63 protein-coding genes (1 of these 63 running past the window's edge) are annotated in these 57479 nt (G+C 53.3%); 24 read left to right on the forward strand and 39 right to left on the reverse strand.

Features of this window, described 5'->3' with window-relative positions; all coding sequences use genetic code 11:
* Window positions 1–35: 35 nt before the first annotated feature.
* A complete protein-coding gene (locus JW885_12050; GenBank protein MBN1882899.1) occupies window positions 36–224 on the reverse strand; it encodes a 50S ribosomal protein L28 in 189 nt (62 codons plus the stop codon).
* A 46-nt stretch (window positions 225–270) separates the two neighbouring features.
* Between JW885_12050 and rsmI the strand changes: the two genes are divergently transcribed.
* Complete coding sequence (gene rsmI / locus JW885_12055) at window positions 271–1167, forward strand: 16S rRNA (cytidine(1402)-2'-O)-methyltransferase (GenBank protein MBN1882900.1); 897 nt, start codon at window positions 271–273, stop codon at window positions 1165–1167.
* Window positions 1168–1362: 195 nt separating this feature from the next.
* Here rsmI and JW885_12060 read toward each other — a convergent pair whose 3' ends face one another.
* From JW885_12060 to ligA, 6 genes are all read right to left on the reverse strand, one after another.
* Window positions 1363–1641, reverse strand: coding sequence for a hypothetical protein (locus tag JW885_12060; GenBank protein MBN1882901.1), 279 nt, complete (start codon window positions 1639–1641; stop codon window positions 1363–1365).
* 77 nt (window positions 1642–1718) lie between these two features.
* Entirely contained in the window at window positions 1719–2234 is a 516-nt protein-coding gene (locus tag JW885_12065) for an RsbRD N-terminal domain-containing protein (GenBank protein ID MBN1882902.1), read from the reverse strand.
* Between the two features lie 88 nt (window positions 2235–2322).
* The gene (locus tag JW885_12070) at window positions 2323–2847 is read right to left on the reverse strand and encodes a hypothetical protein (protein MBN1882903.1); all 525 of its coding nucleotides are present in this window, start codon (window positions 2845–2847) and stop codon (window positions 2323–2325) included.
* Between the two features lie 104 nt (window positions 2848–2951).
* Window positions 2952–3941, reverse strand: coding sequence for an AmmeMemoRadiSam system radical SAM enzyme (amrS, locus tag JW885_12075; GenBank protein MBN1882904.1), 990 nt, complete (start codon window positions 3939–3941; stop codon window positions 2952–2954).
* A 1-nt stretch (window position 3942) separates the two neighbouring features.
* Window positions 3943–4221, reverse strand: coding sequence for an acylphosphatase (locus tag JW885_12080; GenBank protein MBN1882905.1), 279 nt, complete (start codon window positions 4219–4221; stop codon window positions 3943–3945).
* Window positions 4218–6233 (reverse strand): NAD-dependent DNA ligase LigA, encoded by a 2016-nt coding sequence (gene ligA / locus JW885_12085; protein MBN1882906.1) that lies wholly within the window; start codon window positions 6231–6233, stop codon window positions 4218–4220. The genes JW885_12080 and ligA overlap by 4 nt, the downstream gene beginning before the upstream one ends.
* A 106-nt stretch (window positions 6234–6339) precedes the next feature.
* Here ligA and JW885_12090 point away from each other — a divergent pair, with 106 nt between their 5' ends.
* From JW885_12090 to JW885_12115, 6 genes are read left to right on the forward strand one after another with little or no spacing between them, the layout of a single operon-like run.
* Entirely contained in the window at window positions 6340–7158 is an 819-nt protein-coding gene (locus JW885_12090; GenBank protein MBN1882907.1) for an SAM-dependent chlorinase/fluorinase, read from the forward strand.
* Window positions 7148–7831: an endonuclease V gene (locus JW885_12095; GenBank protein ID MBN1882908.1), complete on the forward strand. Its 684-nt coding sequence runs from the start codon at window positions 7148–7150 to the stop codon at window positions 7829–7831. The genes JW885_12090 and JW885_12095 overlap by 11 nt, the downstream gene beginning before the upstream one ends.
* Window positions 7828–10059: a tetratricopeptide repeat protein gene (locus tag JW885_12100; GenBank protein MBN1882909.1), complete on the forward strand. Its 2232-nt coding sequence runs from the start codon at window positions 7828–7830 to the stop codon at window positions 10057–10059. The genes JW885_12095 and JW885_12100 overlap by 4 nt, the downstream gene beginning before the upstream one ends.
* Entirely contained in the window at window positions 10034–10816 is a 783-nt protein-coding gene (locus JW885_12105; GenBank protein MBN1882910.1) for a dihydroorotate dehydrogenase electron transfer subunit, read from the forward strand. Before JW885_12100 ends, JW885_12105 begins: the two co-directional genes overlap by 26 nt.
* A 1-nt stretch (window position 10817) precedes the next feature.
* Window positions 10818–11753, forward strand: a complete 936-nt coding sequence (locus JW885_12110) for a dihydroorotate dehydrogenase (protein ID MBN1882911.1) — start codon at window positions 10818–10820, stop codon at window positions 11751–11753.
* The gene (locus tag JW885_12115; GenBank protein ID MBN1882912.1) at window positions 11750–12277 is read left to right on the forward strand and encodes a gamma carbonic anhydrase family protein; all 528 of its coding nucleotides are present in this window, start codon (window positions 11750–11752) and stop codon (window positions 12275–12277) included. Before JW885_12110 ends, JW885_12115 begins: the two co-directional genes overlap by 4 nt.
* Window positions 12278–12279: 2 nt before the next feature.
* Here the strand turns inward: JW885_12115 and JW885_12120 are convergent, their stop codons facing one another.
* Complete coding sequence (locus JW885_12120; GenBank protein MBN1882913.1) at window positions 12280–12744, reverse strand: hypothetical protein; 465 nt, start codon at window positions 12742–12744, stop codon at window positions 12280–12282.
* 143 nt (window positions 12745–12887) lie between these two features.
* Between JW885_12120 and JW885_12125 the strand changes: the two genes are divergently transcribed.
* The 16 genes from JW885_12125 to JW885_12200 all read left to right on the forward strand — a co-directional run bounded on the left by JW885_12125 (window position 12888) and on the right by JW885_12200 (window position 26823).
* Entirely contained in the window at window positions 12888–13295 is a 408-nt protein-coding gene (locus JW885_12125) for a 4Fe-4S binding protein (protein ID MBN1882914.1), read from the forward strand.
* Between the two features lie 15 nt (window positions 13296–13310).
* Window positions 13311–13754 carry an Rrf2 family transcriptional regulator gene (locus tag JW885_12130; protein MBN1882915.1) on the forward strand — a complete coding sequence of 148 codons (444 nt, stop codon included), beginning with the start codon at window positions 13311–13313 and terminating at the stop codon, window positions 13752–13754.
* The gene (gene nifS, locus JW885_12135; GenBank protein MBN1882916.1) at window positions 13751–14923 is read left to right on the forward strand and encodes a cysteine desulfurase NifS; all 1173 of its coding nucleotides are present in this window, start codon (window positions 13751–13753) and stop codon (window positions 14921–14923) included. The genes JW885_12130 and nifS overlap by 4 nt, the downstream gene beginning before the upstream one ends.
* An 11-nt stretch (window positions 14924–14934) precedes the next feature.
* Entirely contained in the window at window positions 14935–15321 is a 387-nt protein-coding gene (gene nifU / locus JW885_12140) for a Fe-S cluster assembly scaffold protein NifU (GenBank protein MBN1882917.1), read from the forward strand.
* Window positions 15322–15340: 19 nt separating this feature from the next.
* Entirely contained in the window at window positions 15341–16399 is a 1059-nt protein-coding gene (gene mnmA, locus JW885_12145; protein MBN1882918.1) for a tRNA 2-thiouridine(34) synthase MnmA, read from the forward strand.
* A complete protein-coding gene (mtaB, locus tag JW885_12150; GenBank protein ID MBN1882919.1) occupies window positions 16396–17691 on the forward strand; it encodes a tRNA (N(6)-L-threonylcarbamoyladenosine(37)-C(2))-methylthiotransferase MtaB in 1296 nt (431 codons plus the stop codon). Before mnmA ends, mtaB begins: the two co-directional genes overlap by 4 nt.
* Window positions 17666–18337, forward strand: a complete 672-nt coding sequence (gene rnc, locus JW885_12155) for a ribonuclease III (GenBank protein ID MBN1882920.1) — start codon at window positions 17666–17668, stop codon at window positions 18335–18337. The genes mtaB and rnc overlap by 26 nt, the downstream gene beginning before the upstream one ends.
* Window positions 18334–19356 carry a radical SAM protein gene (locus JW885_12160; GenBank protein ID MBN1882921.1) on the forward strand — a complete coding sequence of 341 codons (1023 nt, stop codon included), beginning with the start codon at window positions 18334–18336 and terminating at the stop codon, window positions 19354–19356. Before rnc ends, JW885_12160 begins: the two co-directional genes overlap by 4 nt.
* Entirely contained in the window at window positions 19343–20236 is an 894-nt protein-coding gene (gene era, locus JW885_12165; GenBank protein ID MBN1882922.1) for a GTPase Era, read from the forward strand. Before JW885_12160 ends, era begins: the two co-directional genes overlap by 14 nt.
* Window positions 20237–20239: 3 nt before the next feature.
* Window positions 20240–21586, forward strand: a complete 1347-nt coding sequence (der, locus tag JW885_12170) for a ribosome biogenesis GTPase Der (GenBank protein ID MBN1882923.1) — start codon at window positions 20240–20242, stop codon at window positions 21584–21586.
* Between the two features lie 86 nt (window positions 21587–21672).
* Window positions 21673–22890 carry an ABC transporter substrate-binding protein gene (locus JW885_12175; protein MBN1882924.1) on the forward strand — a complete coding sequence of 406 codons (1218 nt, stop codon included), beginning with the start codon at window positions 21673–21675 and terminating at the stop codon, window positions 22888–22890.
* A gap of 70 nt (window positions 22891–22960) precedes the next feature.
* The gene (locus JW885_12180) at window positions 22961–23848 is read left to right on the forward strand and encodes a branched-chain amino acid ABC transporter permease (protein ID MBN1882925.1); all 888 of its coding nucleotides are present in this window, start codon (window positions 22961–22963) and stop codon (window positions 23846–23848) included.
* Between the two features lie 138 nt (window positions 23849–23986).
* The gene (locus tag JW885_12185; GenBank protein ID MBN1882926.1) at window positions 23987–25015 is read left to right on the forward strand and encodes a branched-chain amino acid ABC transporter permease; all 1029 of its coding nucleotides are present in this window, start codon (window positions 23987–23989) and stop codon (window positions 25013–25015) included.
* A complete protein-coding gene (locus JW885_12190) occupies window positions 25012–25812 on the forward strand; it encodes an ABC transporter ATP-binding protein (protein MBN1882927.1) in 801 nt (266 codons plus the stop codon). The genes JW885_12185 and JW885_12190 overlap by 4 nt, the downstream gene beginning before the upstream one ends.
* 7 nt (window positions 25813–25819) lie before the next feature.
* Complete coding sequence (locus JW885_12195; protein MBN1882928.1) at window positions 25820–26530, forward strand: ABC transporter ATP-binding protein; 711 nt, start codon at window positions 25820–25822, stop codon at window positions 26528–26530.
* Between the two features lie 17 nt (window positions 26531–26547).
* Complete coding sequence (locus JW885_12200; GenBank protein ID MBN1882929.1) at window positions 26548–26823, forward strand: DUF3276 family protein; 276 nt, start codon at window positions 26548–26550, stop codon at window positions 26821–26823.
* Window positions 26824–26986: 163 nt separating this feature from the next.
* Here the strand turns inward: JW885_12200 and JW885_12205 are convergent, their stop codons facing one another.
* From JW885_12205 to JW885_12290, 18 genes are all read right to left on the reverse strand, one after another.
* Window positions 26987–28276: a phenylacetate--CoA ligase gene (locus JW885_12205; GenBank protein MBN1882930.1), complete on the reverse strand. Its 1290-nt coding sequence runs from the start codon at window positions 28274–28276 to the stop codon at window positions 26987–26989.
* Entirely contained in the window at window positions 28260–29036 is a 777-nt protein-coding gene (locus tag JW885_12210; GenBank protein ID MBN1882931.1) for an ABC transporter ATP-binding protein, read from the reverse strand. Before JW885_12210 ends, JW885_12205 begins: the two co-directional genes overlap by 17 nt.
* Window positions 29036–29764 (reverse strand): ABC transporter ATP-binding protein, encoded by a 729-nt coding sequence (locus JW885_12215; protein ID MBN1882932.1) that lies wholly within the window; start codon window positions 29762–29764, stop codon window positions 29036–29038. The genes JW885_12210 and JW885_12215 overlap by 1 nt, the downstream gene beginning before the upstream one ends.
* A gap of 12 nt (window positions 29765–29776) precedes the next feature.
* Entirely contained in the window at window positions 29777–30700 is a 924-nt protein-coding gene (locus tag JW885_12220; protein ID MBN1882933.1) for a branched-chain amino acid ABC transporter permease, read from the reverse strand.
* 16 nt (window positions 30701–30716) lie between these two features.
* A complete protein-coding gene (locus tag JW885_12225) occupies window positions 30717–31574 on the reverse strand; it encodes a branched-chain amino acid ABC transporter permease (GenBank protein ID MBN1882934.1) in 858 nt (285 codons plus the stop codon).
* A gap of 72 nt (window positions 31575–31646) precedes the next feature.
* Window positions 31647–32828 (reverse strand): ABC transporter substrate-binding protein, encoded by a 1182-nt coding sequence (locus tag JW885_12230; protein ID MBN1882935.1) that lies wholly within the window; start codon window positions 32826–32828, stop codon window positions 31647–31649.
* Window positions 32829–32831: 3 nt separating this feature from the next.
* Entirely contained in the window at window positions 32832–34142 is a 1311-nt protein-coding gene (locus JW885_12235) for an AMP-binding protein (GenBank protein MBN1882936.1), read from the reverse strand.
* Window positions 34143–34145: 3 nt separating this feature from the next.
* Window positions 34146–34880, reverse strand: coding sequence for an ABC transporter ATP-binding protein (locus tag JW885_12240; GenBank protein MBN1882937.1), 735 nt, complete (start codon window positions 34878–34880; stop codon window positions 34146–34148).
* Window positions 34873–35646, reverse strand: a complete 774-nt coding sequence (locus JW885_12245) for an ABC transporter ATP-binding protein (protein ID MBN1882938.1) — start codon at window positions 35644–35646, stop codon at window positions 34873–34875. The genes JW885_12240 and JW885_12245 overlap by 8 nt, the downstream gene beginning before the upstream one ends.
* On the reverse strand, window positions 35646–36590 hold the full coding sequence (locus tag JW885_12250; GenBank protein MBN1882939.1) for a branched-chain amino acid ABC transporter permease: 945 nt from the start codon (window positions 36588–36590) through the stop codon (window positions 35646–35648). Before JW885_12250 ends, JW885_12245 begins: the two co-directional genes overlap by 1 nt.
* Window position 36591: 1 nt before the next feature.
* Window positions 36592–37482: a branched-chain amino acid ABC transporter permease gene (locus JW885_12255; GenBank protein MBN1882940.1), complete on the reverse strand. Its 891-nt coding sequence runs from the start codon at window positions 37480–37482 to the stop codon at window positions 36592–36594.
* A gap of 85 nt (window positions 37483–37567) precedes the next feature.
* Window positions 37568–38773 carry an ABC transporter substrate-binding protein gene (locus JW885_12260; protein MBN1882941.1) on the reverse strand — a complete coding sequence of 402 codons (1206 nt, stop codon included), beginning with the start codon at window positions 38771–38773 and terminating at the stop codon, window positions 37568–37570.
* Between the two features lie 49 nt (window positions 38774–38822).
* Window positions 38823–39254: an ACT domain-containing protein gene (locus JW885_12265; GenBank protein MBN1882942.1), complete on the reverse strand. Its 432-nt coding sequence runs from the start codon at window positions 39252–39254 to the stop codon at window positions 38823–38825.
* Window positions 39255–39265: 11 nt separating this feature from the next.
* On the reverse strand, window positions 39266–40567 hold the full coding sequence (locus tag JW885_12270) for a phenylacetate--CoA ligase (GenBank protein MBN1882943.1): 1302 nt from the start codon (window positions 40565–40567) through the stop codon (window positions 39266–39268).
* Between the two features lie 14 nt (window positions 40568–40581).
* Complete coding sequence (locus JW885_12275) at window positions 40582–41172, reverse strand: indolepyruvate oxidoreductase subunit beta (GenBank protein ID MBN1882944.1); 591 nt, start codon at window positions 41170–41172, stop codon at window positions 40582–40584.
* Window positions 41173–41175: 3 nt separating this feature from the next.
* Entirely contained in the window at window positions 41176–42969 is a 1794-nt protein-coding gene (gene iorA / locus JW885_12280) for an indolepyruvate ferredoxin oxidoreductase subunit alpha (GenBank protein ID MBN1882945.1), read from the reverse strand.
* 9 nt (window positions 42970–42978) lie between these two features.
* The gene (locus JW885_12285) at window positions 42979–43719 is read right to left on the reverse strand and encodes a tetratricopeptide repeat protein (protein MBN1882946.1); all 741 of its coding nucleotides are present in this window, start codon (window positions 43717–43719) and stop codon (window positions 42979–42981) included.
* A gap of 54 nt (window positions 43720–43773) precedes the next feature.
* Window positions 43774–44124, reverse strand: coding sequence for a polymer-forming cytoskeletal protein (locus tag JW885_12290; GenBank protein ID MBN1882947.1), 351 nt, complete (start codon window positions 44122–44124; stop codon window positions 43774–43776).
* A 307-nt stretch (window positions 44125–44431) separates the two neighbouring features.
* Here JW885_12290 and JW885_12295 point away from each other — a divergent pair, with 307 nt between their 5' ends.
* A complete protein-coding gene (locus JW885_12295; protein MBN1882948.1) occupies window positions 44432–45442 on the forward strand; it encodes an ornithine cyclodeaminase family protein in 1011 nt (336 codons plus the stop codon).
* Here the strand turns inward: JW885_12295 and JW885_12300 are convergent.
* The 13 genes from JW885_12300 to JW885_12360 all read right to left on the reverse strand — a co-directional run.
* Window positions 45426–46253 carry a tryptophan synthase subunit alpha gene (locus JW885_12300; GenBank protein MBN1882949.1) on the reverse strand — a complete coding sequence of 276 codons (828 nt, stop codon included), beginning with the start codon at window positions 46251–46253 and terminating at the stop codon, window positions 45426–45428. The genes JW885_12295 and JW885_12300 overlap by 17 nt on opposite strands.
* A complete protein-coding gene (gene trpB / locus JW885_12305) occupies window positions 46246–47442 on the reverse strand; it encodes a tryptophan synthase subunit beta (protein ID MBN1882950.1) in 1197 nt (398 codons plus the stop codon). The genes JW885_12300 and trpB overlap by 8 nt, the downstream gene beginning before the upstream one ends.
* A gap of 5 nt (window positions 47443–47447) precedes the next feature.
* A complete protein-coding gene (locus JW885_12310; protein ID MBN1882951.1) occupies window positions 47448–48098 on the reverse strand; it encodes a phosphoribosylanthranilate isomerase in 651 nt (216 codons plus the stop codon).
* Window positions 48095–48919: an indole-3-glycerol phosphate synthase TrpC gene (gene trpC, locus JW885_12315; GenBank protein MBN1882952.1), complete on the reverse strand. Its 825-nt coding sequence runs from the start codon at window positions 48917–48919 to the stop codon at window positions 48095–48097. Before trpC ends, JW885_12310 begins: the two co-directional genes overlap by 4 nt.
* On the reverse strand, window positions 48919–49941 hold the full coding sequence (trpD, locus tag JW885_12320; GenBank protein ID MBN1882953.1) for an anthranilate phosphoribosyltransferase: 1023 nt from the start codon (window positions 49939–49941) through the stop codon (window positions 48919–48921). Before trpD ends, trpC begins: the two co-directional genes overlap by 1 nt.
* Window positions 49850–50512, reverse strand: coding sequence for an aminodeoxychorismate/anthranilate synthase component II (locus JW885_12325; protein MBN1882954.1), 663 nt, complete (start codon window positions 50510–50512; stop codon window positions 49850–49852). Before JW885_12325 ends, trpD begins: the two co-directional genes overlap by 92 nt.
* Before the next feature lie 10 nt (window positions 50513–50522).
* Window positions 50523–52010, reverse strand: coding sequence for an anthranilate synthase component I (gene trpE / locus JW885_12330; protein MBN1882955.1), 1488 nt, complete (start codon window positions 52008–52010; stop codon window positions 50523–50525).
* Window positions 52011–52354: 344 nt separating this feature from the next.
* Window positions 52355–54304 carry a bifunctional metallophosphatase/5'-nucleotidase gene (locus tag JW885_12335; GenBank protein ID MBN1882956.1) on the reverse strand — a complete coding sequence of 650 codons (1950 nt, stop codon included), beginning with the start codon at window positions 54302–54304 and terminating at the stop codon, window positions 52355–52357.
* A gap of 115 nt (window positions 54305–54419) precedes the next feature.
* A complete protein-coding gene (locus tag JW885_12340) occupies window positions 54420–54791 on the reverse strand; it encodes a VanZ family protein (GenBank protein MBN1882957.1) in 372 nt (123 codons plus the stop codon).
* A gap of 54 nt (window positions 54792–54845) precedes the next feature.
* Window positions 54846–55346, reverse strand: coding sequence for a bifunctional nuclease family protein (locus tag JW885_12345; protein ID MBN1882958.1), 501 nt, complete (start codon window positions 55344–55346; stop codon window positions 54846–54848).
* Window positions 55346–56707: a tRNA (N6-isopentenyl adenosine(37)-C2)-methylthiotransferase MiaB gene (gene miaB / locus JW885_12350; protein ID MBN1882959.1), complete on the reverse strand. Its 1362-nt coding sequence runs from the start codon at window positions 56705–56707 to the stop codon at window positions 55346–55348. Before miaB ends, JW885_12345 begins: the two co-directional genes overlap by 1 nt.
* A gap of 9 nt (window positions 56708–56716) precedes the next feature.
* Complete coding sequence (locus JW885_12355; protein ID MBN1882960.1) at window positions 56717–57013, reverse strand: hypothetical protein; 297 nt, start codon at window positions 57011–57013, stop codon at window positions 56717–56719.
* A gap of 145 nt (window positions 57014–57158) precedes the next feature.
* Window positions 57159–57479: the 3' portion of an RND family transporter gene (locus JW885_12360; GenBank protein MBN1882961.1), read on the reverse strand. 1983 nt of this gene lie beyond the right edge of the window; 321 of the gene's 2304 nt are visible here — the last part of the coding sequence; its start codon lies off the right edge, out of view; the stop codon is at window positions 57159–57161.

Here is a 57479-nt window from a genome sequence, read left to right on the forward strand (position 1 = left end):
CCCACACCGTCAGGTGGAGTCGCATCGGCGTTTGCTTACACCTTAACCGCTTTTCCTGATCGTATACAGCGGGTACATACCTTGACCCGCTTCACCTTGCCGCCGACTTTGATTTTCATGGGCTGCAGGTTTGGATACCATTTCCTTTTAGATTTATTGTGGGCGTGGCTGACATGAAACCCGGTCATGGCGCCCTTGCCGCATATGTCGCATATTCTGCTCATTTATGCCAACCTCCAATTTTCAAAATCAACATGGTAATATACAAAATTGAAAGCGAAAAATCAAGAAAAAAATACACGTTCGGATACACAAAACGGCATTCTATATGTCATATCGACGCCCATCGGCAATCTCGGGGACATAACCGTACGTGCCGTGGAGATTCTACACAAGACGACGTATGTCGCTGCGGAGAAGATATCGCATACGAAGAAACTCCTTTCGCACTACCGTATCTCTGCAACATATATCAGCTACCGGGAGGAAAACCGGGTTCACGCAGCGGACGAGATAATCCGTCTTATTTGCGCCGGGCATGATGTGGCGCTGGTGAGCGACGCCGGCACTCCCGGCATTTCCGACCCGGGGCACTACCTCATAGAGCGGTGCATTTCGCTCGATATTTCAGTCGTGCCGATTCCCGGCGCATCGTCCGCCCTTGCCGCGTTGACGAAATCGGGATTTTCATCAGACCAATTTATATTCATCGGATTTTTGCCGAGAAAAGGGAAGAAACGAACCGAGATTCTTGAGGAGCTCTCACGAGAAAGAAGAACGGCGATCATATTCGAATCACCCAAAAGGACGATCAATACGTTGCGGGATATGGCCGAACATATTCAGGACAGACCCGTCGCTCTATGTAGAGAACTCACAAAACTCCATGAAACCTGCCTCAGGGGGACAGCCTGGGAGCTGATCGACATCTCTCAGGAGCACGATCCGCTCAAAGGAGAGGTTGTGTTGGTGGTATCGGGATTCCAAGACGATCCAAAAATGTCCATGTTGTCCGACGAAGATATCAAAAGGAGGGCAGAGGATTTTGTGAGAAAATACCCCGAGGCGAAAACCGGCACCATTGCAGCGATGTTGTCAAAAGAAACCGGCGTACGAAAATCCCGCGCCTATAGAATGATTGTTGATGTGAGAGAGAGAAAAGATTAAATAGGGGTTCAGCCTTCGTTTTGGAGAAAAGGAAGGGATACACCCACAAAACATACCCCGCATGGAACTCGAAAATCGAGGCCGCATGCGGGTAATCGGATATCTCTCTCGATGGTATATATAGATACAAATGAAAACGGGCTTTCGCCCGTTTTCTATCTCACGACCTGTGTTTTAAAGGAAAAGCGCAAATAATCAGTGCTTTCCCGAAATCGTCGGATCGGGGGCGCCGGGGGTCTGATCTTCACGATTCTGGACATGCCTTTTTCCCTCGAATATCGCCTGTCTGCTCATTTCAATGAGAAAAACCGCCATAGGGAGGCTGATCGTTTCGGCCACCGTTTCGACACGACCGCGCCCGTTACTGTCCGTGAAGGAAATGGCGATAACAGACTCCACCCCATCATTCTCCTTGAGATCATGCATCAGCCTCTTGATCTCTTTAATTTTATCAGCTGGCTTATCAACGGGCATATATCACCCCTCTGTGAGGCGGAAATGTTAAAAGCCTTCGATGTTTTCAAACGTCCCGGATTGTATCTCGGGGTTTGTTATTTCGATTCCTGTTTCTTGAGGGTATCCAAGAACTTGCCGAAAATGGTCTTGTACAGCTTTTTGTCGTTCTTGACCTTTTGACGAACCGCCTCTTCGTATCCGATGATGGTGTAATAGATGGCCCGGTCAAAAAACAAAACCACCCGATTGTTCAGCTCCAGTGACTGATACAGCTCGAAAGCCGTTGAGAGCTGACCGTCGGAGAGGATATAGAGCCACAGGTGTCGTTTAAGGAGCACCAGGGCGCTCACCACTTCGTGAAGGGCGAATCCCTCCTCAAATCGCTCCTGGCCAAGGCGGGTGTAGTATTCTTTCACTTCGTCCTTGCTGGTGGAACGAGATATCCAGTGACTTAACTGGCTGTACACGAGATGGGCGCGTTCGTAGAGTTTCTCTTCATCGAATTCCTGATAGGTGGGTGTGGAGGGATTTTCCCTCACGTCTCCCATCCAGTGTTTTGTGAGAATATCGGCGTTGCTCTCTATCAAATTGACCAGTTTTTCAGAAATCATAGTAAATCCCCCATATAAAATGTATTATTATTGCTCTTTTCTTATCCTTATAATAACCACCGGGATAGTTCATTGTCAACATCATACTTTATTTACCGACAAATTCAAACGGGATCGAATATGACGTCCCTGAGAAGATGATGCCTTTGACCATGACAACGATATGCTTTGTTTTTCTTGGCATGCTCGGAAATACGAGGAGTCCTTCGATACTGGTGCCTGGTTCTATATCCAGGGCCGCGCTGAACATGCTCTTTTTGAATGATGTTGCATCAGCCTCCGGGGCGAGTCGACGAAATCCGACAACGACTTCTGCGTAATCAAGTGCGCCGCGGAAGTAGCTTCCATCCACGTATATGGCGCAGCTTACGGGGTTGAACGTGATTTCTTCATTGGAACGATTCACGAAAGTCACAAGAAACAGATTGAAGGCGTCCCTCATCTCCGGGGCGGAAAGAAACGGGTTAGAGAGATCGTGTTTCATAAAAAACAGATCGATATCGGTATCATCGAGATATCGTATTTTGACATCATTCCCCAGCATGTCATAGACGACGGTATGACCCTCAAAATCAAAATTCATGGGCGTTTCGACTTCGGTGAAACGAGGCATGAAGTCTATTTTTCCGGTTTGCTCCATGTATGGCGCACAGCCAAAATAAAAAAAAGCGGCGCAAGAAAACATGAGACATGAAACCAGGAAGAGTTTTTTCATAATCAACCTTCCGTTATAAAGTGAACATCGGCTCCGCACGAGGAGCAGCGGCTCCCGTCGATACCCGTGATGTGTGTGGAGTATCCGCTCCGTTTCACCAGTATCGATTTGCAGTGCGGGCAGATTGAATCTTGTCCCTCAACGGCACGCATATTACCGACGTACACGTAGTTGAGCTTCTCTCGGGCGATGGAATAGGCGCGCATCATCGTCTCTTCCGGGGTAGGGGGTGCTGCAAAGGAGCGATGGGGAAAATACCGGGAGAGGTGCAGGGGAATGTCAGGGTCCGTATCGGCGATAAAATCGGTCAGTTTAATAAAGTGTTCGTCGGTGTCATTATGACCGGGTATGATGAGGTTCGTCACCTCCACAAGGCACGCTTTCGACGCCGTACGGATGGTATCGAGTACCGGCTCAAGCCGTCCCCTACAGTGTGTCTTGTAGAACTCATCATCCATCGACTTGAGGTCGATATTCATGGCGTCGATGATCGGAAGAATCTCAGAGAGCGGTTCGGGATTGATAAAACCGTTTGTCACCAGGACGTTGGAGAACCCCGCCTCCTTCACCGCAATTCCCGCATCCATCAGGAACTCATGCCAGATAAACGGCTCGTTATAGGTATACGCCACACCGATGGACGCATGTTTTCGGGCAAGCTCCACAACATCGGTCGCCGTGCATGTCGTGCGGGGTACGGGGGATGTGACCAGAGACCAGTTCTGACAGAAGCCGCAGGCGAAATTGCACCCGACGCTCCCCAAAGAGAGGATCGACGAGCCGGGAAAATAATGATAGAGCGGCTTCTTTTCTATCGGGTCCATCTGGGCCGACGCAACGCGCCCGTAGGTGAGGGCGAAAAGGGCGCCGTTTCTATTCTCCCGAACCCCGCATACGCCCCGTTTGCCATCTGCGATGGTGCATTCATGGGGACACAGGCCGCAGTCGACCCGGTTCTTGTCCCGCTTCACGTAATAGCGTGCTTCTTTCATGTCAGTAGGTGACATTGAATCCCGAGAATTCACCGGTATATGTCTCCCATTCGATCGAAACATTATCGACCCGGGACATGGGGGGCCCCGTGTGACACCACGAGATGAGCTCTTCCACAACGCTCCGCTCACCCTCGGCGACCACCTCAACATCCCCCGACGAGAGGTTCCTGACCCACCCGGTCAGCCCCAGGCGGTTCGCTTCATTGTTCGTATTGTGGCGGAAAAAGACCCCCTGTACCCGCCCTGCGACAATCAGATGTGCTCGTACCATGCTCAATCGGTTTCCTCCTTGATGAACAAAGTAAACTCATCCTCGGAAAGGAGTGTGATACCAAGCTCTTTCGCTTTATCAAGCTTGGATCCCGGATTCTCCCCATAGACCACGTAGTCCGTGTTTTTGCTCACCGCCGACGTCGTTCGACCGCCGAGCTCTCGTATCTTTTCTTGTGCCTCGTCCCGGCTGAATGACGACAGGGTACCGGTGACGACGAAGGTCTTGCCGGAAAGGGCGCCCGCCGTCCGTGACTCGGGCGACTGCGGGGTGAGGCCTTGTTTGATGAGCTTATCGATGAGGTCCCTGTTTTTATCCTCAGAAAAAAAGCCGACGACGCTTTTCGCCACCTCGGGGCCGATCTCGTGGATCGCCAACAGCTCGTCTTCAGTTGCCGCCATCAACCGGTTCAGGGTGGAAAACTGCCTGGCCAGAATGTCGGCCGTGTGCTCCCCCACCAGGCGGATTCCCAGGGCGTGGATGAACCGGGAGAGGGTGACGTGTTTCGATTGTTCCAGGGCCGAGACGATATTGGCGGCGGATTTCTCCGCCATGCGGTCAAGGGACGCCCAGTCATCTTTCGTCATGCGATAGAGATCTGAGAAGTCCCTCACCAATCCCCGCTCGACGACCTGATCGATGAGCTTCTCCCCCAGGCCGTCGATGTTCATGGAACGTTTCGATGCGAAGTGAAACACGCTCTCCTTCAGGCGGGCGGGACACGACACATTGACACAACGGTACGCCGACTCTCCGGGAAGCCGAATCACATCACCGCCGCACACGGGGCATTCATCCGGGATGTGAAAGGGTTTTTCCGTGCCGTTTCGTTTTTCCGGCACAGAGCGCACCACGTAGGGGATGACGTCGCCGGCACGCTCCACCACCACGGTATCGCCTATTCTGATGTCCTTCTTGTCGATCTCGTCCTGGTTGTGGAGCGACGCCCGGCTGACCGTCACGCCGCCCACGTTGACGGGTTTAAGGACGGCCGTCGGCGTGAGTGTGCCGGTTCGTCCCACGTTGACGACGATGTCCTGTATAACCGTCTCTTCCCGGCGGCTCTTGAATTTATATGCCGTCGCCCACCGGGGCGACCGGGACGTTTCACCGAGCACTCGCTGGAAGGAGAGGTTATCCACCTTCACGACCACCCCGTCGATCTCGTATGGGAGGTCGTCCCGCATCTCTTCCAGTCTCCGGTGATACCCCACCACGTCCTCGGGGTCTGAGAGCGCCTCGATCATGTCATTGACCGGAAAGCCCCAGCCATTCAATGCATCGAGTATCTCCCGATGTGTGTCGAACTCTCTCCCCTCCACCGTGCCGACTCCGTAGCAGAAGAGCCGAAGGGGTCGTTGTGCGGTGATGCTGCTGTCGAGCTGGCGGAGCGACCCCGCAGCGGCGTTTCTCGGGTTGGCGAAGGGCGGCTCCCCGTTCTCGTCCCTGTTTTCGTTCAGCTTTCGGAACCGTTCCGTCGGCATATAGACCTCGCCCCTGACCTCCAGGAGCATTGGAAGAGGCAATTTATCGTCCGTAATACGAAGGGGTATCTGATGTATCGTCTTCAGGTTCTGGGTGATATCCTCGCCCACCTGGCCGTCCCCCCGGGTGGAGCCGACCGTAAAGACGCCGTTCTCATAGACCAGCTCCACCGCAACGCCGTCCATCTTCGGCTCGACGACAAACGTGACGGGGCCGTCGGCATCGAGGGATTTCCTCACCCGCTGATGGAATTCAAGAAATTCCTCGGACGAATTGACATTGGAGAGGCTCAACATTGGGATGCGGTGGGGCGCCTCCCGGAATGATTCCAGAGGCTTCGCACCGACCCGTTGCGTGGGAGAGTCGGGGGTGACAAGCTCTGGATATGCATCTTCCAGGGACACAAGCTCCCGCACGAGGGCGTCGTATTCCGCATCCGTGACGACGGGATTGTCGTCCCGATAGTATCGATCGTTATGAAAGTTTATCTCATCCCTGAGCTGGTGGATGCGTCTTTCCGGATCGCCGTTCATGAAGTCAATTATACGACAACGGGAGGGATTTGCAAGCCGAAAGGATTCACGGCGACCTTGACTGTGTGATAAAAGCTGTGGTATGTAACAATCACCCGGTAGTGCAATGAACAAAAAAGATACAGGCACAGACTGTGGCGCACCACAGCTAATCACCATGCTCACCGATTTCGGCATCAAAGACCCGTTCGTCGGCGTGATGAAGGGGGTCATCCACGGGATACATCCGGCCGCCCGAACCATCGACCTGACCCATGAGGTTCCCCCCCAGGATGTCCGATCGGGTTCGTTCATGCTTTTGTGTGCGTACCGCTACTTTCCCCCCGGGACGGTGCACCTGGCGGTCGTCGATCCTGGTGTGGGCACCGAAAGGAGGGCACTGGTGATCGCGACGAACCGCCACCTCTTCGTCGGCCCGGATAACGGCATCCTCACCTGGGCGGCTCTGGATGACGGGATTCGATTCTCGGTCTCGATCACCAACGACGAATATCTCCTCCCGCAACCCTCGACGACCTTTCACGGTCGCGATGTATTCGCCCCGGCGGCGGCACATCTCTGCCGGGGGGTGAATCCGGAAGACCTGGGGGGGAAAATCGACGATGTGCTGATGCTCGATTTTCCACATCCGGAGATTCACAGTGCTTCCCGCATCGTCGGCGCTGTCATCCACACAGATCGTTTCGGAAACCTAATCACAAACGTCCGTCTGACGGACGATGAAAGGGCCCGCGTTACAAAGGTGAAGCTGAAAAATGTGTCCATACCGGGCATCTCCATCACCTACATGGACGGAGATCCGGGAGAGCCCCTGGCCCTCGTCGGGAGCAGCGGATTCGTGGAGATCGCATGTTCACAATCGAGCGCGGCTTTTATCCTGGGCGCGCACAGAGACGACGAGGTGATATTCGACCTTGAAGATTGAATCTCTGCACTCTTGGGACGTCGATTATCAGACCGCGAGAAGTATACAGGAGCATCTTCGCGGCAGGCTGATATTGACGGGCGGAAATTCTTCTTTCACGCTTGTCGCCGGGGCCGATGTGTCGTACAATAGGGGGGATGACGTTTTCTTCGCCTCCGTCGTGGTGATGGATCTCCACACGGGCGCGATCGTCGAGAAGGTGCACCATCACGGATGTGTCACGTTCCCCTACATTCCGGGCCTTCTCACGTTTCGGGAGGGGCCGGTGGTGCTCGGTGCCTTCGAAAAGCTCACGGTCACGCCCGATGTCGTGATTTTTGACGGACAAGGCATCGCGCACCCCAGAGGACTGGGACTCGCGGCCCACCTGGGACTCATACTCGATCTTCCCAGCGCCGGATGCGCCAAATCACGGCTCGTGGGGGAGCACGGGCCCGTGGGATGGGAGAAGGGGAGCATCACTCCCCTCATGTATGAAGAGAAAAAAGTCGGTGCGGTTCTCAGGACGAGAACGGGGGTAAAGCCGGTGTTCGTCTCCCCCGGGCACCGGCTCGACTGCATGGGCGCAGTGGACCTGGTCTTGTCCGCCGTCGGGAAATATCGACTTCCGGAACCGATCAGGCACGCGCATACGTCCGTCAATACGTTTCGCCGGGAACTTTCAGGCATATGAAAACAAAAAAACTTCGCTATATCGTCGTCATCCTGGTTTTGATGTGGGTGCTGTTTGTCTTCCAGTTTTCCTGCGTCACGGAGATCTCGCGCTTCAGTCCCGGCGATGCAATCATTTCGATCCTCTCCCTGTCGGACAGCTCCCGACATCTCGAGGTCATCTCCCGGGTCGATGATATCAATCTCGATGAAATCGATCCCTCCCAGGCGAACAAGCTCGCCTATCTCGCGGCGCTCTCTGCGATGCAGGTTGATGAGTGGGATACCGCCGAACGATATCTTGAATACTGTCTTTCTCGATACGGCATCCTTGAAGACTACGTGCTCTTTTACCTTTCCGACGTCTACTCCAAACAGGGAAACTTTGAGGGCGCACTGGCCTCGGGAAGACGCCTCCTGGAAGAACATCCGGACAGCATCTGGTTCGATGAGATGACCCTGACACTGGCCGATTACCATGCGGGGATGGGGGAATACGACACCGCCCGGGAGATTTACGATGATTTCCTTGATCACAACACATCGTCGGATCTGTATCCCGATGTGTTGTTCAAAAAGGGACTGCTTCTGGAGATGTCCGGAGAGAGGAACGAGGCGATAGAGATTTACCGAACCATCTTCATCGACTACGCCGGAGACGATACGGCCGCCGATGCGTTTGCAGGTCTGGTGAGGCTGGGTGGGGTAGGAGACCTGAGCGCGAAGGATTTAAGAAACCGCATCGACACCCTTTATAACGCAGATTACTACACCTCATGCATCGGTGCGATCAAGGAGATGGCGGCGCTCCTTGACACCACGGAGGCGGACCTTCCGGGTGCGGGGGAGATATCCTTCATCAAGGCGAAATGTTACTACGGTGCACACAAATACGAGAGCGCGGCGGCCCTCTTCGAGCGGCTTGCCAAAGACAATCCCGGCATTCCGGAGGACACGCTCCTGTACTGGCGGGCGAAGGCACAGGACAAGATGGAAAATGACGATGCCGCCATATCGCTTTTCATCGAGTTGTTCGAGAAAAATCCGAAGGGTCCTCTTGCGGACGACTCCCTCTACCTCGCCGCTCGAACGTGCGAGGAAATCGGTGATTTCGACCGCGCCCTGAAGTATTACAAGAAATATCTCACCACGTATTCCCACAGTAAACGAATAGAGGATGTGACCTGGTACATCGCCTGGATATACTACCAGGAAGCGCAGTATGAGCTGGCTCTGGAATATTTCGAAAACCTCGCCGCTCGATATCGAAAAAAAGACGGCTACCCCCAGTACATCTACTGGCGGGCGAGATCCATGGAGGAACTCTTCCGGTATGAGGAGGCGTATGCCGTATACCGCACGCTGGTGGAGGATTACCCGTATACCTACTACAGCTATCAAGCAAAAGAGCGTCTCGAGAAGATGGGATACACCGTTACGATCACTCCCCGGGAAGAGGAATTCGATCCGAACTTCTGGACCGCGGGATTCGACCGATCGGTTGAGTTCACCTCGGACGAGCGTATCACATCGCACCTCGCCAAGGCGCTGGATCTGATCGCGATGAACCGGGACGAGGAGGCGGCCGGCGAGCTTTCCCTGGTTATGGAGCGGTCCACGGGAGATCCTGAGCTGCTCATCGAGGTGGCCCGTCTTCTCAGGTTTTCCGGTGATTACTACACGCCGGTGCTCATCGTCAACAGAAGCTTCCCCCACCACCTGGATGAATACATTCCCGGTGAAAACGACCTCTACTGGCAGATGAAGTATCCGAAGGCGTATGAGGATGAGGTGCTTTTGCTTTCGGCGGAATTCGACATGGAGCCGGCGCTCATATACTCGGTCATGCGGGCCGAGAGCCTCTTTCAGCCCAGGGTCTATTCCTGGGCCGGGGCGGTGGGACTGATGCAGATCATGCCCGCCACAGGTGAAGAGATCGCCGCGAACATGGGACTGGAGGACTTTGAGAAGGAGGACCTCCTGGACCATCGGACGAACCTCAGGTTCGGCGTCTTTTATCTGTCCGGTTTGATGGATGATTTCGACGGTGAGGTGGTCTACGCTCTGTGCGGATACAACGGCGGTCCCGGTAACGCCCGAAAGTGGAAGCGAACGGCGGACCCTGAGATGGAGATGGACGAGATTATCGAGAATATACCCTTTTCGGAGACCCGTGCGTATGTCAAGCGAATCCTCGGCTATTACCGAATCTATAAGACCCTGTATGAAGGCGAAAGTCGTATCCAATAAAGAGGTTTCGCCGGGGCTGTTTCGCCTGTCGCTTGCGGGGGGCGAAAGACTCACCACGGGTCGCCCCGGCCAATTCGTGATGGTGCGCGGCGTATGGGGAGCCGATCCACTCCTCTCCCGACCGTTCAGCGTGTATCGCTATCGATCGTCGATAGATGTCGACGGGACGATTCAGCTTCTGATCAAACGGGTGGGGCGGGGGACGGAGCTTTTCTCCCGGGTCGTTCCGGGAGAGGAGCTGACCGTCCAGGGACCGTTGGGAAACGGCTTTCCCAAGATCGATGTATCGGGCAGACTCTTTCTTGCCGGCGGCGGCATCGGTGTAGCACCCATGATGTCGGTGGCGGAGTCTCTGGCAGGCGAGGAACTGAAGAGAACCCGTCTGATATTCGGCGGAAAGGCGGTTAATGATGTCTCCGGGATCGATGAGGACATTAGTGATGTGGGGGTGGAGACGATCTTTGTCACCGAGGACGGGGGGAGGGGACGGGCCGGAACGGTGGTTGATGTGCTGAAGGATGAGCTGACCCCCTCTGATGTGGTCTTTGCATGCGGCCCCCGAGAGATGCTCAGGGCCGTGGCGACCCTGGCGGGAGAGAAAGACTGCCGTGCGTTTATTTCCCACGAAGAGCGAATGGCCTGCGGCGTCGGGCTGTGTCTCGGCTGCGCCGTTCCAAAGGCTTCTGGTGAATACGCCCTGACATGCACGGACGGGCCGGTCTTCGTCGCGCAATCAATCCTGTGGGAGGAGTTGTGAGATGACGAACCCCGCCCGACCTGATATGTCTGTGGAGCTGTTCGGTGTTCGGTTCAAGAACCGGGTCATGGGGGCGTCGGGGACGGTGGGGTACGGGCTTGAGCTTCTTGACAGTCTCGATATCTCCCGCATCGGAGCGGTGGTGACGAAGGGTATCTCGGCCCTCCCGAAACGGGGGAATCCGCCACCGAGGATCTGCGAAACCCCGGCAGGCGTCCTCAATTCCATCGGGCTTGAGAATATCGGGGCGGAAAGGTTCATCATCGATGTCCTCCCCGAACTCTCACGGCACGACACGAATATCATCGCCAACATCTTCGGTGAAACGATGAGCGATTACCAACGTGTCGCCTCGATGTTCCGAGGAGTAAAGGAGGTGTGCGCGCTGGAGGTGAATCTCTCGTGTCCCAATGTGAAGAAGGGGAGCATCGCCTTCGGGAGGGACCCGGACACGGCGGCGCGCCTTATCAAAAAGGTCAAGAAGTCCACGGATAAGCCGATTATCGCAAAGCTCACGCCGAACATCACGGACATCGTACCCCTGGCACGAAGCGTCCAGCGCGCCGGCGCCGACGGTGTGTCCTTGATCAACACCCTCATCGGCATGGCGGTGGACGTCGAAAAACGGCGGGCGGTGTTCAAAAACATCACCGCCGGTCTTTCAGGCCCGGCCGTGCGGCCCGTAGCCCTCAGGATGGTGTGGGAAGCGGCGTCGAACCTTTCGATCCCCGTCATCGGCATCGGCGGCATAGGATCTGCGAGAGACGCCCTTGAGTTCATCATGGCAGGCGCCTCAGCGATCCAGGTGGGGACCGCAAACTTCACACATCCCGGAATCATGGGTGATATCGTCGAAGACATGGAAACGTACATAAAAGATCGGAACATCAATACACTGGACACGATACAGGGGATCATAACGAGGAAACACTCATGAGCGACGAAACCTTCATCCATCCGACGGCGGTGATTCTGGGCGACGCCGTGATCGGAAAGAACTCGAGCATATGGCCCCACGCCGTGATACGTGCGGATTTCAACACCATCACCATCGGAGAATACACCAGCATACAGGATTGCTGCGTCATACACTGTACCCCGTTCAATCCCACCTCGGTGGGGGACTACGTGACCCTGGGGCACGGCGCCGTGCTTCACGCGTGCACAATTTCCAATTATGTCCTGGTGGGGATGAACGCCACCGTGCTCGACGGGGCACATGTGGAGAAGAATTGCGTTATCGCCGCCGGCTCCGTGATTCTGCCGGGGACGAGGGTTCCCGAGGGGTCCCTGGTAACCGGCGTGCCGGGGAAAATCCACGAGGGGAAGGCCAATAAAGACGCCATACGAAACGGCGCGCTCACCTATTATGAACTCTCCCGGAGATACCTGGAGGGACAGGAGAGCTTTCCCCTCGATGAGGTCATGGAGGCGATGAAGAAATATATGGAACAGACCTGATACTACCGCTCCTCCAGGAGATACTGGAGGGTGATCGTTGTACCGGCGGGTCCCTGTACCCAGACGTAATAAGTCCCCGGCGGCAGTGACAAACGGGTCAGTTCGGAGTCGGAGTCATATCCATATCCCTCGGTGCCTCCCCCGGTGTCCACGGATTCAGAGGATTCACTGTCGATATATTCGTCTTGGCCTTCGAGTCCGGGACGGTATACAAAGAGGGACTCACCGGAAGCGACTGCGTTTTCGCTGGTAATGCCCCAGGGGTGATCGGCGCCCCAAACCGTGAAATTCACGGCAGAGGAACCCTCGGGCACAATCAATTCCGTCTGATACGTCCCCGATGTATGATCATCGGGGATTGTTATCGTCAGAACCATCTGACGAAAGGATGATCCCGCTGCACTGAAACAGACACATACCATGAAAACGAGAAAACAGACGACGGGTACCGATTTAAAATATTTCATGCATCGTTCCTTTGAAAGTAACGCATAAATTATAATAGACACCGTTCAATTAGTCAAAGTGAAAACAGTATCGGTGCGAGAAAGGAACTTGACAATATAGGTTAAGTATATTAGGATTGAACCGGAATTCAAAAGAGGTGGATATGAAACACAAGGTGGTCCTTCATTTCTCCAAGGAGATATGGGACAAGCCCATCATCTATAAGCTGATCAGGGAATATGACCTGGTTGTCAATATCCTTAAGGCAAGCGTATTGCCGAGGCGGGAGAGCTACCTCATCCTTGAGCTTGAGGGCGATTCAGACATCTACCGCCGGGGCATCGACTACCTGAGGGAATGCGGTGTGGTGATCGATTCCATTGATCAGGACATCAAGCGGGATGAAGATCTCTGTACCCACTGCGGCGCCTGCACGGCGATATGCCCAACCAACGCCCTTTCGATAAACCGCGACACCATGGAGGTCTTGTTCGATTCTGAACTCTGCAGCGGCTGCGAGTTGTGTGTCCCGGTTTGTCCACCTCGGGCGATGCAGGTATTCATTGCATAGCGGTTCAAAAGTTTCATGAGACTGACGACAAGAGGACAGTATGCGGTCAGGGCGCTGGTGATGCTGGTTCTCACGGAGAAAGACGGGCCGGTCAACCTCAAGCGCATTTCGGAAAAGGAGGGGATATCCCTGCACTATCTGGAACAGCTCTTTTCAAAGCTCAGAAAGGGTGAGATTGTAAAGAGCGTCAAGGGACCGGGCGGTGGATATGTCCTGGCACGGGATCCTGAGAACATCAGCGTCGGCGAGGTGATCGAGATGGTGGATGAACCAATCAGCCCTGTTTTCTGCGTCGATCACAGCAAAGATGCATCCGCCTGTCATCGTTCGGGAGAATGCACCACCCAGTGGCTGTGGGCCGAGCTGGGCGATTGTATCAGAGACTATTTGAACTCTGTAAGCATACATGAAGTGTGCGAGAAGGCCCGATCCCGGGGTCTCTCGACAAAACAAAAATGAAAAAAAAACGCGTCTACATGGATTATAACGCCACAAGTCCGGTGCTCCCGGAAGTGCTTGACGCCATGATCCCCTTTTTCACCGACGTATGCGGCAATCCTTCCAGCGCCCACAGATACGGACGCGAGGCCAGGGAGGCGGTCGATCAGGCCAGGGAGCGCGTCGGGTTGCTCCTGAACGCGAACATGGATGAGATCGTCTTTACGGGGGGCGGGTCGGAGTCGGACAATCTGGCGCTGAAAGGCCATCTCTTCTCGACCAAAGAAACGTCCCATCACATCATCACATCCGCCGTTGAGCACCACGCCGTCATCAACACGGTAGACTGGCTCGAAGAGGTGGGACATGATGTTGATTACATCGGCGTGGGCGAAAACGGCGCCCTAGATATCGATGAGCTGGAGGAGGCGATCTGTGAAAATACGAAGATTGCAAGCTTTATGTACGCCAATAACGAAACGGGCGTCATTTTTGATATCCCCCGCATTTCGTCGATATTGAAGAAAAACAATATTGTCTTTCACACCGACGCCGTCCAGGCGACGGGCAAGATTCCGATAGATGTGCAAAAAGACGGGATCGATCTCCTTTCTGTCTCCGGTCACAAAATGGGTGCGCCAAAGGGTATCGGTGCCCTTTATATCAGAAAGGGTATCAGGCTTATGCCTTTGATTCACGGTGGAAGCCATGAATTCGGCATGCGTGCGGGGACGGAGAACGTCCCGTCCATCGTCGGCATGGGCATGGCCGCCGAGCTCTCAAGAAAACGGCTCGCGGAAGAGACCGATCGCCTGACCCGTCTCCGGGACAGGCTGGAATCCGGCATTCTGAATGCCGTTCCGGACGTATCGGTGAACGGAAAAGGCGCACCCCGTCTTCCGAACACAACAAACATCAGCTTTCACTACATAGAAGGGGAGGGGATGCTTTTGGGCCTCGACCTTGAGGGCGTCGCCGTATCGTCCGGTTCGGCATGCACAACGGGCACACTCAAGACATCTCACGTATTAAGCGCAATGAATATCGACGCCGTCATTGCACAGGGATCAATCAGATTCAGCCTGGGTCCGGATTCAACCGATGACGACGTCGATTATGTCATCTCGAAGATCCCGGAAATAGTCGAGCGGCTGCGCGCCATGTCTCCCCTCGCTCCAAGAAAGGGATAAGAAGACGCTTCATGTATACTGAAAAAGTTATTGAGCATTTTCACAACCCGAAGAATGTCGGCGAGCTTGACAATCCGGACGGCACGGGTGAAATCGGGAACGCCGCATGCGGTGACATCATGCGGATAACCATACACGTCATCGACGGCGTGATATCGGACATCAAGTTCAAAACCTTCGGATGCGCCGCCGCCATCGCCACATCCTCCATGATTACCGAGATGGTCAAAGGAAAATCCCTCGATGAGGCCCTGAAGATTACAAACAGAGATGTCGCCGAAGAGCTGGGCGGCCTGCCGAAACAGAAGATGCACTGTTCCAACCTCGCCGCCGACACACTGAAGGCGGCTATAGAAAACTATCACGAGAGAACGAACGGAAAAGGACCGGGGTCCTGAATCCTCAGTGTAAATAATCATGGGAAACAACGAACGGGTCCTGGTGGCCCTGAGCGGCGGCGTCGATTCGGCGATATCTGCGGCGCTACTTCTTGACGACGGAATGGAGGTGGAAGCCGTCACCTTTGTCCTGTGGGATGAATCTCTTACGGGACATGCAGGAAATCCCGATGCCGCGGCCGAGAGCGCATCCCGCGTCGCCCGGACACTCGGCATTCCCCACCGCGTCCTGGACGCGAGCCGCGGATTCAAAAAGGATGTGATCGATTATTTGTCCTGTGCGTATCTTACGGGAACGACGCCGAACCCCTGTGCAGTGTGCAATCGCCGGGTCAAATTCAAATATCTTCTCGATGAGGCGGAGTCGGGTGATTTCCGCTTTATCTCCACCGGTCACTATGCCCGCACGGTGGACGACGGCTCGGGAATACGACTTTTGCGGGGAATCGATGGAAAGAGGGACCAGTCCTATTTTTTGTCGCTCGTTCGTCCCGATCAGCTTTCACACACACTCTTTCCTCTGGGGACGCGCCGTAAGGAAGAGATACTCCGTATGGCCGAAAGTCGCTCAATCCCGCTTCCGGAGTCGGAAAGCAGAGAGATCTGTTTTCTCGGAAAAGACGACTACAGGGCGTACCTCAGGCGGCTTGTGGGAGATCGCATGGAACAGGGCGAGATCGTCGACATTTCGGGCAACGCGATCGGAACCCATACCGGCTTCTGGAATTATACCGTGGGTCAGAGGAGCGGTATCGGCATCCCCGCCTCCCGGCCCTATTATGTGGTGAGTACGGAAGCGAAACAGAACCGGGTTATCGTTGGGTATAGGGAAGACATCATGAGGCGGGAGGTTGTCGCCGGCTCGTTTAACTGGATATCCGGAATACCGGACATGACCGAGTTTCGATGCGACGGCATGGTCCGCTACAATGAGAAACCATCCCCGGGAACGGTATATATCGAATCTCCCGATACCGTTCGGATGGTTTTCGAAGAGCCGCACTTCGCACCGGCTCCCGGTCAGATACTGGCGCTCTATGAGGGCGAGCGTGTCATCGGAGGGGGGATGTTGGAGTGACTCAGACCGTCGCCGTTATAACACTCGGGTGCAAGGTCAATTTCACCGACAGCGAATCAATCGCCTACGATCTGAAATCCCTGGGATATCGAGTGGTTATGGGACATGAACGGGCCGCCGCCGCCGTCGTCAATACCTGCACGGTCACCGGTAAGGCGGATTATCAATCCCGCCAGGCCGTCCGCAGAATGAAGCGGGAAATCGGTGACGGCCCGGTCATCGTTACCGGGTGTTCCGTCGCGGTCTATCCCGAGAGCATTGCGAACAGCGGCGTCGATACGGTCATCGTTCACCCTCAAGACAGAGCCGACATTGCGGACATAGTCCGTAACCTCATCGGCCCATCGGACACATCGGACGGGAACGATGAGGATGTTTGTGTGTCGGACTCATCCCGGGATATTCATGAAGACACTCGAACCCGGGCGTTCGTGAAAGTCCAGGAGGGGTGCAACGCCCGATGCAGTTACTGCGTGGTGCCCCTTGCCAGGGGGAGGGAGAGGAGCGTTCCCGCTGATACCGTCGTCTCCCGTATTTCCGAGCTTTCATCGAGGGGATACAGGGAGGTTGTCCTGACGGGCATTCACCTGGGACGTTACGGAGATACGGATTCGTTGTCTCTTGTCGGGCTGCTCGGGCGCCTCATTGAGGCGGGATTCCCCCTCCGGTATCGTCTCAGCTCGCTGGAGCCGCTGGAGATATCGGACGACCTGCTTCATCTTATGACCGATACACCTGAGATCACGCCGCATCTGCACATCCCGCTCCAGAGTGGGGACGATTCCATCCTGAAGGCAATGAAGAGGCCGTATCAGGTTGATTACTTTGAAAAACTCGTCGAGAGGGCGAATACGCTGCTGGACGCACCCGGCATCGGTATCGACGTGATGGTGGGCTTTCCGGGCGAGGATGACAATGCGTTTGAGAATACCGTATCGCTGCTCAAAAGACTTCCCGTAACGTACCTTCACGTGTTTCCTTTTTCACCACGGCCCGGCACGCCAGCGTTTCAGATGTCGGAACAGGTCCCGGGGAGGATAAAGAAGGAGCGGGCGAAAATCATCAGGGACATCGGCGAAGAGAAAAACAGATTGTATCGACAGGGCCGGGTGGGACATACCCTTGAGGTACTGACGGAGAGAAAAGACGGGATACACCTTACCGGAAAGAGCGAAAACTACCTCACCGTGTACATGGATGAACATGCCGATGAGGTCAACTGCATCGTTCCCGTTACCGTTGTCGACCTGACGGAAGACGGAGTATATGGAAGAAAAACTGTGTGCATGTGAAAAGATACTGGAGTACCGATTTGAAGACCGTCTGTGGCTCGTTCGCGCTTTGACCCACGCCTCGGCCCAGAGTGATGAAGCTCCGTTCGGCTATGAACGGCTCGAATTCCTGGGAGACGGTGCTATCGACCTGATCATCGGGCTGATGCTGTTCGAGCGATATCCCGATTGGGACGAGGGGTGGCTCACCCGGGCAAGGGCGATGCTTGTCAATGCGGACAGTCTGGCCCGACGGGCGCGGGATGCGGGGCTCGATCATCTCCTCATTCTCGGGAAGGGCGAGGAGAAGGCGGGGGGGCGGAAAAAAATATCAATCCTTGCAGGTGTGTATGAAGCCGTGGTGGGGGCCGTGCTGGTCGACGGGGGATATGGATCGATAGAGCCGATCGTCAAGAGGCATTTTCGCGATGTCGTTGAAAACATCCATACCCTGAACACGAAGAATTACAAATCCCTCCTCCAGGAGAAGATACAGGTGGAGCTCCAGACCCTTCCAGACTATGAAGTGGTGGAATGTTTCGGTCCCGAACACGAAAAAAGGTTCATCGTTCGCGTCTCAGTGGACGGCGAGGAATGGGGGAGGGGCGAAGGAAAAAGTAAAAAGGATGCGGAAATGGCCGCCGCCCGAAATGCGCTTGAAAAATGAAAAATATCAAACGATTTATCATACCGATATTTATCCCCCATGCAGGGTGTCCCCATCGTTGCCTGTTCTGTGACCAGCAGGCGATCACATCCGCGGGAGCCGTGAAACTCACCCGCGGACATATCGTGGAGACGGTCAACAGTTATACGGAGACACGCCCGGACTGGGAACGGGATATAGAGCTCGCCTTTTTCGGGGGTAGCTTCACATTGCTCCCGATGAAGCGACAGCTTGATCTGCTCAAGATCGGCAAGGAACTGATCGACATGGGCCGAATCGATGCGCTGAGGGTGTCCACCCGGCCCGATGCGATCAGTGAAAAGGTCCTCGGCTTCCTTGAGGAGTACGGTGTTCGAACGATAGAGCTGGGGATTCAGTCGATGTCCGATCACATCCTCGAACTGTCACAACGGGGTCATACGGCCGACGATACACGGCGGGCGGCCTTGCTTATAAAGCGCCGAGGGTTCGACCTGATCGCCCAGATCATGCCGGGTCTCCCCGGAGATACCGAGTCTACGATCATGGGGACCGCCGAGGATGTGATAAACCTCGTCCCGAGCGGTGTCCGGATATATCCGACGGTGGTCATCAAGGATACGGAGATGGAGCGGCTCTATCGTGAGGGGAGATACGTGCCGTTGTCACTGGACGAGACGGTACGGATTACGGGATTGATCGTCCGGATGTTCCAGGAACACGATATTCCCATCATCCGAATCGGGCTCTCCCACTCAAAGGATCTCGAGAAACGTGTCGTTTCGGGACCCTATCATGAATCACTGGGCGCGCTGGTGATGGAAGGAATGATGGCCGAAAGGATCGAACGAGTTGTTGGAGAACTTTCGCACATTCCCGACCCCCTTGTCATCAGAGTGCACCCGAGGCTGGTGGGCGCCGCCGTGGGCGGAAACAAACGAACCATCAGAAAGCTCGAAAAGGTCCACAACCTTAACAAAGTAAAGATCACCGGGGATCGGTTTCTCACCGAGGAGGAGATCGTCATTGAAAACCTTTAAATCGGGTTTTGTGGTGCTCGTCGGGAAGACGAATGTGGGTAAATCCACTCTGATGAACACCATCCTGGGGGAGAAGGTCTCGATCGTCACCCCAAAGCCCCAGACCACCAGAAACCGCATCATGGGCATCCTGACGGACCAATCATCTCAGATCGTCTTCGTGGATACACCCGGTTTTCACAGGGCGGCCAAAAAGGAGCTGAATCTCTACATGATCAGGACCGCACGGGCGGCCCGTGACGACGCCGATATCGTCACGATCATGGTGGAGGCGGGCGACCGCCTCGACGATGTCGACATGGAGGTGCTCCGTGGTCTGAAGAACGTGAAGACGCCCGTCATCCTCCTCATCAACAAGGTGGATCGGGCGAAAAAGGAGACGATCCTTCCGCTGATTGAATCCATCGAAATGATGCACAACTTCGAAGAAATCATCCCGGTTTCGGCGCTGACGGGCGACGGCATAGAGATATATCTCGATGCCGTACAGAGACTTCTCTCCGAAGGCCCTCCTTTTTTTCCCGAGGACGCCCTGACTGACCAGAGCGAGAAGTTCATCACGGCGGAAATCATACGGGAAAAGGTGTTTCGCCTCACACGTAAGGAGATACCATACGCCGTTGCGGTGGCTATCGATCGCTTCCAGGAGGACGCCCAGAAGGGTCTTCTTCTCGTGGATGCGGTGATCTTTGTTGAGCGGGAATCGCAGAAGGGGATCGTCATCGGGAAGGGAGGCTCGGTCGTCAAGGAAATCGGAACACAGGCCAGGATGGACCTGGAGGCGTTTTTTAACATCAAGGTATACGTTGAACTCCGAGTGAAGGTGCTCAAGGATTGGGCGAAGCGGTCGGAGATGCTCAAACGTCTGGGATATCAATAGAACATGACAAACGGCAAAAAAATCGTGGCCATCGTGGGACGCCCGAATGTGGGAAAGTCCACGTTCTTCAACAGGATCGTCGGGACCCGCCGCGCCATCGTGGAGGATGAGCCGGGGGTGACGAGAGACCGCATCTACGCCGACGCACGGTGGGGTGATACGGAATTCACCCTGATAGACACCGGTGGATTCATGCCTGATGCGGACACCGAGATACTCCGCGGCGTTCACGAAATGGCGGAGCTTGCGGTAGAGGAATCGGACATCATCCTTTTTCTCATGGACGCCCGGGATGGGGTTCGTCCGGACGATTCGGAGATGTTCAACTATCTCAGAAAGACAAAAAAGCCGGTCTTCGCACTGGTGAACAAGGTGGACGGCCCCAAGCAGGAATCGGAGATATATGAATTCTATCAACTGGGGATGGACACCCTGTATGCGATATCCGCTCAGCACAACATCGGGATCAACGATGTTATGGATGATGTGGTGTTTTCCCTCACGGGCATGATGGAAGAGCATCCTTCTGAAACGCCGGACGCCCCTCATATCGCAATCGTCGGACGTCCCAACGTGGGGAAATCATCGCTTCTGAATCGCCTGACCGGATACGGACGGTCACTGGTCGACGACACCCCCGGGACGACCAGGGACTCAATTGATACGCTGGTATATACGGAAAATAGACCCTATGTGCTCATAGACACGGCGGGCATCAGGAGAAAGAGCAGAATAAGCATGGCCGTGGAGAAATTCAGCGTGTTTGCATCCCTCAGAAGCATCGACCGTGCGGATGCGGCGCTTTTGCTCCTTGACGCGGAGGAAGGGCCCACGGACCAGGATATTCGCATAGCCCGACTGATAAAGGATAAGGGTGTCGCCTCGGTCATCCTTGTAAACAAGTGGGACCTTGTCGAAAAGGATGAGCGCACCGCGGGGACGTTCGCACTCCGTATTCAGGACGAGATGAAAAATATCTCCTACTCACCGATCATTTTTATTTCAGCAAAAAGTGGTAAGAACGTCCATCGCATATACCCCGCCGTCGATACCGTCATTGAAAATAGAAACCGCCGTATTCCGACGGGAGAGCTGAATTCTTTTTTCGATATTATCAGCACAGAACACAGCCCCGGTCTGTACCACGGAAAGCCCGTAAAAATATTTTACATCACCCAGACGTCTATAGCACCGCCCACGTTTGTACTTTTCAGCAACAACCCCAAAGGAATCAAGCCCGCCTACCATCGATTCATCATCAACAGGCTGCGAGACGCATATGATTTTTCCGGTACGCCGATTCGGCTGTATCATAGAAAACGAGAGCGTGAAAGAGTAAAAAAAGCTTGACAAAAATTTTCCTGAGATTTAAAGTGAATCTTTAAATATGGTGAATGATTCCACTTTTTATTACGGGATCAAAGGAGGTTTAACGTATGGGCAAACTGAGAAATCTGAAGTGGTTCGTTCTTTTTTCCGCCTTGGCACTGGTATTCGCATTCGCCATCGCCGGGTGTCAGGAAAAACCGGCAGAACCGACCACACCGGAAGAGGCGGCAACCGATGAGCCTGTCGCCGATGAAGCTGCGGGTCCCATAAAGATCGGTCTTGCCGCTCCCATGTCCGGTGACGCCGCTGCATATGGAGAAATCATCAGAAACGGCGCAATGATGAAAATCGACGAAATCAACGAAGCCGGCGGCATTAACGGAAGGATGCTTGAACTTGTAGTGGGCGACGAGCGCTGTGATCCGAAGGAAGCCGCTGCTGTTGCACAGAACTTTGCCAGTAATGAGGATATCATTGCGGTTCTGGGACACGTATGCAGTTCCGCCACCCTTGCCGCTATTCCGTATTATGATGAGGCGGGTCTCCCGGCGATATCTCCCACAGCAACCAATGTGGAAGTCGGCCGGAGCAGCGAATATATGTTCCGCAACGTCTTCACGGATGACTTCCAGGGACGATTCATGGCGAAATACGCCAAGGAAGTCCTCGGAGTCGAAAAGGTCGGCGTGTTCCATGAAAACAACGACTACGCAATCGGCCTGAAGGAAGCATTTGTAGCGGCGGCTGAAGAGATCGGTCTTGAGGTCGTGGGTGTCGAGGCGTATGTCGCCGATACCGTCGATTTTGCTCCTCAGCTTTCCAAGTTCAAGGAACTCGCCCCCGACGCGATATTTATCGCCGGTTACTATCAGCAGGGCGGGCTGATCCTCGCACAGGCGGAAACGCTCGGTCTTGACGTACAGTTCATGGGAGCGGACGGCCTGAACAACCCGGAGCTGATCAACATCGCCAAGGACGCCGCCGAAGGATTCATGGCAAGCTCTCCTTTGGTGTATGAAGCCGCCGGTAAGGAAGCCTTGGAATTCAAGAAGGCCTTCGAGGAAAAATACGGTCTGACTCCCGACTGGATGGCGGCAAACGCCTATGACGCCATCGGCATGATGGTCGTCGCCATCGAGAAGTGCGGCGCCGACAGAGCGGCCATTACGGAATGTCTGGCCGGTATGACAACCCCGGAAACCGGATACGTCGGTATCGCCGGTATCACCATCTTCGATGAAAACGGAGACTGCAGCAAGCCTGTGTTTGTTTCCGAAGTGAAAGACGGAGAATTCATCGCTGCTGAAAAGCAGATCTTGGATTAGGGGTTATTCGTGTGTAATCAAGGGGGAGGGTCTTCACCCTCCCCCTTTTTTGACAGGGGTAGGGCAGGGGATGTTCATTCAGCAGCTTGTTAACGGACTTACTCTCGGTGGCGTATATGCACTTATCGCCGTCGGTTATACGATGGTGTATGGAATCATCGAGTTGATTAACTTCGCCCACGGCGAAATATACATGCTCGGTGCGTTTCTCGCCTTCACCTTCGTCACCATGCTCAACCTTCCGTTTCCCCTGGCAGTCCTGCTTTCCATATCATGTTGCGCGCTATTCGGCGTTATCCTGGAATTCATCGCCTATCGTCCTCTCAGGAAAGCGCCGCGTCTGGCCGCACTCATCACGGCCATCGGTGCGTCACTCTTTCTCCAGAACGTCGCACTGATGATCTGGGGCGGTCGTATGAAAACATATCCGAAGGGAACCATCCCTGAAATATTTAAATCCGCTCTTTTTTATATGGGTGATGTCAAGGTATCTCTGCTGCAATATGACATCATCTCCATCACAATATTCTTGATGTTCTGTCTTCATATCCTTATTACACAGACAAAAATAGGCACCGCCATGCGGGCCTGCGCCCAGGACAAGACTACCGCATCCCTCATGGGCATAAATGTCAACCGGGTGATATCGTTCACCTTCGCCGTTGGATCCGGTCTGGGTGCGGTTGCGGGGATCATCGTCGGTGTTTATTATAACGCAATTTTCCCCATGATGGGATATACCGCCGGTGTCAAGGCGTTTGCGGCGGCGGTGTTGGGCGGTATCGGCAACATCCCCGGAGCGATGTTCGGTGGATTCGTGCTGGGGATCGCCGAATCATACGGGGCGGGGTACCTTTCTTCCGGGTATCGGGACGGTATCGCATATGCCATTATGATCCTCGTGATCATCTTCCGTCCGTCCGGAATACTTGGAAGAAAAACAGTGGTGAAGGTATAATCGATCATGCCCAAACGAATTCCCCGATATACATCAGCCTTTTTTTCAAAGAACCAACCGGTTGTATACGGGTTGTTGTTCCTGGCGGTTTTTTTCATACCATTTTATTCCTTCCTGGGCGATTTTCACGAGACATTCATGTATATCTGCATCCTCTCGATGCTGTATATCGTGCTTGCCCTCGGCCTGAATATTATCCCCGGTTTCACCGGTCTCCTTGATCTTGGATTTGTCGGCTTCTACGCCATCGGCGCCTACACGGCGGGATTATTGACGCTCAAATGCGGGGCCATGGGACCTCCCTGGGATATCCTCTCCAATTACTGGGTTATCATACCATTGGCGGCCCTGAACGGCGCGTTGTGGGGCATACTCCTTGGGGCGCCGACCCTCAGGTTGACGGGGGATTATTTCGCAATCGTCACCTTCGGCTTTTCAGAGCTTGTGGTGCTTGTTATCGTCAACGAGATGTGGCTGACCCGGGGGCCGATGGGACTACCCGGGATATCTTCGCCGGGCATCGACCTCACGTTCTTATACCCGATCACCCGTTTTTTCTTCGAAAACCCGATCGTCTATTCTTTCAAGGGGAAAGTCCCGTTTTTCTACCTGATCCTCTTCATGATGATTGCAACGATCTTCATCATGAATCGACTGGAGGATTCCCGGCTCGGTCGTGCGTGGTTCGCCATCCGGGACGATGAAATCGCCGCCGAATGCAGCGGTATAAACATCATGAGATACAAGGTCATCGCATTTGCCATCAGCGCATCTTTTGGGGCCATCGGCGGTTCTTTCTTCGCACGGTGGTTCGGTTTCATCAGCCCCGTCAGCTTCAAGTTCTGGGAATCGATCCTGATACTCTGCATGGTGGTTCTCGGCGGTATGGGAAGTATTCCCGGTGTGATTCTCGGTGCAACGGTGCTGGTGAGCCTTTCCGAGCTGTTGCGCCAAGTTCTGGAGCCCTGGCCGGATCTGGTACAGGCGCGATACGCGCTCTTCGGCATCATTCTGATATTGATGATGCGTTTTCTGCCTGCGGGATTAATTCCCCTCTCCAGGGTGAAGCGGGTTATGTCTACAAAGGATGAGTCGATTTTGCAAACCATGAATGAGAGCTTTTTCAGCGTCTCCACCGACAGCAAAAAGCTGAGCAAAGATAGATGAGCTATACCATCCTGACAATTGATGGGCTGAGTAAGTTTTACGGCGGTGTTCGTGCGGTCGACAACGTCTCCTTCGACATCGAAAGAGGGGAGATACTCTCGTTGATCGGACCGAACGGAGCGGGGAAAACAACGCTTTTTAACTGCGTTACCGGCCTGACGAATCCGACCGGTGGGAGAGTCATACTCGAAAAAAACGGACGGGGGCGGATAATCTCTTCTAAAAGTAAGGCCTTTAAACCATCTTTAAAGCCTGATAGGATTAATGCCCACGGCATCGCCCGTACATTCCAGAACATCAGGCTGTTTAACACGCTCACCGTCCTGAATAACGTGAAGGTTGGCCGACATGCTCTGACGAAAAGCAATTTTTTCGGGGCCGTTCTGAGGTCGAGAAGTCAGCAGCATGAGGAGAAGGAAACCCTTCGAAAGTCAATCAAACACATCGTCTTCGTCGGACTGGAAGAAAAGATACTGGATATCGCTTCGAATCTTTCATATGGGGATCAGCGTCGTGTTGAAATAGCCAGGGCGCTTGCATCTGAGCCGGCCCTGCTTTTACTTGACGAGCCCGCCGCCGGGATGAATCCGAAGGAAACATCGGATTTGATGAACCTGATTCGACGTATCAGGGATACCGGGGTGACGATTCTGCTGATCGAACACGATATGAAGGTGGTAATGGAGATATCGGATCGTATCGTGGTGCTTGATTACGGCAAGAAGATTGCGGAAGGCAAACCACAGGATATAAAACAAGACAAGAAGGTCATCGAGGCGTATCTCGGAACGGACTGACATTGACATGCTTGAACTGATAGACATATATACAAATTACGGGAGCATTGAGGCCCTCAAGGGAGTTTCCCTGAAGATCAACGAGGGTGAAATCGTCACGCTCATAGGCGCAAACGGCGCCGGGAAATCGACGACACTCATGACCATCAGCGGCATCAACACCGCAAGAAAGGGACGTGTGCTGCTCAAAGGGAAAGACATTACACGGGTGCAGCCCGATAAAATAGTCCAGATGGGTGTTTCTCAGGTGCCTGAGGGCAGGCGTATATTTCCGCTTTTAACGGTGCGTGAAAACCTCATGATGGGCTCCTACATCAGGAAGAGAGACGCGCAGTTTAAAAAAGACCTGAAACAAATATTCAGCTTTTTCCCGATCCTTGAACAGAGAAGGAAACAGGACGGGGGAACACTTTCCGGAGGTGAGCAGCAGATGCTCGCCATCGCCCGGGCGCTGATGAGCAATCCAAAGATACTTTTACTCGATGAGCCGTCACTTGGTCTGGCTCCTTTAGTGGTAAAAAGCATATTCTCCATAATCAGAGACATTAATGAAAAAAACGGCACCACGATACTGCTTGTCGAGCAAAACGCTAAAATGGCACTTGAAACGTCTCATCGTGGATATGTACTTGAGACGGGAAAGGTTGTCCTTGAAGATACGTCAAAGAATCTTTTACATAATGAGTCTGTGAAAAAAGCCTACTTGGGAGAAACTTAGGGGAGAGGAGCGCGAAATTGGAAGACAGGAGAAAAGAAGAAATTTTTACGAAGAAAGTCAAGGCGGGAAGAAGAACCTATTATTTTGATGTCAAGGAGAACGTCAACAACGACAAGTACTTGATCATCTCAGAGACAAAGGCTGTTGATTTCGGAAAACAGGACAGGTTCAGAATCATGGTATTCCCTGAGGATCTGGACAACTTCCAGGAAGCGTTTGATGAGGTGGTAAATTTCATCAGGGAAAACGACCATTCACGTTCTGAAGAGTATGATTCCTCAATGGGAGATTAGAAGAAACAGGGAAAAGAAGAATGATAAAGATAGAATCGATATGAAATATTGAGTAAAACAAAAGTTGGTTTACATAATATATCTTATCGGACATTGTGTATGGGCGTTGTTTTTAACGATTGGGTCATATAAATCGATTAAACACAGCGCCCTTTTTGTTTTTTTATCTTTTATCCTCTATAAGCTCACCGTCTGGCAAGCTGTCATTTTCTATCAACCTGATCGATACTTCAAAGCCCAGCTCGTGAAGTATCCGATGCTCGACATCCCTGATAAAACGCCTTTCAACCTTCATCTCATCATGGAAAATATTCTCTGTTATTTCTAATTGAATATCCATGAGATCATCGCCGTTTTCCCTATATAACACTATTCGAAATCGAGGTTCATCCTGTATTATCTCTTTGAGGATGTTTTGTATCTGATATGGATACAGGTTGATACCACGAAAGACGATAAGATCGTCATACCGTCTTTTTACCGGATCCATTTTTATATGTGTTCTTCCACAGGGACACACATCATCCGACAGATAGAGCCGTGTCACATCTCCCGTTCGGTATCGTATGAGCGGAAACGCTTCCATCGTCAATGTCGTCAGGACAAGCTCGCCCTCTTCTCCATACGGAAGGGACTTCCCTGTTTTCGTATCGATGATCTCCGGTATAAAATGATCTTCAAATATATGCAGCCCGTTTTTTTCCCGGCATTCCGAGGCAATCCCCGGCCCAAATACGGATTCAACGCCATAATGGAAATATGCGGACACATACAGATTCTCCTCAATTTCCCGACGCATGTCATCCGTCCACGGCTCCGCCCCCAGTATGGCGTATTTCAATGAGAGGTGCTTCGGATTGATACCATTGTCTTTCATCTCGCGTATCAGCCGTAGTATATATGACGGTGTGGAAACGATTGCGGTGGATTTATAATCCTGAAGAATCCTCAGCTGCCTCTTGATGTGAGTGGTCGACGTGGGAATGACCGACGCCCCAATATTTTCAGCGGCGTAATGGTATCCGAAGGCGCCCGGGAATAAGCCGTATGAAAGCGCAATCTGCAGTACATCGTCTTCGTCAAGACCCGCGGAGCACAGGGTGCGAGCAACACGGCGTGACCAGCTCTTGAGATCCTCCATCGTGAATCCCGTGATCCCCACATCCCCTGACGCGGCGTGAATCCGCACTACATCTCTCAAGTGAACCGCAAACAAGTCATAGGGGTAACTCTCCTTCAGATCTTCCCTCGTAATGAACGGGAGTTTGGAAAGATCTTCTATCGATTCGATCGCGTCTTTTTCAATATTGAACCCGACCTGATCGAATCGATGACGATAAAAGGTCACGTTATGCCGAATAATACGGTTTATGGTCTTCTGCAGCCCCTCAAGCTGGAACTGCTTCAGCTCCTCCCGAGACATTGTCTCGTTTTTTTCATCCCAAATCCGCATAGTCTTCCTCTCGGCCGAGATATGCCTCAATGACTTTCTCGTCGTTGCGTATTTCTTCAGGTGTTCCCTCGGAAATCTTCTTTCCGTAATCGAGCACCGCTATCCTGTCACATATGCCCATGATGAGATTCATATCATGTTCTATCAGAAGCACGGTGATCCCCCTCTTCCTGATGGCCATGATGAGCTTCATCAGGTCTTCGGTTTCTCTCGGATTCATCCCCGCGGACGGCTCATCGAGGAGCAACAGCTCCGGCTCCACCGCAAGCGCCCGGGCTATCTCTACGTGCCGCTGTTTTCCGTATGGGAGGCTGTCGGCGGGGAGACCCTTTTCTGATTCTATGTGCACGAAATTGAGAATTTCATTGACCCTTTCGATATTCTCACGCTCCTCGCGTCGAACCAACCTCCCCCCGACGATACCGCGAATAAGCCCCGCCTTCGTCCTGATGTGACGACCCGCAACAACATTCTCAAAAACCGTCATACCGTTAAAGAGCTGTATATTTTGAAATGTTCTCGCAATGCCTGATCGGGTGATATAAAAGGGTTTTTTGCCCGTCAGTTTCCTCCCCTTGAAGAAGAAATCTCCCGTCGTCACCGGAAGAATACCGCTGATCACATTGAAAAATGTCGTTTTCCCTGCACCGTTGGGACCTATCAGCCCCATTATGACATTTTTCGGTACCGAAAGGTGAACGTCCGACAGCGCCTTCACGCCGCCGAAATCCTTGTAAATGCCTTTCGATTCAAGCATCATCATTCATAGACCTCACGGTATCCCTTCCCGAGATACGCCCTTTTTACCTCTTCATTATCGAGAAGCACTTCCTTATCTCCGTGGGATGTGAACATTCCCATTTCCATGACGTATCCCCGATCCGCCAAAGCCAGGGCGGCACGGGCGTTCTGTTCGATCAAAAGGATGGTTGTTTCCATTTCCTTCAATTCTTTTATCGTCTTAAATACTTCCAACACCACCTTGGGTGCAAGTCCCATAGACGGCTCATCAAGCATGATGAGCTTCGGTCTGCTCATGAGTGATCGGGCGATGGCCAGCATCTGCTGCTCCCCGCCCGAGAGGGTCCCGGCGGACTGTTTTCTTCTCTCGCCGAGTATTGGAAACAGGGTATACACCTTTTCAAAATCATAGGCGATTTCATTTCTGTCCTTTTGCGTGAAAGCTCCTAATTCAAGGTTGTCTCTCACGCTGAGCTTTGCGAAAATTTTTCGCCCTTCGGGAACGTGTGATATACCCCTTCTGAGAATACGTTCCGCGGTGAGTGAATTGATCTTTTGCTTTTCAAAGAGTATCTCACCCCGTTCTGTGGGAATAAGCCCTGAAATCGTTTTAAGCAGCGTCGATTTGCCGGCGCCGTTACCGCCGATGATTGTAACAATCTCCCCTTTATTGATATGAAAGGTTATTCTCTTGAGTACATGCACATTTCCATAGTACGCATGCAAATTTTTCACGATAAGAAGCATCGGCAATCCTTCTTATTTAACCCGGTACTTTCCCATAAGTCCCTGGGGGCGGACAATCAAAAGGAGCACCAGAGCCGCACCGTATATGAGATTTTGATAATCGGCAATGGCACTGATTTTCTGGTAGTCGGCGACAGAGCCGGGATTCAGGTGCTCGGCGACGAATTTGATTATGCCTGGGAGATATCGAATAATTTCGGGCAGCAAAAAAAGAATCAGCGCCCCAATGATCGATCCAGGTATGCTTCCCATTCCCCCGATGACCACCATACACAGGACCAGTATTGATGCGGACAGGCCGAAATTCTGGGGCTGGATATAATGGATGTATGAACCATAGAGAGATCCCGCCGCTCCGGCAAACGCGGCGCCCAGACCGAAAGCAAGTATTTTGTATTTCGTTGTATTGATTCCCATCACCTGGGCGGTCAACTCGTCATCCCGTATGGCCGCCAGGGCCCGCCCGACCCGTGATCTTGTCAGACGATACATGAACAGTATCGTCAATCCCATGATTGTCCAGTTGAAGATGAGAAAATCAAGCTTGGATGTCAGCTTTTTTCCCGCAATGACCGGGCTTGGAATACCGAAGATGCCGTCCGGGCCGCCGAGATAGTCTATATTCAGTATGACGATCTCTATGATGATTCCGAATCCGAGCGTGACGATGGCGAGATAGTCGTCCCTGAGGCGAAGTGTCGGGAGGCCCAAAAGTACCCCAACAACCCCCGCAGCACAAAACGCAAAAAAGAACGAAAGGATATACGGCAGGTCCATATAGGTGACCATGACCGATCCCATGTAGGCGCCGATGCCGAAAAAGGCGGCGTGCCCAAGAGAAACCTGCCCGGTAAAACCAATAATCAGGTTTAAAGAAAGTGTCAGCACCACATATATGGATGCAAACAGAAGTAAGTGGAGTATCAGGTCGATCATAAGCTTAAAAGGACCTTTAGCTTCTTTTTCCCATGATACCGGATGGTTTCACTATGAGCATAATAATCAATATTGCAAACGCCACGGCGTCCTTAAGTCCGGACATGATATATGCAGCACCCAGGTTTTCCGCCACTCCGATAATCAGTCCGCCGATGATCGCCCCCGGTATGCTCCCAACGCCTCCCAGGATCGCGGCGGAAAACGCCTTCAGACCCGGCAGAACGCCCATTGACGGATATGTGTTGTATTCGATGGCCATCAGCACGCCCGCGGCGCCGCTCATGATCGATCCGATGATGAAGGTCAGGGTTATCATCGTATCGACATTGATCCCCATCAATCGCGCCGTTTCGCCGTCAGAGGCCGAAGCAACGATGGCCTTCCCGTATTTCGTCTTATTGATAAAAAGGTATAATGCCGTCATGAGAATCGAGGCGGTGATGAGGACATAGATTTCAAGCGCTGGTATCTGGTTACCGAAGAGGATAAACGGTTCGAGTTCGATTTTTATGGGAAACGGCCTCTTGTCGGGGCCGAACAGGAGCCGCGCCACATCCTGCAGGCAGATCGATACACCGATTGCGGCGATCAGCGGTATGAGCGGGTTGAGGTTTCTCAAGGGCCGAAACGCCAGCCGCTCCATCAGCACGCCCACGGCCGCCGCAACCACAAGGGCCAGCGCGAAGGCGGGGAAAAAACCGATGTGGAGGGCGCCGATGAGCATCACAGCGGCATATGCGCCCGCCATGTAGATTTCACCCTGGGCGAAGTTAATGATCCCCAGGATACCGTATATCATGGTATATCCCAGGGCCACCATGGCGTATATGCTTCCGGCCGCTAGGCCGTTTATGAGTTGTTGAAAAAACATGATGTGCGCTGATAACGGGAGGGCCATAAGGCCCCCCCGTATAAAATAGTATTGTGTCGTCCGTTAGTTTCGTTAATCCATCTTGACGTATTTTCCGTCAACCACCTCGAAGATGTAGATGCCGCCCTTGACCACGTCACCGTTTTCATCAAAGCTGAGCTTCCCTGTTACGCCGTCGAAATCGCTCACGGTATCGAGGTAATCCTTGATCGCCGTGGGGTCTGTGCCTACTTCCTTCATGGCCTCCGCCACCAAATAGACCATATCGTAGGTAATGGCCGCAAACATGATGTTGTTGGGATCTTTCGGATTTTCTTTGATGTATTGATAGTATTTCTTCACGAAAGCCTTGTTCTTCGGCGTGTCGTAATCCTCGTCGTATTCACCGGTGATGATGTGCCCCTCACCGGCATATCCGGCAAGCTCGATATACAGAGGCGCCATATCGCCGAAACCACCCAGGGAGGGTGCAGTAATGCCGATTGTGCGCGCCTGGCTGATCGCCGGGGCGGTTTCCTGGAGGTATCCAGGGACGCACAGGAGATCAAATTCATAGCCTGAGATTTTTGTCAGCTGGGCCTTGAAGTCTGTATCGCCCCGCATGAAGGATTCCTCCACAACAACTTCGACACCGTATTCTTCGAAGTAGAGCTTCAGAAGCTTCGCGAAACCCTCGCCGTACGGCTCGTTGCTGTACAGGATGGCGGCCTTTTTAACGCCGTATTTCTCCACGGCATACTTCACCAGGGCTTCTGACTGCATGTCGATCCGTGAGCAGCCGCGGAAGATGAATTCCCCGGCTTCCGATACCTTTGGTGATGTGGCATTGGGGGAGATCAACACAACACCGTTATCCTCGGCGATTGGGGCCGCCGCCAGTGTGTTGCCGCTCATCATGGGACCGATGATGACCGGTACCTTGTCCAGGGAGATGAGCTTGTTGGCGGCGTTGACCGCGTCTGTGGCGTTATCCTTCGAGTCCTCATAGATCACTTCCAGCGGACGACCGTTGATGCCGCCTGCCTCGTTGATCTCCTCGACCGCAAACTCAACACCCTTCTTTGCCGGAGTGCCGTCGGATGCGCCGAGGGTCAGACGCAGTATGGCCCCGATAACGATCGGCTCGCCTGCGGCTTCATCGACCGCCGGCGCTTCAACATCACCCTCGGGCATCGGCTCTTCCGGCTGACAGCCGATCACGCACAGGGACAATCCCAACATGATCGACAAGAGTACAATACTCAGTCTTTTCATTGGTTACTCCTTTGAAATAGTATCTCGATATATGACCTGTTTTCCCCTCTCCAATAATTCCTGCATGGTGGAACTCTCAACCAGTTTTATGTTCGCCCTGATTCCGAGCAACTCCAGCAGATCCCCACGTATCCCGGAAATAATATTTTCAAGTTGTTTTATCGTGTCGCTGAAGAGCGCCTCTCCTTCCTCAATGTATATATCCATATGATCCAGTTCTTTTACCTTGAAAAGTTCTATCACAAACGGCGGCGATTCTCCCAGGACGCCGGATATGACGGACTTGATCTGGTTCGGATATACCTTGATGCCTCGAAACGAGAGCATATCATCCGATCGCTTCATGGGCGCCTCCATCACCGAGAGCGTTCTTCCGCACGGACATTCGCCGTCGGGCACAATGCGGGAGATATCCCCTGTTCGAAAGCGAATCAGAGGAAACGCCTTCGTCGTGATGGTGGTAATAACAAGCTCCCCCTCTTCTCCTGCGGGCACGGGCTCTGACGTCTCGGGATGAATCGTCTCCACAATGAAATGGTCTTCGGAGATATGAAGCCGTCCCTCGGCGCACTCATATGCGACGCCAGGTCCCATTCCTTCGGGTATGCCGTAGGCCGTACTGACATGGACGCCCAGACCAGATTCAATACGCTCTCGATCGACATCGGACAAGGGCTCCGAAACGAGTATGGCTCGGGATATATTAAGTTTCGCAACATCCATACCCTGCTCTTTTGCAAGCCACGCCAGGTGCAGTGCGTGTGACGGCGTGGAAACGAGGCATGACGTGCGATAATCCGACATGATCATGAGTTCTTTCGAGGCGTTGAGATAACTCATGGGGATGACCGACGCCTCGATATGTTCCGCGGCCGCACGCATGCTTCGTCCCCAGTTGGCCATGCCGAAATCGAAGGACATCTGCACGATGTCGTCCGCGGTGACACCCGCGCCGGTAAAAAGACGGGATATCAGCTCCGTCCACACTCCCAGATCGTTCTTCGTATACCCGATGACCGTCGGTTTGCCGGTAATCCCCGAGGTGCTGTTGATGCGTACGATATCACGAAGCGGCACGGCGAACAATCCATACGGGTAATTGTAGCTCAAATCGTCACGGGTGGTAAAACCGATCTTCGTAAGATCCGCCACCTGTGTGATATCCCTGGGCGATATATCCCGATCCTTCATTTCGCTCTGGTAAAACACGACGTTTTTATACGCCCTGTTGATGGTGCTCTGAAGCCGTTCGAGCTGCAGTTGGGCCATATCGTCCCGTGAAAGGGTTTCATACCGACGGTTAAATAGTCTCATGGATCACTCCCAGAATTCCCGGTAATCCCGACCGAGATATGCCCGTTTTATGTCTCCGTCCCGCAAGAGTTCACCCCCCTCCCCCTGGATGACGACGCTCCCGGTTTCTATGACGTATCCCCTGTCCGAAATCTTCAGGGCGGCCCTGGCGTTTTGCTCCACCAGAAGAATGGTGAGGCCCTGTTCCTTCAACGAGACGATCACCTCAAGTATTTCCATGGTGATTTTCGGCGCCAATCCCAGTGACGGCTCATCGAGCATCAACAGCTTCGGCTTCGCCATCAGCCCCCGGGCGATGGCGAGCATCTGTTGTTCGCCTCCGGAAAGGGTCCCCGCCCGCTGTTTGAGGCGTTCCTTGAGTATCGGGAATACGGAAAAAACGGCCTCCATATCATCGGAGATGGCCTTTCTCTGCCATTTCCTGTATCTCAGGTATGCGCCCAGCCTCAGGTTGTCCAGGACCGTCAGGGTGGCGAAAATCTGCCGCCCCTCGGGGACCTGGGAGACACCGAGCCCCACGATGTCTTCCGGTTTCTTTCCGTATATGTCGACGCCGTCGATCGATATCTCGCCCCTGCGGAACGGGACGACGCCGGAAATATTGTTCAAAAGCGTCGTCTTGCCGGAACCGTTCGCACCGATGAGAGAGACAATCTCTCCGGACCAGACATGGAGCGAGACGTTGTCCAGCGCCCTGATCTTCCGGTAATATGTGGAAAGATTCCTGACTTTAATCACCGATATCCTCTCCCAGGTATGCCTCGATGACCTTCTTGTTGTTCTGTATCTCCCGGGGTGTTCCCTCGGCAATCAGTTCCCCATGATCGAGCACGACGATCTCCTCGGAAATGTCCATCGTCAGGTTCATGTCATGCTCCACCAGCATGATCGTAATATCGAACTTCCTGATATTGTCGATAAGACGGGCCAGGTCCTCGGTCTCCCGCTCGTCCAGTCCCGCGGCCGGCTCGTCGAGTAGCAAAAGCTTCGGTTCCGCCGCAAGCGCCCGTGCTATCTCCAGATACCTCTGATGCCCCAGGGGAAGGGACAGGGCATTGTCCTGGGCCCTGGGTGCGAGACCGACGAAATCAAGATACTTCATCGCCTGGTCTCTGATATCCCTCTCTTCCCTCCTGACGAATGGAGACCTGAAGGCACCGCCAATCAATCCCCGCACAAGGCCGGCGCTTGATCGCGCGTGTCGTCCCAGCATGACGTTTTCCACCACCGTCATGTTATCAAACAGCTCGACATTCTGAAAGGTCCTGCTGATACCCAGAGCGGCCACCTGATGTGGTTTGAGTCCGTGAATCGCCTTGTCGCGAAAAAAGAGCTTTCCGGACACGGGAGGGTAAAATCCTGATATCAGGTTGAAGAGCGTCGTTTTCCCGGCGCCGTTCGGGCCGATGATCGCTTTTATGGATCCTTCCTTCACCTGAAAGGTGACATGTTTGAGTGCGTGAACACCACCGAAATTTATGGAGGCGCCTTCGATCGAGAGCATCATCCGACACGCCTCCCCTTTATTCTCTCGATGACGCCCCTTGTCAGTCCTTCGGGCAAAAATATCATGATGAGCATCAGAATGAGACCGTATACGACTATTTCATAATCCTCCAACGCCATCAGGAATTCTGGCAGCAGCGTCAATACCGAAGCGCCGAAGATGGCGCCCCAGATGCTCGCCATACCGCCGACCACCACCATCGTGACCAGCACGATGGAAAAATGAAAACCGAAGGAGCTGGGACTGATGAATCCGATAAAATGTGCGTAGAGGCTCCCGGCAAGCGATGCGTACAGGGCGCTCAGGATGAAGATGGCGAGTTTGTAGCTCTGGATGTTCACCCCCAGACTCCCCGCCGCTGCCTCAGAGGTGTGAATCGCCCTCAAGGCTCTCCCGATGCGGGAGTTTATGATATTCGCGCTGAGCATTAGTATGACGATGGTCGACGCCCATACGAGATAATAGTATTTCAGGTCGGTATCGAATACAAATCCGAATGCGGAAAGCTCCGGTATTCCGCGAAAGCCGGACGGCCCCTGGGTGATGAACGACATCTCCTTGAAAAGAATGTTGACGATGATGCCGAACCCGAGGGTGGCCATTGCGAGGAAATATCCCTTGAGACGAAGGGACGGAACGCCCACAACGAGCGCCACAATTCCCACCACACCCAGGGCGATGACCAGAGCGGCAATGGGATGAACGCCGTATGACGTGGTCAATATGCCCGATGTATACGCCCCAAGCCCGAAGAATGCGGCGTGTCCCAGGGATATCTGGCCCGCGTACCCCATCAGAAGATTCAGGCCCAGGGCCAATATCGTATTCAGTCCGATAATGATCAACACGCTCAAATAGTAGTCGTTGTTCAGAAGCAGCGGGAGACAGAGCATCACGCCGGAGAGCACAAGGACCGCTGTGATATGTATCCGTGATGACATGCTATACCCGCTTGATATCCCCGATTCCCAGTATACCGCTGGGCCTCACAAACAAAACTACTAACAATGCAACGAAGGCGATGGCGTCTTTATATGCCGATGATATCAGGCCCGCACCCATCGATTCGAGCACTCCCAGAACAAATCCGCCAATGATCGCTCCGGGAATGCTCCCCAGACCACCGATTATCGCGGCGCAGAATCCCTTGAGACCCAGCATTACGCCCATCTTGTACGACGCCGTCGTCGTCGGGGTGATGATGATCCCGGCGACCGCGCCCAGCATCCCCGACAACGCGAATGTAATCACCACCATCCTGCTGACCTTGATGCCCATAAGGCTTGCGGCCCTGGGATTGACGGCGCAGGCCCTCATGCCCTTGCCGGTTATGGTATTTTCAAAGAAGAAATGAAGCAACATCAATATCGTCAGGGTTATCCCGATAATCCAGATGGCCTGGGGGGTCATGGCGGCGTTACCGATGAGAATCGGCGTCTCCCCGGAAAACGGCGTTGACGCATATTCCCCCTTCCCCCAGGCCCACGACTGCATGGCGATCCCTCGAATAAAAATGGACGCGCCGATGGTGATGATAATGAGGGATATGTGATTCGGATTGCGTACCGGACGTATCACCAGAAGATTTACCAGGATTCCCACGACGGTCACACCAAGAACAGCCAACACGAACGCACACGCGAGCGGCATTCCGGGGATGAGTGAAAACGAAACCATTAACAGCGCCCCCAGCATCACAAACTCACCCTGGGCGAAGTTGATAATCTCCGTCGTATGATAGACGATCGTAAACCCCAGGGCGACCATCGCGTAGATGGATCCGTTGGTGATACCGCCGATAAAAAACTGGAGGAGCTTGTCGAAAATCGTCATGGAATACACAAAAAGAGGCTAAACGAAACTGCTTAGCCTCATTTGACTTGTAAACAAAACGGCTTTTTTGAAAAAACGGGAATCACTATTCCACGATTTTCCATCCACCGTCTTCAATTACCACGATAACGAAGGCGTCTTTTGTCAGTCCCGTATGGTCTTCGGGGGACATATTGAACACACCGCTGACACCCACAAAGTCCGTCGTGCCCTCTATGGCATCTCTCAGGGCGGCTCTGTCGGCACCGGACGTTTCAAGGGCCAGCGCGATGATTCCCATGGCATCCCACGCGTATCCGCCGAATCCCGACACCTCGCTCTCGTATGCGGCCTCGTACAGTTCCCGGTATTCCTTCAGGGCGTCATACTGAACATCACTTTTTGGAAGCTGATCTATGATGAGGATCTTCCCGGTGGGAAGGATGTTCCCGTTGGAGGCGTCGCCTGCATACTCGATGTAGCTGGGTGATGCAACGCCGTGGCTCTGAATCAGGGGCAGTTCAATGCCAAGCTGTACGATGTTCTTTGCGATAATAGCGGGCCCCGGATTTGTTCCCCAGCACACGATCGCTTCTGCGTCGGTGCCCTTGATGTTTGTCAACTGCGCGGTCATGTCGCTGTCTTCTTCGCCGTAGGACTCCTCGGCCACGATCGTCACTCCCGCCTCTTCCGCCTGGGACTTGAGCTGTTCTTTTCCGCTGTCGCCATAACCGTTGGAGACGGTGATAATGGCGATTTTTTTGATACCCTCGTTGGCAAGGTACTCATAAATCTTCTCGACGGCGTGCTCGTCCGTCTGGGGGGTCTTGAATACCCAGGGCTTTACCGGTGATGTAATCTTGATGCTCGCAGCGCAGGAGATGAGGGGTACCTCCTTCTCCTCGACGGTGTCGATGACCCCAAGGGTGTTCCCCGAAAGGCTGGGGCCGACGATTGCAAGGACGTTGTCCTTCTCAATGAGCTTCTTGACATTGATCACGGTATTTGTCGGGTCTCCCTCGTCGTCATAAATAATGACTTCAAGCTTGTGCCCGTTGATCCCGCCGTTCTCGTTGACGATGTCTGAGAACAGCTCCATTGAGTTTCTCTCCGGCTCGCCGAGAAACGAGGCGCGGCCGGTAATTGAGAACACTCCGCCGATGACATATGGATCGAGGCTTTCATCGATCATCGTGCCTGTCGGCGCCGTTTCATCGGGAGCCTCTGTTCCCTTATCACACGCACCCAGTATCAGGGCGCATGAGAGGACCATCGCCATAATAATGTATAACACTGCATTCTTTCTACACATACGTTTCGCCTTTCACCTATAAATTAAATAAAACTATAAACAATTCATCTTATAACGCGTACACTTTTTCACCCGGGAGTACCGTCACGCCCTTATCTCCGAGCACCTTGATGGCGCGGTCGATCTCGTCAAAACGAAAGATGATGACCGCACACTGGCCGCTTCGCTCTACAAACGCGTACATATACTCCACGTTGAGTTTTTCTGATTTGAGAATATCGAGAATACCGGCGAGTCCCCCGGGATGATCGGGAACCTCCACCGCGATAACCTCTGTTTTCCCCACGGTAAAACCGCCCTTCTTGAGAACATCTTTGGCCTTTTCGGTATTATTCACAATGATTCTCAGAATACCGAAATCGGTCGTATCGGCAAGAGAGAGCGCCCGTATATTCACGCCGGACTCACCGAGTATCCTGGTTACCTCTGCGAGACGTCCCGATTTGTTTTCAAGAAATATGGATATTTGTTCAACCTTCATGGCGCCCCCTCCTATATCTTTCTCTTGTCAATGACTCTCACGGCTTTCCCCTCGCTTCTTTTAATGGTCTTCGGCTCAACCAGCTTGACCGTTGCGCTGACGCCGAGGATATCCTTGATGTCGTGCTCGATTCTCTTTTCGAGATTTTGAAGGTTTTTGATCTCGTCGGAGAAAACCGTCTCGTTGACCTCCACGTCTATCCCCAGGATGTCCAGCGCACCGTCGCGATCGACCATGATCTGATAGTGCGGTTCGACCCCCTCGATTTCCAGCAATACGCTTTCTATCTGAGACGGGAATACGTTCACCCCCCTGATGATAAGCATGTCATCGGTGCGTCCGCTGACTCGGGCCATCCTGGCAAAGTTCCTGCCGCAGACGCACGGATCATAGTTGAGGGTGGAGATGTCGCGCGTGCGATACCTGATAACCGGAAACGCCTCTTTCGTGATCGTGGTAAATACAAGCTCTCCCTGTGATCCCGGCGGAAGCACCTCCTCGGTGACCGGGTCGATGATTTCCGGAATGAAGTGATCCTCGAACACGTGCAGGCCGTCCTTCGCCTCCATGCACTCGGTGGAGACGCCGGGACCGATGATTTCCGAGAGACCGTAAAGATCGATGGCGCTGATATTCAGCTTCTTTTCGATCTCTTTTCTCATGACAGTGGACCAGGGTTCTGCGCCGAAGAACCCTGACTTGAGCTTCATTTTTTTGAAATCCGATCCCACCTCCTCGGCGACTTCCGCAAGGTGGAGGGCATATGACGGTGTACATGTCAGGACGGTCGGCCCAAAATCCTGCATGATCATGATCTGACGCTTGGTATTGCCGCCGGATATTGGAATCACCGATGCGCCGAGCGTCTCCGCCCCGTAATGAAATCCCAGGCCGCCGGTGAAGAGACCATATCCGTAGGCGTTATGGATGATGTCGTGCTTTGTGGCGCCTCCCGCGACAAGGACCCTGGCCATAAGCTCCGACCAGGTTTCGATGTCTTTCTTCGTATATCCAACAACCGTGGGCTTGCCGGTGGTACCGGAAGAGGCATGGATTCTGACTACGTCCTCCATCGGTACGGTAAAGAGTCCAAAGGGGTAATTGTCTCTGAGATCCTGTTTATAGGTAAAGGGAAGACGCTTCAGGTCATCGAGGGATGTGACATCCTCCGGCTTGATGCCCGCATCGTCGAAACGCTTCTTGTAAAAAGGAACCTTCTCATATACCCGCTTCACCACGTTTTGCAGGCGCTTGAGCTGCAGCGCCTCCAATGCCTCTCTCGGCATCGTTTCATATTCTTCGTTATATATCATACAATTCCTCCAGTCTACGCCACCTGCTTTATCTCTCGTCCCGCATGAAACGCCTTCAGGTTCACATCGAGGATTTTCGACGGAAGACGATCACTCATAATGTCCGCCCACGTATTTTCCGGCATGTCGATATACAGGGAAAGATGCCCCAGTATGACCGTGCTGACGGTTTTTGGATTGCCGACTTCCCTCGCAATACCCACACCGTCTATAAGCGTTGTGCGGGGAAAATTCGCCCTCACAAGCTCCGGTATTCCCTCCGGATAGGTTTTTGCCCCCAGGGAAACGGACGGCGGATTGAGGCGGTAATCATTGAGGATAATGACGGTCTCTTTCTTCAAGTAATCGGTATAACGAAGGGTCTCCAGAAGCTCCAGACTGTAGAGAATATCAACCTCACCCTTCCTGATGAGGGGAGAGAAAACCTTGCGACCGAAACGCACATGGCTTGTAACGCTGCCGCCCCTCTGGGCCATGCCGTGCACCTCACTCTTTTTTACATCACGTCCCGCCGCCAGGAGGGCCTCGGACAGCATGTTCGATGCCATGATAATCCCCTGCCCGCCGACGCCCGCCATCAATATGTTCGTTATTTTATCTTTCACGATTCATGGTACCTTTACGATTGCGTCGAATTTGCATAACTGCTGGCACATCGTACATCCGATGCAGAGCATCTCGTCGATGACGGACCGTCCCTTTTTACCCTTGCCGTTTATCCCCTCCGGATCCCAGCCGATAGCGGGACATCCCAGCATGATACACGCCTTGCATCCGGTGCATTTATCATGATCGACCGAGAGGACCTCCCACTCTTTCCGACGTGCACCCTTGAGAAGCACGCAGGGTGATTCGGATATGATCACCGAGATCTCGTCCACGTCAAGCTCTTCCGTAACGATCTCTCTCGTCTTTTGTATATCATACGGATCGACCTTTCTGACCCGATTGATTCCGATTGATTTCGCCAGTGCCGGTATATCAACCCTGTGGGTATCCTCGCCCATGAGGGTTTTTCCCGTTCCGGGATTCTGCTGTGCCCCGGTCATGGCGGTGGTGCGATTGTCCAGTATACATATTGTCGCCGACGACTTATTGTACGCGGCGTCGATGAGTGGTGTTATCCCGGAATGGAAAAACGTCGAATCTCCTATGACCGCCGCGACTTTCCCCTGCCCCTCTTTTCCCATTACCTTGTCGATACCCACTGCGTGCCCGATGCTGGCCCCCATGCAGAGGCAGGTATCGATTGCCTGAAGCGGCGGCAGAAACGCCAGTGTATAGCAGCCGATATCGCCAGCGACGAACACCTTACTTTTGGATAACGCGTAAAATATCCCCCGGTGGGGACAACCGGGACACATATTCGGCGGCCTGGGAGGAAGCTCCGGCTTTTCCATCGGCACGGATTCCTTGAACACGTACCCGGAAAGCGAAGATGCGACGATATCGGGATTCAGCTCACCCAGTATCGGAACGTTCTCCTTCCCGGATGTCTCAAGGCCCATTGCGCGAACCTGCTCCTCGATAAACGGGTCGAGTTCTTCGATCACTAGGAGTCGCTTCACCTTCCCGGAAAACTCTCTGATGAGTTTTTCGGGAAGGGGATACACCATGCCCAGCTTTAAGTATGACGCGTTCGGGAAAATCTCCTTCGCATACTGGTAGGAGATTCCCGCCGTGATGATGCCGATATCGGTGTCATTGATTTCCATGACATTTTCGCGGAAAGTATCGGCGAACTCACGGAGCCTCTTCATCCGTTCTTCAACGACGACGTGACGCTTCCGGGCGTTGGCGGGAAGCATCACCAGCTTCGGGGGATCCTTCACGATGGAAACCTTCCCGGCATGCGTTGTTCTATCGGGCTCGGAAAGAGAAACCGAAGACTGGGAGTGGGATACACGTGTGGTGCTCCTGAGGAGCACCGGGGTGTCGAACTGTTCTGAGATATCCAACGCCAGGGCGACGTAGTCCTTGGCCTCCTGGCTGTCCGCGGGATCCAGCATTGGAACCTTGGCGAACTTTGCGTAATTGCGATTGTCCTGCTCATTCTGGGAGCTGTGCAGCTCCGGATCGTCGGCGGTGACGAGCACCATCCCCCCCCGGATTCCGGTGTAGGAAAGGGTAAAGAGCGGGTCCGCCGCCACGTTCACCCCCACGTGCTTCATCGCCACAAGGGTTCTTGCCCCCGCATAGCACGCGCCGACGCCCACCTCCAGGGCCACCTTTTCGTTCGGCGACCACTCACAGTAAATGCCATCGTAGGAAATGAGATTTTCCAGGATTTCGGTGGATGGTGTGCCCGGATATGCCGACGCGAACAGCACACCCGCCTCATACGCGCCCCGGGCGATTGCCTCGTTGCCGCTGAGAAGCTGCTTCCGATGTGTTACGGACATTGACTATTCCTATTGTTCGGTGTCGTCCGCCATTGTACCATCGGAGGAATCATCGGACGACTCATCTAATCCCTCTTCAATATCCAACTCGAAATCGCCCGTATCATCAAGCAGCAGGTCCTCAGGTGAAAGCGTGAGTGTATTGTATCGCTCTGAATAGCGCTCGGCCTCTTCCGTGTCGCCTCCCTTTTCCAGAACGCGTATCAGGTATGTCATTGCCTCCAGGTCGTCGGCGTCGGCCAGCGTCTTGTAGACTTCCGCCGCCTCATCATATGACCCATCGGCCTCCAGAGCGTATCCTCTGTTGAGAACGGCAATGCGGGAGAGCGGTTCATCAAGCCTCTCGGACGCCTTCCGATACATCTCGGCGGCTTCCGAATATTCTTCAAGATCATACAGCACATGACCGCGGTAGAGAAATGCCAGGGGGCGTACCTTTGACATGCGGTATGAATCGGTAATGGTGGAAAATGATAACAGCGCTTTTTCCAACTCGTCACTGTTATACCCGCCGGCATCATGATAGGTGGTGACGCCTCGATTGAATATCTCTTTTGCAGCTGTTTGTCTTTTGAAAAAGACAATTGAAAAGACAATCGCTGCGATCGCAAGGGTAATGACCGCGACGGTGGCTATGAAAATGATTCTTTCGTTTATCTCAATGAATCCCAGAATCTTTTCCCAGGTGGTTAAAAGTTCATCTCGATCTTTTTGGTTTTTTTTTCGTGAGACTTTAATTTTTTTTGCCAACGATATACACTCCCGGCTCTATGCCGCATCTCGGATGGGAAAAAATAGCGTGTTTTAGGCGCTTTCCATGTTGACTTTCCCTTCAAAAAAGGCGCCATCGGCAACTTCGAGGTTTCTGCATTCCATATCGGCTGCGATATTCGCGGTGGCGGCAAGTTGGATTTTATTCGTCGCTTTCAAAAATCCCTCAACCTTCCCCTCTACCATGACATCTGTGGCGGTAATCTTTCCCGTCACCTTTCCTTTTTCACCAACGTATACACTTGCCTGAATATCAATATCTCCGTCGACTTCTCCGTTGATCAGGATGTCTTCGGAACCGGTCAGGTTGCCGGTGAATTTTGTATCGATACCGACAACGCACTCGCAATGACTTCCCGAGCCGTCAGAGCTTTTTCTATTCATACAATACCCCTATCTTATTTTTCCAGTAAAAATAAACAGTTAAAGCTATATAGCAAAATATGAAATCTTTGTCAAGAGCTAAAAGGCGTGATGCACAAAGAATGAGCGTATGTTTCGATGCTTCCTGAAATCTTCCGTGTATCTCCTGTTTTTTTGTCACAATACGGTACTTCTGGTATAATGATTTGCGGTTTTCATTGATCACTCGTTCATCATTATATCGAAAACCGTGAATAATCCTGTTTCATCACCAACGGCATCACGTATATATGACATTTATATATAAAAAAATAAGGATATTTTCGTCATGCTATCACAAATTCATCCCAACGGGACAATTATCCTGACGAGAAGCCAGATCGTCGACCTCGTCGATCTGGACGAATATATCGACACCATTGAAGACGCATTTCGCATGTATGCAGAGGGTAAGGGTGTCGGCATTGGAATGCTTCATGCGGATATCACCGAGGGTATCGAGTTCCATATAAAATCCGGAGGCATCACCCTTACAAAGCCCTACTTCGCCCTCAAGGTGAACGGAAGCTCCTTCCAAAATAGAAGGAAATATAATCTCCCGAACATTATGGGAGCGATCATCCTCTTTGACGGTGACATGATATTCCCCCTGGCCGTTCTTGATTCCATCGAGATCACCATCCGCCGCACAGGGGCGGCAACGGCCGTTGCGGCGAAATACCTTGCCAAAACGGATTCCCAAACCGTCTGTATCGTGGGATACGGCACCCAGGGAAAAATTCAACTGACGTGCCTTTCCCGGGTGCTTTCCATTAAAAACGCGTTTGTAACCGGGAGAAACAAAGAGTCAGGAAACGCATTCGCCGACACGATGTCCAGAGAACTCGGCATCCCGGTTGCCTTTGTCTCCGATATTGATGATGCCGTCTCCCGAAGCGACGTCGTCGTCACGGCGACTCCATCGCGATCACCGCTCTTTGATGCGTCCGCTCCCCGCCCCGGCACTTTTATCGCCGCCGTGGGGGCGGACAGCCCCGAAAAGAATGAGCTGGATCCCACCCTTCTCGGTCGGGGCGTCGTTATCTGTGATATCACCGATCAATGCGCCCGGGTTGGAGAGCTTCACCATGCCATTGGCGCAGGCGTCATAACAACTGACCGGGTACGGGGTGAACTGGGCGACATCATCACCGCCAAAAAGCCGGGACGGACCAACGATGCCGAAATCATCATCTTCGATTCCACCGGCACCGCCATCCAGGATGCTTCCGCCGCCGCTATCGTCTACGAAAAGGCCCTGGCATCCGGAAGGGGCTTTCTTGTCAATCTGATGTCATAGCCTGTGGGGCATCATAGATCAACGATGTTTTGAGGGACGAGACAAATCCGCCGACCTCCTCGAGAAGTCGTTTTTTGTCATCACCTTGTTTTTCAATAATATCAACCAGGGCGCTTCCCACCACCACACCGTCAGCAATGCTCCCCAGTTGCGACGCCATTTCCGGACTCGATACGCCGAAGCCGACGGCAACCGGAATCTTCGCCATTTCTCTTACCCGTTCGATGCCGCCTGCGAGGTCTTCCGGCAGTTTGTCCCTGGCGCCGGTGACCCCGGTCACCGACACATAATATAAAAACCCATTCGCCTCTTCAATGATGCCGGAAATCCGCTCACCATCGCTGACCGGGGAAACCAGCGTGATGAAATGAATCCCCTCTTTTTCTGTAAATCGGGTGAGCTCGTTCTTCTCCTCAGGCGGCAGGTCCACCACCAACACGCCGTCTACACCCGCCTTCGCCGCGGCCTTCGCAAATCGCTTCGGCCCATAGGAAAGTATCGGATTGTAATACCCGAACAGCACGATCGGGACGGTGAGCTCGTCCCTGAGTGATGAAACCATATCTAGAATCCGTGTAAGAGTGACCCCGTTGTCCAGCGCCCTCTTTGCGGCGCGCTGTATAGTGGGTCCGTCCGCCATCGGATCGGAAAAGGGAATCCCCACCTCGATGATGTCGGCGCCCGCGTTCTGAATCGTCTTCAACAGCTCTTCCGTCGTTTCGATATCCGGGTCGCCCGCCGTCAAGTATATCACCAACGCCGCTTCGTTCTTTTCCTCAAGGCGTGAAAACACTGCATCAATTCTATTCATAGAGATTCACCTCCATATGTTCCGCAACGGTGTGGATGTCCTTATCGCCCCTGCCGGATAAGCACACGACAATCTTCTTATCCTTGGACATCGAAGGTGCGATGCGGATAGCCTCCGCCACGGCATGGGCGCTTTCCAGCGCCGGCATGATGCCCTCGGTCGTGGTCAGTTGTGTAAAGGCATCGAGGGCGGCCTGATCGTCCACTGCGGTGTACCGAACGCGTTTCGTGTCCTTGAAGAGGCTGTGCTCCGGACCCACACCCGGGTAGTCGAGGCCTGCGGATATGGAGTGTGTCTCGGTGATTTGCCCGTGATCATCTTGGAGCACATACGACTTTGATCCGTGGAGAACGCCGACCCTCCCGCGGCACAATGACGCCGCGTGTCTTCCGGTATCCAGGCCGTCACCCGCCGCCTCAACGCCGATCATGTCTACCTCACGGTCGTCAACGAAGGGATAAAACATCCCCATGGCGTTGGATCCGCCGCCGACACAGGCCACGAGGCAGTCCGGCAGGCGGCCGTTGGTCTTTCTCGTCTGCTCTTTGGTCTCTTTTCCGATCACCGATTGAAAATCCCGCACCATCATCGGATAGGGGTGGGGGCCAGCAACGGAGCCGATGATGTAAAAGGTATCCCTGACGTTCGTCACCCAGTCCCGGAGCGCCTCGTTCATGGCGTCTTTCAGGGTCCTCGATCCCGACGAGACCGGGATCACCCGCGCCCCCAAGAGCCGCATGCGAAAAACGTTGATGGATTGACGTCGAATGTCCTCGGTGCCCATGTAGACATCACACGTCATGCCGAAGAGCGCCGCCACCGTTGCAGCGGCGACGCCGTGCTGCCCCGCTCCGGTCTCCGCGATCAGGCGGCCCTTGCCCATGCGCCGGGCCAGTATCGCCTGACCGAGTGTGTTGTTGATCTTGTGGGCTCCGGTATGACACAGGTCCTCTCGCTTCAGCCAGATTTCCGCCCCCCCCAGTTTTGCCGAGAGTCCCTTCGCCTGATAGAGCGGCGTGGGCCGTCCCACATATTCCTTCAGATAGAAATCCAGCTCGTGAAACAGCGCCATCTGGTCCCTGTGGTGGATATACGCCTCCTCCAGTTCCACAACCGCGGGCATCAGCGTTTCAGAGACGTATCGTCCCCCGTACATGCCGTAATGCCCCGCCTTGTCCGGGTATTGCATGAGTTTTATGCTCCTTGTATCTGTCCGTCAATGATGCGTACGCTTTCTAAAAAGCGTGCGATTTTTTCATGATCCTTTCTCTCCGGAGAGTCTTCCACTCCCGAGGAGACATCCACCCCGTATGGTCTGACGCGATCGATGAGATCGGCGACGTTTTCCGGCCTCAATCCTCCCGCCACGATGATCCTCCTCCCCCTCGCATACCTTTTCGCGATATCCCAGTCGAACGCGACGCCGGTCCCCCCCTTTTCACCGGGTATGAAAGTATCGAGCAGCACCGTTTGTTCTTCCGGTATCGATTCCAGCTCCCGCTCTCCGGTACCGTCCCCCATCCGTACCACTGGAATAATCGACGAGGGAGATATTCCAAGTGAGGCACGCTCGGCGTTCATGACCTGAACTGCATTAACCCCGCTCTCTCTATAGACCCGCAGCACATAATCATTTCGCTCGTCGGCAAACACGCCGATCGTCTGGATGAACGGCGGAAGCACATCGATGATGTCGCGCGCCTGTTTCGGCTCGATGTATCTTCGGCTGGGTCGATGAAACACGAAACCGACGGCGTCCGCCCCGTGATCTGCGGAAACCAGCGCGTCGTCTACCCGGGTAATCCCGCATATTTTCACCCGTGTTCGTCCGAAATTGAATGTCACTCTGCACCTCCACGTATGAGTTCAGACAACGCTTTCTCGACATTCCCTGCACGCATGAGGCTCTCACCCACCAGCACCCCCTTCACTCCGGTCCGAACAAGGCGCCTGACATCGTCGCCCGATGATACGCCGCTGGCGCTCACCACCGTGACGTCCTTCGGCATTTCCGTCATGATGCGTTCTGTTGTGGCAAGATCGGTGACGAACGTTTTCAAATCCCTGTTGTTTATGCCGACAAGTGTTGCCCCCGCACCAATCGCACAGTCCCGTTCGGACGCTGTGTGCACCTCGACGAGGCAATCAAGCCCGATCTCTTCTGCCTGAGACATGAGACTTGTGAGCAGATCGTCATCCAAAATTGCACAGATGAGCAGTACCGCATCGGCTCCCGCCGCCCTCGCCTCGTAGAGCTGATAGGGATCGAATATAAAATCCTTCCTGAGGACGGGGATCGCAACCCGCCTTCGAGCGCGGATCAGGTGATCAAGACATCCCCCGAAATGATCCTCCTCGGTCAATACAGAGAGTGCACTCGCCCCCCCCTCCTGATACGAGACGGCGATCGCCTCCGGGTCGACTGATCCCGCGATGACACCCACAGACGGGCTCTTCGCCTTTATCTCCGCGATGACGGCGACGCCGTCCCGATCTCGAATCGCTCGGTGAAATCCCCGTGTGTCCCCTTTATCGTCGATTCTCCCCATCAGCTCGTCGATGCCGATCAGGTTCTTCCGTGCCGTTACAGATTCCCGCTTTTTGTCGACGATGGCGTCCAGTATCGTTCCGGACTTCACCGGAATCCTGCGAGTGGAGGCCTTCATCAATTCGTTCCTCCGGTGTAGGAAATGAGCGATTCGAGCTTCTTGTATGCCCTCCCTGAATCGATGGAGTCGGACGCCTTTTTAATGCCGTCTTGAAAATCACTCGCGATGCCCGCCACCATGAGGCTTGCGGCGCTGTTGACGACCACCACGTCCCGCTTCGGACCAACCGCGCCATTTAGGATATCTCGAATGATCGACGCGTTTTCCCGGGCGTCCCCTCCCATCAGGTCTTCTCTCTTCGCCCGTTTTACACCCAGGTCCTCGGTCGTTATCTTCCTCGTCGATACGACTCCGTCCTCCAGAACGGCGATCTCCGTGGGGCCGAATATGGAGATTTCGTCGAGGCCGCTTCCGTGCACCACCATCGCCCGGACGCTCCCCAGGGAGTTGAGCACTTCTGCCATCACCGTGCACAGCTTCGGATCATACACCCCCAGAAGCTGCGCCCTCGCCCCCGCCGGATTTGTCAGGGGACCGAGGATGTTGAATATGGTCCTGATCCCCAGCTCCCTTCTGGGACCGATGGCATGTTTCATGGCGCCGTGAAGAGACGGAGCGAACAGAAAACCGATCCCCACCGTCTCGATACACCGGGCCACCCGCTCGGGTACGATATCGACGGCCACGCCGAGGGCCTCCAGTACATCGGCGCTTCCGCACCTGCTCGATATGGATCGATTGCCGTGCTTGGCGACGATCGCCCCCGCCCCCGCCGCCACCAGTGCGGTTGCGGTCGAGATATTAAACGTCCCGGACGAATCGCCGCCGGTTCCGCAGGTGTCCAGTAACAGGTCCCCGTTGCCAAGCTGCAATTCGATGGGCGTCGCCTTTTTCCGCATTACTGAAGCGGCCCCCGCTATCTCGTCTACGGTTTCCCCCTTCATTCTCAGCCCGGTGATGAAACCACCGATCTGAGACGGCGTCGCCTCACCGCTCATGATGACGTCCATTGCCCCTTCCATTTCCTGACGGGTCAGGTGACGTCCCTCGACCACCTTTGCCAATGCCGTCTGTAACATGATTCCCTCCAATTTCTATAAAATTCTCCAGCATTTTTTTACCGCAGTCGGTCAGTATCGATTCGGGATGAAACTGTATGCCGTAAATCGCGTGCTCGCGATGCCGCACACCCATGATCTCACCCCGATCCGTCCAGGCGATTTTCACAAGCTCTTCAGGAAAGGTATCCGGATCGATGACCAGCGAATGATACCGGATCGCCCGAAACGGATTTGAAATCTCCATGAACAGGTCGTCGCTGTCATGAAATACCATCGATTCTTTCCCGTGCATAACCCGGGGAGCGTGGACGATGTCTCCTCCGAACGCCTCGCCGACTGCCTGGTGGCCCAGGCAGACACCCAGGACCGGGACGACGCCAGCGGACCTTTTTATCAGCTCGACTGATATCCCGGCGGATGACGGGGAGCCGGGTCCCGGTGAAATGACGATATAGTCGGGATTCTTATCCAGGCACTCCTCGATGGTGATCCGATCGTTTCTGTGAACGACCAGCTCGTGCCCCATCTCTCCCAGGTACTGCACCAGGTTGTAGGTAAACGAATCGTAGTTGTCTATCACGAGTATCATTGCGCACCTCCTATACCGGCCGCATATTTTTTCTGACCATTTCCACCGCCCGGAGCATGCCGCCCGCCTTGTGACGTGTCTCGTAGTATTCCTTTTCCGGAACCGAATCGGAGACGATGCCCGCGCCCGCCTGTATGAATACCCTATTCTTTGTAATCAGCATCGTCCTGATGGTGATGCACATGTCCATGTTCCCCGAAAAGCTGAAATATCCCACGCATCCGCCGTATGTCCCCCTGCGGCACGGCTCCAGATCGTCGATGATCTCCATCGCCCTGATCTTCGGTGCCCCGGTGAGGGTCCCGGCGGGAAACGCCGCCCTGATGACGTCGAAAGACGTCTTTCCTGGAAGGAGCCTTCCCTCGATGTCCGATACGATGTGGATCACATGGGAGTATTTCTCGATACGCATGAGGTTCGTGACGTCAATACTGCCGTATTCCGAGACCCGGCCGAGATCGTTCCGTCCCAGGTCAACCAGCATGATGTGCTCCGCCCGCTCCTTCTCGTCAGAAAGCAAATCCCTGGAAAGCTCGTCGTCCTCTTCATCGCTGTTTCCCCTGGGCCGAGTGCCGGCGATGGGCCTGAGCTCCACCGTATCGTCCTCCTTCCTTACCAGCACTTCCGGGGACGAACCCGCCAGGATGACGTCGTCGAATTTGAGGTAGAACATGTACGGAGAGGGATTGATTGATCTCAGGGCGCGATACAGATTGAAGGGATCGCTTTTCAGCTCCATCTCAAACCGCTGGGAGAGAACGACCTGGATGACATCGCCGTCGATGATATGTTTTTTCGCCCGATCTACAGCATTCATGTAATCGGCCCTGCTCATATTCGATTCGACGAACAGGTGCTCCCCCTCCTCCGTCTCGAGGTGATCGATCGACAAAGGTTCTCGCAGTTTGTGAATCGTCCTCGTGATGCGATTGGCGGCGTCCATATATGCCGCTTCCATATCGACGCCGTCATCTAAAAAAACGTTCGCCACCACCTTCAGGGTATGCTTGACGTTATCGAAGATCACAATGGTATCGGTGATGATGAAGTAGGCGTCGTATACATTCAGGTCGTCCTGAGCGTTGTCCGGGATGTCCTCGATGAACCTGACCGTATCGTAGCCGAAATACCCGACGGCACCTCCCCAGAATCGGGGAAGCCCGTTGACCGCGACCGGTTTGTACCGATCCATGAGATTCTTGAGCTGCCCGAAGGGATCAGTGTGCTTTTCCGCATAGAGGAGCTCGCCGTCTTTCACCACATCCACCCTCGTCCCCCTCACGCGGAAAATGATCGACGGATCAGCGCCCAAAAAACTGTATCGCCCCCACTTTTCGCCCCCCTCGACGCTCTCCAGCAGAAAGGCGTGGGACGAACCGTTCAATTTTTTCAAGGCCGAAACCGGTGTCTCGAGATCGGCCAGTATCTCCTGGTAGATCGGTATGAGATTTCCCTCTGTGGTGAGCTTTTTGAACTCTTCGAAGTTGGGTGTTATCATCTACTTCTCCCCCAATAAAAAAGGCCGTGGATAGTCTCCACGGCATGTACGACTCGGTCGAAAAAAAAGCCGTGGACACTGAGCTTCGTCCACGGCCTTTTCGGCTGAATATGTTTTAATGGATCACCGGACGGACGAATCTCCTATGTAGATACGCCACGCCCAATTGAAATAATTGCTTTTTCGGTTATACATCATCATCATTACCGTTCACTCACGTTGGTGCAGGTTATTATACGTTTTCACACATTCGTGTCAAGTTTTTTTTCATCCTGTATGAAAAAAACATACGATACGGCTCTGAATAAAAACGATCGACATATTTACGTCATACCGTCCTCATGCTACCTTTTTCTCTTCATCAGACGCACCGGTATCAGTATCACCAGCACCAGCAGTATCAGGACGATCAGTGCGACACCGATCCCGATCCACGTCAGGTAATTGCCACCGGCGACGAGCTTTACCGGATTCAGGCTCGGCTCCGGCACAATCCTCCCCTCGGTCTCCCGATAACGGTCAGGGATTTCTACAAGTCCGTCATCGTCCGTGTCGGGAAAGCTCATGACATATTCTATCGGCGCGTACCAGTCTTTCAATTCCTGCACGCCGGATGTGTCCGGATCGGCATCCACCACGTATTCGCCGAGATCGTCGATGGGGGTGCCGTACCGATCCTTGGGAATCATCGTTAATATCCCAGAGGTATAATTCTTCACCACCTTGATGAATGAGGCGTTGTAGTAGTTCGTCGCCACCTTGTAGAGCTCCGTGTTGTCGTCGGAGTAATCCAGCGGTACAAACTCACCGTTATCATCCTCGATATATATCTCCGTCACGCGATCGAAGATCATCCGCTTCGGGTTGTACTTCACCTTCACACCCGATACCTGCAGGAAGTAATCGCTCCCCTTTATGGGATAGATGGAGGTAAAGACCTCCATCACCTTCTTTATCTCCGATGCGTTCAAGTAGAACGATACGATCGGATACCCCATCGTATCGTCAACGCCGATTCCCAACGGTACAACCCGAAAGAGATCCGCAATCTCGATCACGCCGGTTTTCCCCTTGAGAACGTCCGACCTGATGACACCAAATGACTGTATGGTAAAATCGACCCGGGTGTCGGGGTCGGCGGGGTCGTATTCCCTTCTATCCACGGACCAGCGGATGGCGTCGGTGACGAGATTTCCCAGTCCGCATTCCTCCTCCAAAATATGGAGGTCATAATCGGTCTCCGCAATCCCCTGTGAGTATGTCAACCCGTAGTTTTTGAGGACATCGGCATTGATTATCCCGATGTACGATGATATTTCATTCGAGATCGCTTCATCTCCGACTATCTTATCGTCCACCGACACGTATTCGTAGTCGGAAAGGCCGACGCCGTCTTCTCCCACGAGGAGATCCAGCACCCCCACCCATGCGCTGTAGCTTCCCGCCTGAACGATGATACAGTCATCCACAACGATCGGCTCCGGCAGGACGGTGTGGGTATGTCCGCTGACGATAACGTCAATGCCGTCCACCGCCGCCGCCAGCAGCTCGTCCTCTGATTTTTTCGGATCATCCCTCAGGCCGCTGTGGGAAACACAGATAACGACATCCACCTGTTCTGTGTCTCGGAGGTATGCAACCTCCCGGACTGCCGCTTCCGTCGGATCTGAAAAGGTTACCGGCCACGAGAACGGGGCCACCTCCGCGGCGTCCTTACCCAACAGGCCGAAACATCCGATGCGGAGGCCGTCTTTTTCTATCACCATATGCGGAACGATCAGTCCCTCGTCGAACAAAGCCTGTAATGAATCATCCGCTGCCTCCGTCTCGTCAAAAACCACATTCGACGCCACGATTGGAGGGAGCTTCCCCTTCTTCATCGCACTGGTGAGAATGCGGGCGAGCCCGTTCGGTTTTAGATCAAACTCGTGGTTTCCTAACGTCAAAACATCATACCCCATGTCGTAGAGCAGCGTCAGCTCCACAGCCTCCTCCCGGGCGATCATGTGAAAGAGAGAGCCCATCATGAAGTCTCCCGCGTCGATAACCAGAACCGGGTTGTTCCGACGTTCTCTCTCCTCGTTGATGACCGTCGCGACTCGGGAAAAACCGCCCACCGTATCGTCATCCAAAAGACCGTTGGGGGAATAGTCGCAGTTTGGACTTAAACCCATGAGCTGTGAATGGATATCGTTCGTGTGTATGATCGTCAATGATTTTTCCGCCCCAAGGGCGAAGGCCGTCATACTCACGATCATCATCATGCCAATGATACTTTTAAAGACACATTTCATATCAAATACTCCTCTCACCATGCGGCATAGAGCCGATCGATTGAACCCGACGATACAAAGATTTCCGGACCGCTTTCGCCGAAAACATCACACAAACACGGCGTACGTTTCCGTGTTATTCATTTCCAGATTTGTCCCCACGACAAGACCGTACCAGGGCCCAATACGCTCCCAGGGCCGACCCGAGGCCGTCCATGACAACATCAAGGGGATCGCATTCACGGAGGGGAACATAATACTGGTGTATTTCGTCACTTATACCATACACCGTCGAAAAAACGAATGCAAAAAGGAAAACCCGGCCTGAGGCAGTCCCGGGAAATTGCACTCGCACGGCGAAAAAAGAGAGATAGGAAAGAATCAGGTATTCGATAAGGTGCAGCAGTTTATCGACACCGGGAGGACCGGTATCTACATCATTGCCCGGTATTGAGGAGGCGAAAAAGATGAGGACACAGTATACACACACTCCGATCCATAAAAACATGCGTTTGTTCAATATTGGATCCGTTGCCCATGATAGATAAGACAAGAAACCTGTTTACATCTTATACTTGCCGAAATCATCCGGGTCAAGCTTTTCCAATACCTCCGCCCATTTTTTCTTCGCTTCTTCACTGTGCAGGTCTTCCGGCTTTGTTAGGTCGATTTTTCTCGACCGCTCGATAACCGACTCCTCCATGTAGATTTTCGCCTGAGTCCTCAGCGCTATGGCAATGGCGTCACTGGGGCGAGAATCAATTTCGTAGTTGCGTCCGTCGGCGACCATGTAGATCGTGGCATAATAGGTGTTGTCCTTGAGGTCATCCACCACGATTCTCTCTATGACGATATTCATGGTTTCCATGATATTTTTCAAGAGATCGTGGGTCATGGGGCGGGAAAATTCGATTTCCTCGAGCACCGTAGCGATGGCGCTGGCCTCCAGAAGACCTATCCAGATTGGAACGGAGTTTTTGCCCTCAACTTCCTTGAGGATGACAATCGGTACACTGGACAACGGATCGATGGCCAGACCGCTAATCTCCATTTCCTTGGCCATTACATGCTCCTTATCGAGTAATTGTGTATCGCTTCTCCCAAAAGGGAATTGTTGCGCGCTTCGATGATTTTAACCGGTATGAGAGAGCCGATATCTTCATACCGTCCGGTGAAGTTGACCACCTTGTTATGGACGGACCTCCCGGTGATGACATCCGGATCCCTACGGCTCGTTCCCGTGGCAAGCACCTCTTTTATCGTATTTACGTGGAGCCTGTTGGTACAAAGCGTGTGTTCTTTTTGAAGTTCCTGGAGAATGGTGAGTCTCCGTGATTTTTCTTCATCATCGACGGTGTCTTTCAGGGTTGATGCCTTTGTGAGCGGCCTGGAGGAGTATTTGAACGAATAGGCGCCGTCGAACCTCACCCGCTCCATGACATAGAGCGTTTCTTCAAAATCTGTGCTCGTTTCTCCGGGAAAACCAACGATAATATCCGTAGTTACGGCAAGATCGCTCCGCACACTTCTGAGGGCATCAATTTTCTCAAGATACTCCTCTTTTGAATACTTTCTGTTCATTGCCGCAAGCACCCGGGAAGAACCGGATTGGAGCGGAAGATGGATATGAGAACAGAGCGCCGGTATCGTTCGATATGCATCCACCAGACGGTCGGACAGGTCCTTTGGATGTGACGTTGTAAAACGAAGGCGCCTGACGCCCGGTACATCGGCTACATGCTCGAGTAGCTCGGGGAAATCCATCCCCCGCTTTGGATCCCGATAGGAATTGACATTCTGTCCCAGCAGCGTGATCTCGACGGTACCACCCGCTCCCAGTTCCTCGACATCCCTGATGATCTCGCCCGCGTTTCTGGACGATTCCCTCCCCCGCACAAACGGCACAATACAATAGGAGCAAAAATTATTGCATCCCTGGGTGATGGTCACAAACGCGCTGATCAACCCCCTCCTTCTTGGAAAGGGATCGATACGGCATTCATCCGAAAAATCGTCGGCGATAATAGGTCCGTGCCCCTTTCGGATTTGCGCGACGATGTTCGATATCTCCCCCACGTGATGGGTTCCGACAACCGCATCGACGATCGGAAACCGCTCGATTATCACGGCCGCATTTTGCTGTGCCACACATCCGGCCACAATAATAATCAGATCGGGGTGCTTCTCCTTGAGATCACGATATCTTCCGATTTCGCTGTATGTTTTCTCCTCGGGCTTTTCCCGAACGCTGCAAGTATTGATGATGATAATCTTGGCATCCTCGGCGCTCTCTACGGATTCGTACCCGTCGGTTAAGAGAATTCCCTCCATGCGCTCGGAATCGTATTCATTCATCTGACACCCGAAAGTTCTGATGAACAGTCCCGAGGGAGTGTCAGGGTGTGGTGAAGAAAACCGCGTCATACAATGAACCTACAAATTCTCGAGAATATACTTCGACAAAAGCGTTATATCATCGTCTTCATTTGTGTCTTCAAGGTTCCCGATATACCCGGTCTCCACTTCGTACGCCAGTTCTCCGATAATAATTGAATCCAAAAAAATATCCGGATTGAAATCACACAGCTCGTCTTTTGTCTTCACCAAACCCAAGAGTTCAGGAATGTCTTCGCCGCCGGACGTCAGCTTGATAAACTTATATGCAGGGATAAGCTTGTAACTAGCCTTTCCCCCCGACAGGGTGGTGACGACATTATCTGAGAAGGACATCTTGCCCTCATTCACCCATGCTTCCAGTTTTTCCTGAGGTATAAAGATTTTCTTTTTGAACGTCATAGCCGTATTATGTAACATCATAACATATTGAAATGCATGGATATCCCTATACTACTCCGTCAATTATAACATATAGCGATTACTTATCAAGAGCAAAACCTTTCCATCCCCGAAAGGATGGACGAGCCGCCATCAGCACCACGGGCAAAACAAACAAATCCGCCACCAGCGCGCTGAACATGGTAAACGCCGTGAGGATTCCAAAGGAGCGAGTGGGGACGAAGCTTGCCGCCAGAAGCACGATGAATCCGCTTCCGATAACGATTGAGGTGAACATGATGGGGCGGCCCGTATTTTGTATCGTTTTGTCTATCGCGTGTTCAACATTTCGACCGTCGGCGATTTCCCGAAAATATCTGGTAATAAAATGCACTGTATCATCTATGGCGATCCCTATGGC

This window comes from Candidatus Zymogenaceae bacterium, assembly GCA_016931225.1.
Lineage (GTDB): Bacteria > Desulfobacterota > Zymogenia > Zymogenales > Zymogenaceae > JAFGFE01.

What these genes read in the sequence shown, in the direction of transcription:
- JW885_12050 (MBN1882899.1), bottom strand. Translation starts at nt 224, where the DNA reads ATGAGCAGAATATGCGACATATGCGGCAAGGGCGCCATGACCGGGTTT.
- JW885_12060 (MBN1882901.1), bottom strand. Translation starts at nt 1,641, where the DNA reads ATGCCCGTTGATAAGCCAGCTGATAAAATTAAAGAGATCAAGAGGCTG.
- JW885_12065 (MBN1882902.1), bottom strand. Translation starts at nt 2,234, where the DNA reads ATGATTTCTGAAAAACTGGTCAATTTGATAGAGAGCAACGCCGATATT.
- JW885_12070 (MBN1882903.1), bottom strand. Translation starts at nt 2,847, where the DNA reads ATGCCTCGTTTCACCGAAGTCGAAACGCCCATGAATTTTGATTTTGAG.
- amrS (MBN1882904.1), bottom strand. Translation starts at nt 3,941, where the DNA reads ATGAAAGAAGCACGCTATTACGTGAAGCGGGACAAGAACCGGGTCGAC.
- ligA (MBN1882906.1), bottom strand. Translation starts at nt 6,233, where the DNA reads ATGAACGGCGATCCGGAAAGACGCATCCACCAGCTCAGGGATGAGATA.
- JW885_12090 (MBN1882907.1), top strand. Translation starts at nt 6,340, where the DNA reads ATGAACAAAAAAGATACAGGCACAGACTGTGGCGCACCACAGCTAATC.
- JW885_12100 (MBN1882909.1), top strand. Translation starts at nt 7,828, where the DNA reads ATGAAAACAAAAAAACTTCGCTATATCGTCGTCATCCTGGTTTTGATG.
- JW885_12105 (MBN1882910.1), top strand. Translation starts at nt 10,034, where the DNA reads ATGAAGGCGAAAGTCGTATCCAATAAAGAGGTTTCGCCGGGGCTGTTT.
- JW885_12110 (MBN1882911.1), top strand. Translation starts at nt 10,818, where the DNA reads ATGACGAACCCCGCCCGACCTGATATGTCTGTGGAGCTGTTCGGTGTT.
- JW885_12115 (MBN1882912.1), top strand. Translation starts at nt 11,750, where the DNA reads ATGAGCGACGAAACCTTCATCCATCCGACGGCGGTGATTCTGGGCGAC.
- JW885_12120 (MBN1882913.1), bottom strand. Translation starts at nt 12,744, where the DNA reads ATGAAATATTTTAAATCGGTACCCGTCGTCTGTTTTCTCGTTTTCATG.
- JW885_12125 (MBN1882914.1), top strand. Translation starts at nt 12,888, where the DNA reads ATGAAACACAAGGTGGTCCTTCATTTCTCCAAGGAGATATGGGACAAG.
- JW885_12130 (MBN1882915.1), top strand. Translation starts at nt 13,311, where the DNA reads ATGAGACTGACGACAAGAGGACAGTATGCGGTCAGGGCGCTGGTGATG.
- nifS (MBN1882916.1), top strand. Translation starts at nt 13,751, where the DNA reads ATGAAAAAAAAACGCGTCTACATGGATTATAACGCCACAAGTCCGGTG.
- nifU (MBN1882917.1), top strand. Translation starts at nt 14,935, where the DNA reads ATGTATACTGAAAAAGTTATTGAGCATTTTCACAACCCGAAGAATGTC.
- mnmA (MBN1882918.1), top strand. Translation starts at nt 15,341, where the DNA reads ATGGGAAACAACGAACGGGTCCTGGTGGCCCTGAGCGGCGGCGTCGAT.
- rnc (MBN1882920.1), top strand. Translation starts at nt 17,666, where the DNA reads ATGGAAGAAAAACTGTGTGCATGTGAAAAGATACTGGAGTACCGATTT.
- JW885_12160 (MBN1882921.1), top strand. Translation starts at nt 18,334, where the DNA reads ATGAAAAATATCAAACGATTTATCATACCGATATTTATCCCCCATGCA.
- der (MBN1882923.1), top strand. Translation starts at nt 20,240, where the DNA reads ATGACAAACGGCAAAAAAATCGTGGCCATCGTGGGACGCCCGAATGTG.
- JW885_12175 (MBN1882924.1), top strand. Translation starts at nt 21,673, where the DNA reads ATGGGCAAACTGAGAAATCTGAAGTGGTTCGTTCTTTTTTCCGCCTTG.
- JW885_12180 (MBN1882925.1), top strand. Translation starts at nt 22,961, where the DNA reads ATGTTCATTCAGCAGCTTGTTAACGGACTTACTCTCGGTGGCGTATAT.
- JW885_12185 (MBN1882926.1), top strand. Translation starts at nt 23,987, where the DNA reads ATGTATATCTGCATCCTCTCGATGCTGTATATCGTGCTTGCCCTCGGC.
- JW885_12190 (MBN1882927.1), top strand. Translation starts at nt 25,012, where the DNA reads ATGAGCTATACCATCCTGACAATTGATGGGCTGAGTAAGTTTTACGGC.
- JW885_12195 (MBN1882928.1), top strand. Translation starts at nt 25,820, where the DNA reads ATGCTTGAACTGATAGACATATATACAAATTACGGGAGCATTGAGGCC.
- JW885_12205 (MBN1882930.1), bottom strand. Translation starts at nt 28,276, where the DNA reads ATGCGGATTTGGGATGAAAAAAACGAGACAATGTCTCGGGAGGAGCTG.
- JW885_12210 (MBN1882931.1), bottom strand. Translation starts at nt 29,036, where the DNA reads ATGATGCTTGAATCGAAAGGCATTTACAAGGATTTCGGCGGCGTGAAG.
- JW885_12215 (MBN1882932.1), bottom strand. Translation starts at nt 29,764, where the DNA reads ATGCTTCTTATCGTGAAAAATTTGCATGCGTACTATGGAAATGTGCAT.
- JW885_12220 (MBN1882933.1), bottom strand. Translation starts at nt 30,700, where the DNA reads ATGATCGACCTGATACTCCACTTACTTCTGTTTGCATCCATATATGTG.
- JW885_12225 (MBN1882934.1), bottom strand. Translation starts at nt 31,574, where the DNA reads ATGTTTTTTCAACAACTCATAAACGGCCTAGCGGCCGGAAGCATATAC.
- JW885_12230 (MBN1882935.1), bottom strand. Translation starts at nt 32,828, where the DNA reads ATGAAAAGACTGAGTATTGTACTCTTGTCGATCATGTTGGGATTGTCC.
- JW885_12235 (MBN1882936.1), bottom strand. Translation starts at nt 34,142, where the DNA reads ATGAGACTATTTAACCGTCGGTATGAAACCCTTTCACGGGACGATATG.
- JW885_12245 (MBN1882938.1), bottom strand. Translation starts at nt 35,646, where the DNA reads ATGCTCTCGATCGAAGGCGCCTCCATAAATTTCGGTGGTGTTCACGCA.
- JW885_12250 (MBN1882939.1), bottom strand. Translation starts at nt 36,590, where the DNA reads ATGTCATCACGGATACATATCACAGCGGTCCTTGTGCTCTCCGGCGTG.
- JW885_12255 (MBN1882940.1), bottom strand. Translation starts at nt 37,482, where the DNA reads ATGACGATTTTCGACAAGCTCCTCCAGTTTTTTATCGGCGGTATCACC.
- JW885_12260 (MBN1882941.1), bottom strand. Translation starts at nt 38,773, where the DNA reads ATGTGTAGAAAGAATGCAGTGTTATACATTATTATGGCGATGGTCCTC.
- JW885_12265 (MBN1882942.1), bottom strand. Translation starts at nt 39,254, where the DNA reads ATGAAGGTTGAACAAATATCCATATTTCTTGAAAACAAATCGGGACGT.
- JW885_12270 (MBN1882943.1), bottom strand. Translation starts at nt 40,567, where the DNA reads ATGATATATAACGAAGAATATGAAACGATGCCGAGAGAGGCATTGGAG.
- iorA (MBN1882945.1), bottom strand. Translation starts at nt 42,969, where the DNA reads ATGTCCGTAACACATCGGAAGCAGCTTCTCAGCGGCAACGAGGCAATC.
- JW885_12290 (MBN1882947.1), bottom strand. Translation starts at nt 44,124, where the DNA reads ATGAATAGAAAAAGCTCTGACGGCTCGGGAAGTCATTGCGAGTGCGTT.
- JW885_12295 (MBN1882948.1), top strand. Translation starts at nt 44,432, where the DNA reads ATGCTATCACAAATTCATCCCAACGGGACAATTATCCTGACGAGAAGC.
- JW885_12300 (MBN1882949.1), bottom strand. Translation starts at nt 46,253, where the DNA reads ATGAATAGAATTGATGCAGTGTTTTCACGCCTTGAGGAAAAGAACGAA.
- trpB (MBN1882950.1), bottom strand. Translation starts at nt 47,442, where the DNA reads ATGCAATACCCGGACAAGGCGGGGCATTACGGCATGTACGGGGGACGA.
- trpC (MBN1882952.1), bottom strand. Translation starts at nt 48,919, where the DNA reads ATGAAGGCCTCCACTCGCAGGATTCCGGTGAAGTCCGGAACGATACTG.
- trpD (MBN1882953.1), bottom strand. Translation starts at nt 49,941, where the DNA reads ATGTTACAGACGGCATTGGCAAAGGTGGTCGAGGGACGTCACCTGACC.
- JW885_12325 (MBN1882954.1), bottom strand. Translation starts at nt 50,512, where the DNA reads ATGATACTCGTGATAGACAACTACGATTCGTTTACCTACAACCTGGTG.
- trpE (MBN1882955.1), bottom strand. Translation starts at nt 52,010, where the DNA reads ATGATAACACCCAACTTCGAAGAGTTCAAAAAGCTCACCACAGAGGGA.
- JW885_12335 (MBN1882956.1), bottom strand. Translation starts at nt 54,304, where the DNA reads ATGAAATGTGTCTTTAAAAGTATCATTGGCATGATGATGATCGTGAGT.
- JW885_12340 (MBN1882957.1), bottom strand. Translation starts at nt 54,791, where the DNA reads ATGTTTTTATGGATCGGAGTGTGTGTATACTGTGTCCTCATCTTTTTC.
- JW885_12345 (MBN1882958.1), bottom strand. Translation starts at nt 55,346, where the DNA reads ATGGCCAAGGAAATGGAGATTAGCGGTCTGGCCATCGATCCGTTGTCC.
- miaB (MBN1882959.1), bottom strand. Translation starts at nt 56,707, where the DNA reads ATGACGCGGTTTTCTTCACCACACCCTGACACTCCCTCGGGACTGTTC.
- JW885_12355 (MBN1882960.1), bottom strand. Translation starts at nt 57,013, where the DNA reads ATGTCCTTCTCAGATAATGTCGTCACCACCCTGTCGGGGGGAAAGGCT.